66 protein-coding genes, 1 tRNA gene and 3 pseudogenes (1 of these 70 only partly in view) are annotated in these 53,871 nt (G+C 60.9%); 34 read left to right on the top strand and 36 right to left on the bottom strand.

What is annotated here, in order from left to right:
- Positions 1-267, bottom strand: the 5' portion of a protein-coding gene (locus ACP97_RS01440) for a hypothetical protein (RefSeq protein WP_154019885.1). It extends 87 nt beyond the left edge of the window; only the first 267 of its 354 coding nucleotides appear in the window; it begins with the start codon at positions 265-267; the stop codon falls past the left edge of the window.
- A gap of 524 nt (positions 268-791) precedes the next feature.
- Here ACP97_RS01440 and ACP97_RS01430 point away from each other — a divergent pair.
- The 3 genes and pseudogenes from ACP97_RS01430 to ACP97_RS01420 form a co-directional block, all read left to right on the top strand.
- Positions 792-1,916, top strand: a pseudogene (locus tag ACP97_RS01430) (type II/IV secretion system ATPase subunit); the annotation flags it as partial.
- Complete coding sequence (locus ACP97_RS01425; protein ID WP_049996065.1) at positions 1,913-3,919, top strand: type II secretion system F family protein; 2,007 nt, start codon at positions 1,913-1,915, stop codon at positions 3,917-3,919. The pseudogene ACP97_RS01430 and the gene ACP97_RS01425, both read left to right, overlap by 4 nt.
- 4 nt (positions 3,920-3,923) lie before the next feature.
- Positions 3,924-5,576, top strand: a complete 1,653-nt coding sequence (locus tag ACP97_RS01420; protein ID WP_154019884.1) for a hypothetical protein — start codon at positions 3,924-3,926, stop codon at positions 5,574-5,576.
- Positions 5,577-5,602: 26 nt separating this feature from the next.
- Here the strand turns inward: ACP97_RS01420 and ACP97_RS01415 are convergent, their stop codons facing one another.
- The 3 genes from ACP97_RS01415 to ACP97_RS01405 are packed head-to-tail and all read right to left on the bottom strand — an operon-like array spanning position 5,603 to position 6,877.
- A complete protein-coding gene (locus tag ACP97_RS01415; RefSeq protein WP_049996063.1) occupies positions 5,603-5,902 on the bottom strand; it encodes a hypothetical protein in 300 nt (99 codons plus the stop codon).
- A gap of 58 nt (positions 5,903-5,960) precedes the next feature.
- Entirely contained in the window at positions 5,961-6,398 is a 438-nt protein-coding gene (locus ACP97_RS01410) for an adenylyltransferase/cytidyltransferase family protein (RefSeq protein WP_049996062.1), read from the bottom strand.
- Positions 6,395-6,877 carry a Mov34/MPN/PAD-1 family protein gene (locus ACP97_RS01405; RefSeq protein WP_049996061.1) on the bottom strand — a complete coding sequence of 161 codons (483 nt, stop codon included), beginning with the start codon at positions 6,875-6,877 and terminating at the stop codon, positions 6,395-6,397. Before ACP97_RS01405 ends, ACP97_RS01410 begins: the two co-directional genes overlap by 4 nt.
- 95 nt (positions 6,878-6,972) lie before the next feature.
- Between ACP97_RS01405 and ACP97_RS01400 the strand changes: the two genes are divergently transcribed.
- Together ACP97_RS01400 and ACP97_RS19565 are read left to right on the top strand one after the other, a co-directional pair.
- Positions 6,973-8,892 (top strand): DHH family phosphoesterase, encoded by a 1,920-nt coding sequence (locus ACP97_RS01400; RefSeq protein WP_049996060.1) that lies wholly within the window; start codon positions 6,973-6,975, stop codon positions 8,890-8,892.
- 166 nt (positions 8,893-9,058) lie between these two features.
- Positions 9,059-9,205: a hypothetical protein gene (locus ACP97_RS19565; RefSeq protein ID WP_154019883.1), complete on the top strand. Its 147-nt coding sequence runs from the start codon at positions 9,059-9,061 to the stop codon at positions 9,203-9,205.
- Between the two features lie 69 nt (positions 9,206-9,274).
- Here the strand turns inward: ACP97_RS19565 and ACP97_RS01395 are convergent, their stop codons facing one another.
- From ACP97_RS01395 to ACP97_RS01385, 3 genes are all read right to left on the bottom strand, one after another.
- Positions 9,275-10,909 carry a phospholipase D-like domain-containing protein gene (locus ACP97_RS01395; protein WP_049996059.1) on the bottom strand — a complete coding sequence of 545 codons (1,635 nt, stop codon included), beginning with the start codon at positions 10,907-10,909 and terminating at the stop codon, positions 9,275-9,277.
- Between the two features lie 54 nt (positions 10,910-10,963).
- Positions 10,964-12,217, bottom strand: coding sequence for a HEAT repeat domain-containing protein (locus ACP97_RS01390; protein WP_202593533.1), 1,254 nt, complete (start codon positions 12,215-12,217; stop codon positions 10,964-10,966).
- A gap of 488 nt (positions 12,218-12,705) precedes the next feature.
- On the bottom strand, positions 12,706-13,410 hold the full coding sequence (locus tag ACP97_RS01385; RefSeq protein ID WP_049996057.1) for a protein sorting system archaetidylserine synthase: 705 nt from the start codon (positions 13,408-13,410) through the stop codon (positions 12,706-12,708).
- 95 nt (positions 13,411-13,505) lie between these two features.
- Here ACP97_RS01385 and ACP97_RS01380 point away from each other — a divergent pair, with 95 nt between their 5' ends.
- Entirely contained in the window at positions 13,506-13,922 is a 417-nt protein-coding gene (locus ACP97_RS01380; RefSeq protein ID WP_049996056.1) for a plastocyanin/azurin family copper-binding protein, read from the top strand.
- A 1-nt stretch (position 13,923) separates the two neighbouring features.
- On the opposite strand, the gene ACP97_RS01375 is transcribed toward ACP97_RS01380, so the two are convergent.
- From ACP97_RS01375 to ACP97_RS01360, 4 genes are read right to left on the bottom strand one after another with little or no spacing between them, the layout of a single operon-like run.
- Positions 13,924-14,559 carry a 30S ribosomal protein S3ae gene (locus ACP97_RS01375; RefSeq protein ID WP_049996055.1) on the bottom strand — a complete coding sequence of 212 codons (636 nt, stop codon included), beginning with the start codon at positions 14,557-14,559 and terminating at the stop codon, positions 13,924-13,926.
- Positions 14,556-14,819 carry a KEOPS complex subunit Pcc1 gene (locus ACP97_RS01370; RefSeq protein ID WP_049996054.1) on the bottom strand — a complete coding sequence of 88 codons (264 nt, stop codon included), beginning with the start codon at positions 14,817-14,819 and terminating at the stop codon, positions 14,556-14,558. Before ACP97_RS01370 ends, ACP97_RS01375 begins: the two co-directional genes overlap by 4 nt.
- Positions 14,816-15,919 (bottom strand): hypothetical protein, encoded by a 1,104-nt coding sequence (locus ACP97_RS01365; protein ID WP_049996053.1) that lies wholly within the window; start codon positions 15,917-15,919, stop codon positions 14,816-14,818. The genes ACP97_RS01370 and ACP97_RS01365 overlap by 4 nt, the downstream gene beginning before the upstream one ends.
- Positions 15,920-16,381, bottom strand: a complete 462-nt coding sequence (locus tag ACP97_RS01360; protein ID WP_049996052.1) for a 30S ribosomal protein S15 — start codon at positions 16,379-16,381, stop codon at positions 15,920-15,922.
- Between the two features lie 177 nt (positions 16,382-16,558).
- On the opposite strand from ACP97_RS01360, the gene ACP97_RS01355 reads away from it, so the two are divergent.
- The 5 genes from ACP97_RS01355 (at position 16,559) to ACP97_RS01335 (ending at position 19,900) form a co-directional block, all read left to right on the top strand.
- Positions 16,559-16,630: transfer RNA gene (locus tag ACP97_RS01355), tRNA-Ala, on the top strand.
- A 191-nt stretch (positions 16,631-16,821) separates the two neighbouring features.
- Positions 16,822-17,574, top strand: coding sequence for a PHP-associated domain-containing protein (locus ACP97_RS01350; protein ID WP_049996051.1), 753 nt, complete (start codon positions 16,822-16,824; stop codon positions 17,572-17,574).
- A 72-nt stretch (positions 17,575-17,646) separates the two neighbouring features.
- Positions 17,647-17,814, top strand: a complete 168-nt coding sequence (locus ACP97_RS20245; RefSeq protein ID WP_202593530.1) for a hypothetical protein — start codon at positions 17,647-17,649, stop codon at positions 17,812-17,814.
- 96 nt (positions 17,815-17,910) lie between these two features.
- A complete protein-coding gene (locus tag ACP97_RS01340; protein ID WP_049996049.1) occupies positions 17,911-19,218 on the top strand; it encodes an acetamidase/formamidase family protein in 1,308 nt (435 codons plus the stop codon).
- A 229-nt stretch (positions 19,219-19,447) separates the two neighbouring features.
- Positions 19,448-19,900, top strand: coding sequence for a hypothetical protein (locus tag ACP97_RS01335; RefSeq protein WP_154019882.1), 453 nt, complete (start codon positions 19,448-19,450; stop codon positions 19,898-19,900).
- A gap of 33 nt (positions 19,901-19,933) precedes the next feature.
- On the opposite strand, the gene ACP97_RS01330 is transcribed toward ACP97_RS01335, so the two are convergent.
- The 6 genes from ACP97_RS01330 to ACP97_RS01305 form a co-directional block, all read right to left on the bottom strand.
- Positions 19,934-21,214, bottom strand: coding sequence for an RNB domain-containing ribonuclease (locus ACP97_RS01330; protein ID WP_049996047.1), 1,281 nt, complete (start codon positions 21,212-21,214; stop codon positions 19,934-19,936).
- A 111-nt stretch (positions 21,215-21,325) separates the two neighbouring features.
- Positions 21,326-22,081, bottom strand: a complete 756-nt coding sequence (locus ACP97_RS01325) for a DUF5803 family protein (protein ID WP_049996046.1) — start codon at positions 22,079-22,081, stop codon at positions 21,326-21,328.
- A complete protein-coding gene (locus ACP97_RS01320; RefSeq protein WP_049996045.1) occupies positions 22,078-22,743 on the bottom strand; it encodes a DUF2110 family protein in 666 nt (221 codons plus the stop codon). The genes ACP97_RS01325 and ACP97_RS01320 overlap by 4 nt, the downstream gene beginning before the upstream one ends.
- Complete coding sequence (gene tfe, locus ACP97_RS01315; RefSeq protein WP_049996044.1) at positions 22,743-23,261, bottom strand: transcription factor E; 519 nt, start codon at positions 23,259-23,261, stop codon at positions 22,743-22,745. The genes ACP97_RS01320 and tfe overlap by 1 nt, the downstream gene beginning before the upstream one ends.
- A gap of 39 nt (positions 23,262-23,300) precedes the next feature.
- Positions 23,301-23,840 (bottom strand): tRNA (cytidine(56)-2'-O)-methyltransferase, encoded by a 540-nt coding sequence (locus tag ACP97_RS01310; RefSeq protein ID WP_049996043.1) that lies wholly within the window; start codon positions 23,838-23,840, stop codon positions 23,301-23,303.
- Positions 23,840-24,487: a DsbA family protein gene (locus ACP97_RS01305; RefSeq protein ID WP_049996042.1), complete on the bottom strand. Its 648-nt coding sequence runs from the start codon at positions 24,485-24,487 to the stop codon at positions 23,840-23,842. Before ACP97_RS01305 ends, ACP97_RS01310 begins: the two co-directional genes overlap by 1 nt.
- 115 nt (positions 24,488-24,602) lie before the next feature.
- Between ACP97_RS01305 and ACP97_RS01300 the strand changes: the two genes are divergently transcribed.
- A complete protein-coding gene (locus tag ACP97_RS01300) occupies positions 24,603-25,532 on the top strand; it encodes an NAD-dependent epimerase/dehydratase family protein (RefSeq protein WP_049996041.1) in 930 nt (309 codons plus the stop codon).
- A 1-nt stretch (position 25,533) separates the two neighbouring features.
- On the opposite strand, the gene ACP97_RS01295 is transcribed toward ACP97_RS01300, so the two are convergent.
- Complete coding sequence (locus ACP97_RS01295; protein WP_049996040.1) at positions 25,534-25,866, bottom strand: BsuPI-related putative proteinase inhibitor; 333 nt, start codon at positions 25,864-25,866, stop codon at positions 25,534-25,536.
- An 80-nt stretch (positions 25,867-25,946) separates the two neighbouring features.
- Between ACP97_RS01295 and ACP97_RS01290 the strand changes: the two genes are divergently transcribed.
- From ACP97_RS01290 to ACP97_RS01275, 4 genes are all read left to right on the top strand, one after another.
- Positions 25,947-26,675 (top strand): DUF2797 domain-containing protein, encoded by a 729-nt coding sequence (locus ACP97_RS01290; protein ID WP_049996039.1) that lies wholly within the window; start codon positions 25,947-25,949, stop codon positions 26,673-26,675.
- Between the two features lie 45 nt (positions 26,676-26,720).
- Positions 26,721-27,146 carry a hypothetical protein gene (locus ACP97_RS01285; protein WP_049996038.1) on the top strand — a complete coding sequence of 142 codons (426 nt, stop codon included), beginning with the start codon at positions 26,721-26,723 and terminating at the stop codon, positions 27,144-27,146.
- Between the two features lie 226 nt (positions 27,147-27,372).
- Entirely contained in the window at positions 27,373-27,567 is a 195-nt protein-coding gene (locus ACP97_RS21355; RefSeq protein ID WP_449404912.1) for an HVO_A0114 family putative DNA-binding protein, read from the top strand.
- A gap of 112 nt (positions 27,568-27,679) precedes the next feature.
- On the top strand, positions 27,680-28,534 hold the full coding sequence (locus ACP97_RS01275; RefSeq protein ID WP_049996036.1) for a type II CAAX endopeptidase family protein: 855 nt from the start codon (positions 27,680-27,682) through the stop codon (positions 28,532-28,534).
- Between the two features lie 752 nt (positions 28,535-29,286).
- On the opposite strand, the gene ACP97_RS01270 is transcribed toward ACP97_RS01275, so the two are convergent.
- A complete protein-coding gene (locus ACP97_RS01270; protein ID WP_237561054.1) occupies positions 29,287-29,586 on the bottom strand; it encodes a hypothetical protein in 300 nt (99 codons plus the stop codon).
- Positions 29,587-29,704: 118 nt separating this feature from the next.
- Between ACP97_RS01270 and ACP97_RS20145 the strand changes: the two genes are divergently transcribed.
- From ACP97_RS20145 to ACP97_RS01255, 4 genes and pseudogenes are all read left to right on the top strand, one after another.
- A complete protein-coding gene (locus ACP97_RS20145) occupies positions 29,705-30,172 on the top strand; it encodes a DUF5518 domain-containing protein (protein ID WP_237561053.1) in 468 nt (155 codons plus the stop codon).
- 9 nt (positions 30,173-30,181) lie between these two features.
- Positions 30,182-30,514: a hypothetical protein gene (locus ACP97_RS01265; protein ID WP_154019881.1), complete on the top strand. Its 333-nt coding sequence runs from the start codon at positions 30,182-30,184 to the stop codon at positions 30,512-30,514.
- Positions 30,515-30,634: 120 nt separating this feature from the next.
- Positions 30,635-31,006 (top strand): hypothetical protein, encoded by a 372-nt coding sequence (locus ACP97_RS01260; RefSeq protein WP_049996149.1) that lies wholly within the window; start codon positions 30,635-30,637, stop codon positions 31,004-31,006.
- A 215-nt stretch (positions 31,007-31,221) separates the two neighbouring features.
- Positions 31,222-31,515 (top strand): annotated as a pseudogene (locus ACP97_RS01255) (TATA-box-binding protein); the annotation flags it as partial.
- A gap of 102 nt (positions 31,516-31,617) precedes the next feature.
- On the opposite strand, the gene ACP97_RS01250 reads toward ACP97_RS01255, so the two are convergent.
- A complete protein-coding gene (locus ACP97_RS01250; protein ID WP_049996033.1) occupies positions 31,618-31,896 on the bottom strand; it encodes a hypothetical protein in 279 nt (92 codons plus the stop codon).
- Between the two features lie 982 nt (positions 31,897-32,878).
- Positions 32,879-33,526 (bottom strand): PHP domain-containing protein, encoded by a 648-nt coding sequence (locus tag ACP97_RS19560; protein ID WP_154019880.1) that lies wholly within the window; start codon positions 33,524-33,526, stop codon positions 32,879-32,881.
- Positions 33,527-33,705: 179 nt separating this feature from the next.
- Between ACP97_RS19560 and ACP97_RS19555 the strand changes: the two genes are divergently transcribed.
- The 3 genes from ACP97_RS19555 (at position 33,706) to ACP97_RS01235 (ending at position 34,863) form a co-directional block, all read left to right on the top strand.
- A complete protein-coding gene (locus ACP97_RS19555) occupies positions 33,706-34,125 on the top strand; it encodes a hypothetical protein (RefSeq protein ID WP_154019879.1) in 420 nt (139 codons plus the stop codon).
- A gap of 237 nt (positions 34,126-34,362) precedes the next feature.
- Positions 34,363-34,548 carry a hypothetical protein gene (locus tag ACP97_RS01240; protein WP_049996031.1) on the top strand — a complete coding sequence of 62 codons (186 nt, stop codon included), beginning with the start codon at positions 34,363-34,365 and terminating at the stop codon, positions 34,546-34,548.
- Positions 34,549-34,569: 21 nt separating this feature from the next.
- Entirely contained in the window at positions 34,570-34,863 is a 294-nt protein-coding gene (locus tag ACP97_RS01235; RefSeq protein ID WP_049996030.1) for a hypothetical protein, read from the top strand.
- A 349-nt stretch (positions 34,864-35,212) separates the two neighbouring features.
- On the opposite strand, the gene ACP97_RS01230 is transcribed toward ACP97_RS01235, so the two are convergent.
- The 4 genes from ACP97_RS01230 to ACP97_RS01215 form a co-directional block, all read right to left on the bottom strand.
- A complete protein-coding gene (locus ACP97_RS01230; RefSeq protein ID WP_049996029.1) occupies positions 35,213-35,806 on the bottom strand; it encodes an ATP-binding cassette domain-containing protein in 594 nt (197 codons plus the stop codon).
- Between the two features lie 544 nt (positions 35,807-36,350).
- Positions 36,351-37,340, bottom strand: coding sequence for a linear amide C-N hydrolase (locus ACP97_RS01225; RefSeq protein WP_049996028.1), 990 nt, complete (start codon positions 37,338-37,340; stop codon positions 36,351-36,353).
- Positions 37,341-37,516: 176 nt separating this feature from the next.
- The gene (locus ACP97_RS01220; RefSeq protein ID WP_049996027.1) at positions 37,517-38,326 is read right to left on the bottom strand and encodes an aldo/keto reductase; all 810 of its coding nucleotides are present in this window, start codon (positions 38,324-38,326) and stop codon (positions 37,517-37,519) included.
- Between the two features lie 341 nt (positions 38,327-38,667).
- Entirely contained in the window at positions 38,668-39,036 is a 369-nt protein-coding gene (locus tag ACP97_RS01215; RefSeq protein ID WP_154019877.1) for a hypothetical protein, read from the bottom strand.
- A gap of 454 nt (positions 39,037-39,490) precedes the next feature.
- On the opposite strand from ACP97_RS01215, the gene ACP97_RS01210 reads away from it, so the two are divergent.
- The 3 genes and pseudogenes from ACP97_RS01210 to ACP97_RS20650 all read left to right on the top strand — a co-directional run.
- On the top strand, positions 39,491-40,645 hold the full coding sequence (locus ACP97_RS01210; RefSeq protein WP_049996025.1) for an MFS transporter: 1,155 nt from the start codon (positions 39,491-39,493) through the stop codon (positions 40,643-40,645).
- Positions 40,646-40,843: 198 nt separating this feature from the next.
- Positions 40,844-40,987: a hypothetical protein gene (locus tag ACP97_RS19545; RefSeq protein ID WP_154019876.1), complete on the top strand. Its 144-nt coding sequence runs from the start codon at positions 40,844-40,846 to the stop codon at positions 40,985-40,987.
- Positions 40,988-41,018: 31 nt separating this feature from the next.
- Positions 41,019-41,293 (top strand): annotated as a pseudogene (locus tag ACP97_RS20650) (DNA-directed RNA polymerase subunit epsilon); the annotation flags it as partial.
- 312 nt (positions 41,294-41,605) lie between these two features.
- On the opposite strand, the gene ACP97_RS20645 reads toward ACP97_RS20650, so the two are convergent.
- The 6 genes from ACP97_RS20645 to ACP97_RS01180 all read right to left on the bottom strand — a co-directional run bounded on the left by ACP97_RS20645 (position 41,606) and on the right by ACP97_RS01180 (position 45,547).
- Positions 41,606-41,803: a pyridoxamine 5'-phosphate oxidase family protein gene (locus ACP97_RS20645; protein WP_237561051.1), complete on the bottom strand. Its 198-nt coding sequence runs from the start codon at positions 41,801-41,803 to the stop codon at positions 41,606-41,608.
- Positions 41,804-42,055: 252 nt separating this feature from the next.
- On the bottom strand, positions 42,056-42,460 hold the full coding sequence (locus ACP97_RS01200) for a helix-turn-helix domain-containing protein (protein ID WP_049996024.1): 405 nt from the start codon (positions 42,458-42,460) through the stop codon (positions 42,056-42,058).
- A 98-nt stretch (positions 42,461-42,558) separates the two neighbouring features.
- Positions 42,559-43,272: a DUF2270 domain-containing protein gene (locus ACP97_RS01195; protein ID WP_049996023.1), complete on the bottom strand. Its 714-nt coding sequence runs from the start codon at positions 43,270-43,272 to the stop codon at positions 42,559-42,561.
- Positions 43,273-43,388: 116 nt separating this feature from the next.
- Positions 43,389-43,853, bottom strand: a complete 465-nt coding sequence (locus tag ACP97_RS01190) for a DUF6691 family protein (RefSeq protein ID WP_049996022.1) — start codon at positions 43,851-43,853, stop codon at positions 43,389-43,391.
- Positions 43,850-44,347: a YeeE/YedE family protein gene (locus ACP97_RS01185; RefSeq protein ID WP_049996148.1), complete on the bottom strand. Its 498-nt coding sequence runs from the start codon at positions 44,345-44,347 to the stop codon at positions 43,850-43,852. Before ACP97_RS01185 ends, ACP97_RS01190 begins: the two co-directional genes overlap by 4 nt.
- Before the next feature lie 12 nt (positions 44,348-44,359).
- Positions 44,360-45,547 (bottom strand): MBL fold metallo-hydrolase, encoded by a 1,188-nt coding sequence (locus tag ACP97_RS01180; RefSeq protein WP_049996021.1) that lies wholly within the window; start codon positions 45,545-45,547, stop codon positions 44,360-44,362.
- A gap of 203 nt (positions 45,548-45,750) precedes the next feature.
- On the opposite strand from ACP97_RS01180, the gene ACP97_RS01175 reads away from it, so the two are divergent.
- From ACP97_RS01175 to ACP97_RS01145, 7 genes are all read left to right on the top strand, one after another.
- Positions 45,751-46,008, top strand: coding sequence for a sulfurtransferase TusA family protein (locus ACP97_RS01175; RefSeq protein ID WP_049996020.1), 258 nt, complete (start codon positions 45,751-45,753; stop codon positions 46,006-46,008).
- A 49-nt stretch (positions 46,009-46,057) separates the two neighbouring features.
- On the top strand, positions 46,058-46,630 hold the full coding sequence (locus ACP97_RS01170; protein ID WP_049996019.1) for a DsrE/DsrF/DrsH-like family protein: 573 nt from the start codon (positions 46,058-46,060) through the stop codon (positions 46,628-46,630).
- A gap of 50 nt (positions 46,631-46,680) precedes the next feature.
- Complete coding sequence (locus ACP97_RS01165) at positions 46,681-47,010, top strand: YdhR family protein (protein WP_049996018.1); 330 nt, start codon at positions 46,681-46,683, stop codon at positions 47,008-47,010.
- Positions 47,011-47,062: 52 nt separating this feature from the next.
- Complete coding sequence (locus ACP97_RS01160) at positions 47,063-47,503, top strand: DUF302 domain-containing protein (RefSeq protein WP_049996017.1); 441 nt, start codon at positions 47,063-47,065, stop codon at positions 47,501-47,503.
- A 2-nt stretch (positions 47,504-47,505) separates the two neighbouring features.
- Complete coding sequence (locus tag ACP97_RS01155) at positions 47,506-48,066, top strand: class I SAM-dependent methyltransferase (protein ID WP_049996016.1); 561 nt, start codon at positions 47,506-47,508, stop codon at positions 48,064-48,066.
- A 140-nt stretch (positions 48,067-48,206) separates the two neighbouring features.
- On the top strand, positions 48,207-48,566 hold the full coding sequence (trxA, locus tag ACP97_RS01150) for a thioredoxin (RefSeq protein WP_049996015.1): 360 nt from the start codon (positions 48,207-48,209) through the stop codon (positions 48,564-48,566).
- Positions 48,567-49,598 (top strand): NAD(P)/FAD-dependent oxidoreductase, encoded by a 1,032-nt coding sequence (locus ACP97_RS01145; RefSeq protein WP_049996014.1) that lies wholly within the window; start codon positions 48,567-48,569, stop codon positions 49,596-49,598. It abuts the gene before it with no gap.
- Between the two features lie 439 nt (positions 49,599-50,037).
- Here the strand turns inward: ACP97_RS01145 and ACP97_RS01140 are convergent, their stop codons facing one another.
- From ACP97_RS01140 to ACP97_RS01120, 5 genes are read right to left on the bottom strand one after another with little or no spacing between them, the layout of a single operon-like run.
- On the bottom strand, positions 50,038-50,994 hold the full coding sequence (locus tag ACP97_RS01140; protein ID WP_202593529.1) for a cytochrome c biogenesis protein CcdA: 957 nt from the start codon (positions 50,992-50,994) through the stop codon (positions 50,038-50,040).
- A gap of 1 nt (position 50,995) precedes the next feature.
- The gene (locus ACP97_RS01135) at positions 50,996-51,526 is read right to left on the bottom strand and encodes a hypothetical protein (protein ID WP_049996013.1); all 531 of its coding nucleotides are present in this window, start codon (positions 51,524-51,526) and stop codon (positions 50,996-50,998) included.
- A gap of 22 nt (positions 51,527-51,548) precedes the next feature.
- Complete coding sequence (locus ACP97_RS01130; protein WP_049996012.1) at positions 51,549-52,280, bottom strand: DsbA family protein; 732 nt, start codon at positions 52,278-52,280, stop codon at positions 51,549-51,551.
- A 14-nt stretch (positions 52,281-52,294) separates the two neighbouring features.
- Positions 52,295-52,558, bottom strand: coding sequence for a DUF7521 family protein (locus ACP97_RS21350; protein ID WP_049996011.1), 264 nt, complete (start codon positions 52,556-52,558; stop codon positions 52,295-52,297).
- A complete protein-coding gene (locus tag ACP97_RS01120; RefSeq protein WP_049996010.1) occupies positions 52,555-52,911 on the bottom strand; it encodes a winged helix-turn-helix domain-containing protein in 357 nt (118 codons plus the stop codon). The genes ACP97_RS21350 and ACP97_RS01120 overlap by 4 nt, the downstream gene beginning before the upstream one ends.
- Before the next feature lie 100 nt (positions 52,912-53,011).
- Between ACP97_RS01120 and ACP97_RS01115 the strand changes: the two genes are divergently transcribed.
- The gene (locus ACP97_RS01115; RefSeq protein ID WP_049996009.1) at positions 53,012-53,455 is read left to right on the top strand and encodes a hypothetical protein; all 444 of its coding nucleotides are present in this window, start codon (positions 53,012-53,014) and stop codon (positions 53,453-53,455) included.
- Positions 53,456-53,871 lie beyond the last annotated feature (416 nt).

The raw sequence follows: 53,871 nt of genomic DNA, 5'->3' as shown, positions 1-53,871 counted from the left end.
CCGTGAATTTTCGGCCCCTTTGAGTTGGTCGTACAGCCAAGCACCGAGGATTCCTTTCGATACGTCGCTACCGACGTTCAGGACAAATTCGAGTACTTCCGGAGTGTCAACTCCCTTATACATCATGGTACCTTTGTACTCGATTTCACAATCATTAGATATTTGATTAGTCATTCCCGTAGATAGCCGGTTCCCATCTGGTTCAATGAAATCCCGGACAGATAATTCTCGTCGGTTACATTCGACAGCAATGTCAATTTGATTCATAGTGTGAGTCTATCAACTGTACGGAGGTTAAGTATTTCACGGCTGTCCTGTTTTCATATCTTTGACCGTACCTCAATCCTCCTATTCCCCGATTTGTGGGGTATCACGGTCCCGGCCGTGATAGTGTTTTTCGGATCGAACCCGGTTACGTCGGGCGGTTCCGGTCAATGGATGGGCCGGTAGTTGGGATACGCCCATCCGTGTCAAATGTAGTTTCAAATTACTTAGTTGTGGTGGCCGGTCTCGCTGAGTGTACGGCAGGTAAATTTAAGTGTTATATGTCCGTTGACACACCTATGCCATTCGAGGGTACAGACAGTGGCGACGAGTATGAGTTATGGGCGTGCCAGAACTGTGGCGCTGTTCGTACGCTTGAGAACCCATTAGAGGCCCAAAACCTCGATACCATTGGGTGCGTAGTGTGCGATCAACCCAAACTGGAGAAGATCGTTTTACAACCTATCGAAAATAAATAGTATTACCCCTCTCTGTTTTCTGTACTTCTACTGTAACAGCAAGTTTGTATCCGGCAGTTCAAGGACGTCCCATTCACGCCAATCGACCTCATCAACTGGCACACGTTCTCGCTAGAGGAGATGGCGTACATCTGGCTCTGCATCGAGAACAACAAGTCGATGCTCTTTGCGGGCGGTACGGCGTCGGGCAAGACGACGAGTCTGAACGCCGTCTCGCTGTTCATCCCGAGCAAGGCGAAGATCGTCTCGATCGAGGACACCAGAGAACTCGAAATCCCCCAGCGCAACTGGGTCGCCTCGACTACCCGCCCCTCGTTCACGGGCGACGATGCCGGCGATATCGACGAGTTCAAGCTCTTGGAAGCGGCGCTGCGCCAGCGCCCCGAGTACATCGTGATGGGCGAGATCCGCGGGGAGGAAGGACGGACGCTGTTTCAGGTGATGAGCACGGGCCACACCTCGCTCACGACCTTTCACGCCGACAACGTGGGCGAGGTCATCAAGCGCTTCACGACCGACCCCATCAACGTCTCGAAGACGCTGTTTACCGCGCTCGACCTCGTGAGCGTCCAGACCGCAACCCGGGTTCGGGGCCGGAAGGTCCGCCGGAACAAGGCGCTTACCGAGATCAACTACTACGACGCCGAGCACGACGAGATCAACGTTCAGGACGTCTATCAGTGGCAGGCCGAGACCGACGATTTCCTCAAACTGGGGACGTCGAGCACGCTCGAAGACATCAAGTTCGACCGTGGCTGGAGCCAGGAGCGACTGTCGTCGGAGCTGTTCCGGCGCAAGGTCGTGCTCGCCTACCTCGTCGACCACGGTCTCAACACGTACACGCAGGCCGCCGCCACACTGCAGGGGTTCATCAACGACCCCGACGCGATTTTGACGCTCATCGCCAACGACCGACTGGAGGAAAGCCTCGACGACCTCCGGGGGATGGAGAGCGTTCTCATCGACACCGACCCCGAGAAGGAGGCGATGGTGCCCCGGCCGGACCCGAGCGAGGAGTTGCGCGAGCACACCGCGTCGATCCTCGCGGAGGCCGAAGACCGCCTGTTCGACGAGTACGACGAGCGGGCAGCGCCGGGGCTGGCCGCCGCCGTTGCCGACGGCGGACGAGCCGAAACCGACTCCGATATGACTGACGAGGGTGGTGCGGAGTGAGCTACGGGGCCGATGGATTCGGGAACCGGTCGCGGACGCTCGGCGACCGGTTCTACCCGCTCTATCGATTGCTGTTCGACGAGGACGGCGATTTCGTCGACGACATGGAGCGCAAACTGGCCGCGGCGCGCATGCCCGACACGGTGGAGATGTATCTCTCGCGGGCGCTCGCAGTCGGCGTCGTCGCCGGCGCGGTGCTGTGGGTGGTCGCCACGCTGTCGGGCTATGCGCTCGTCGAACTGTTCGTGACTGGCACGCCGAAACTCACCGACATCCGGCTGCTTCGCGGTCCCCTGTTGGAGGTCTTCGAGGTGGTGAAGATACCGCTGCTCGTCTTGCTCTCGGGGCTGGTCTGTGGATTGGTCGGGTTCGTCGCTGGGTTCGGCGCGCTCGTCGCCGTCCCCTACTTCCGGGCGAGTTCGCGCAAGCGCGAGATCAATATGTTACTAGCCGATTCGGTCTCGTTCATGTACGCGCTGTCGATTGGCGGGTTGAACCAACTCGAAATTTTCGAGGCGATGGCGCGCGCCGACGACACGTACGGTGCGGTGGCAAAGGAGTTCGAGAGCATCCACCTCGAAACCGAATACTTCGACACCGATTATCGAACGGCCATCAGAAAGCAAGCGCTCAGAACGCCGAGCGAGGAGCTGAGCCAGTTTCTGACGGACATGCTCTCGATCATCGATTCGGGTGGGGACATGACTGACTTTCTGAGCGACAAGAAGGACAAACACCTCCGAACCACCAAACAGGAGCAGTCGTTGGTGCTCGAAACGCTCGAACTCTTCGGTGAGATGTACATTACGCTCTCGGTGTTCCCGCTTCTGCTCATCATCATTCTCGTCGTGATGAGCATGATCGGCGGCTCACAGACTGCGCTCCTCTACATGACCGTCTACGGACTGATCCCGCTCATCGGCATTGGCTTCACAGTATTAGTCTCGACGGTCAAACAGGACGAGGTCGGCGACGGCTATCTCCGTCCCGAGGGAGGCGACGACCGGGAAACGATGACGGGGATCGAACGCATTGCCGATCTCGGACTCGTCGAGCGCTACGTCGGTACACATAGGATCTTCGACCGCATCGAAAGCCGTGAGGGGACCTATCGGACGGCGGAGCTACTCACGAAGCCCCACTACTTCTTCCGCGATTATCCGCTCGCGGTGCTCGCGCTCACGATCCCAGCGTCGGTCGTGCTGGTCGCCTTCGGCGTCGTTTCGGGGAATGCGCCGATTTCGATGGAGGGATTCATCCGAAACTCCGTGGGCGGAACCTTCCTCTGGGTGTACGTCCCGCTGTACGTGAACTGCTTGCCGGTGGCCATATTTTACGAGTGGAACGTCCGCACGCGCCGGCACATCACGGGCAAACTCTCGGAGAACCTTCGCAAACTGTCGAGTGCGAACAGCACGGGATTGACCCTCCTGGAGTCGCTGAAACTCGTCGCCGACACCTCCTCGGGCCGACTCGCCGAGGAGTTTCGGGTGATGTACGCGAAAGTCAACTACGGGACGAATCTGACGACGGCGCTGGTCGAGTTCAACAACAAATATCACATCCCGCGGCTCGCGCGCACGGTGAACGTCGTCGGCAAGGCCCAGGAAGCGTCGAGTCAGATAACGGAGGTGCTCTCGACGGCGGCGCGCGCCAGCGAGAACCAGGACGACATCGAGCGCGAGCAGCGCTCGCAGGCCCGGATGCAGGTCGTCATCATCGTGATGACGTTCTTCACGCTGCTAGCGGTGATGGCCATCCTGAAGGTAAACTTCCTCGATACGATGGCGGGTCTCGACACGGGCGGTACGGGCGGGCAGGCCGGACTCGGGGCGAGCATCGACGTCGAACTGATGGGCATGCTCTTTTTCCACGCGGTGACGATTCAGGGAGTTATGTCGGGATTCATCGCGGGCTACATCCGCAGCGGCAACCTGCTCACGGGCGCGAAGTTCGCCGTCGTGTTGCCGACGTTCGCGCTCATCGTTTTCGGGGTGGTATGATAAGATGAATTCACTCAAACAGCAACTGAAGCGATTGATGGACGACGAGCGCGCGGTTTCGCCAGTCGTGGGGTTCGTGTTGATTTTCGCGCTGATAATGATCGTTTTCACGCTGTATCAGTCGAGCGTCGTCCCCGCACAGAACGAGGAAGTCGAGTTCAAGCACTCCCAAACTGTCGAGGGCGAGATGAGTCGGTTGAACGATGCGATTCAGCAGGCCGGAACGAGCGGCGTTCCTCAATCGGCAACCGTCACTACCGGCGTGCAGTATCCCGACCGGGCACTCGCGATCAACCCGGGCAGTCCGGCCGGGTCACTCAGTACTGGCGACCCGCAGACGGTGACAGTATCGGGACTGAGCGACGGCAGTGGGTACTGGAGCACGAACCCGACGTTCGAGACCCGAATCATTGGCTACCAACCAAGCTATAATTTGCTCCAACAGCGGACGGAGTACACGCTCGAAAACGGGATGCTCATCAAGGACTTCGAGAACGACAACCCACCAACGCTCGGGTCCGAAGGCGGGCTGCTTTCCGACGACGGAAAGCGTATCAATCTTCTTCTCGTTGCGGGTGAGTATCAGAAAAGCGGCGTCACGACGAGCCTGACCGCACGACCTGTGAGCACGTCGACCGAGTACGTGCGCGTTGGGTCGGACGGCGGCGAAATCAGCGTTCCGACGACACTCCCCCGAGACACGTGGACGGAGATTTTGGGGGACGGTTTCGGAGCCGGGACGCCGAACGTCAAGCTCAACGGATACAGCGGTGGCGACCCCGGGAGCGTAAAAATCGGATTGAAGAGCGGAGAGAGCTACGCACTCCGTGCCGCTGAGGTCACTCTCGGAAGTTCGGACGAGCCCGAGTTGAAGTATCTCAAAAGCGAGGATTCGACGACCGAGCCGACCGTCGACGTCGGTACACCGGAGACGCTGACCGTGAGCGCTCACGACGAATTCGGTACCTTCGCTGCCGGGGAGACGGTCGAGGCCAAAATCGTCAGCGGGTCTGGGACGTTTGCCGGGTCGGGAAGCGATACCGCCACCGCATCGACGGACGACGGTGGACGTGCAACGTTCAACTATGCCCCCGGTCCCGCGGATGCCGGCAGTACGGTCGAAATCGAACTCACGCTCGTCGGGGGCGATACGGGAACAGCCACCTTACCCGACGGAACCAGTAAGCAGCTGAACACCGTCACTTACGAGTTTGACGTTCCCGCTGATAGCGATACCGACCCGGACGACATCGGTAGCGACATCGACAACGGCTTTGCACTCACAGCCTCAACCGTCACCGTCGAGAACGCTAGGACGGTCGGCAACAATGCAGTCGAGTTCGTCTTCGAGAACAGCGGGAGTGTCGATATGAAGGCGACACGAGTACAGTTCAACGGCTACGTTGGCAAGTTCCCGAACGGGAAGTTTGCCACGGAAGGCAGGTTCGCGGGCACTGATGTCGACCTGAATGGAAAGGCCGAAACGCTCAGCAGTCCCTTCAGCGTTTCGGCAGGGAGCACGACATCGGTCACGCTGAGCAACCTCAACGAGAAAACCGACAACGGACTGTTGATCATCAGTGTGCAATACGAGTATACGGACGGTGGAGAGACGAAAACCGATACTGCAACGTACTCGGTCACGGTATCGAAATAGACCGGTGACACGGGTCGGTCACTCGGCTATTCGGACACGTATCGCCAGAGCGCCGTACCCGGCCCGGGCGGCGAGACGCCCGGCAGCTCGCTCAACAGCGGCGCGACGAGCGCCTCGTACCACTCACTCGGACCGAGTCCGCCGTCGCGCTGTGGATAGACGTTGCCCACGAGTCCGAGCCGCGAGACCGTCCGGTGGGTGAGGAGGTACTTGTAGGCCGCGAGAACGGCGTCGTCACGGGCGGGCGTCCGGTCGAGCGGGCAGTCGTGATACGAGAGCGCCTCGACGACCGCTCGCGTGTCCGTCGGCTGGCTGGTGCTCGACATACTCTCACCGATCGTGCGCTACACAAAAAGCGTCAGTCAGACGCTCGTCGGACGCGAATCAGCACCGCTGCTCGCAGATGCGGTCGATGATCGTCCCCGTCGAGAGCACCTCGCCGTCGAAGTCCGGTTCGCGGCCCGAGGCGCGTTTCACCGCACAGTCGATGCCGCGTTCGGCGAGCGCGCTCTCGATGCCCGCCTCGTCGTGGTGTTGGTCGTGGCCGAGCACGATGACGTCGGGGTCGATGCGCTCGATGGGCACGAAGATGTCCTCTTTGTCGCCAAGCAGCGCGCTGTCGACGGGGTCGAGCGCGGCGACCATGTCCCGGCGCTGGCGGTCGGGAAGCACCGGTCGTTCTTTGTGGGTGACGTTCTCGCGGCGGGCGATGATCACGTGGAGGACGTCGCCCATCGCCGCCGCCTCGCGGAGGTAGTGGAGATGACCTGGGTGAAGGATGTCGAAGGTGCCCTGTGCGATGACGGTGCTTGAATCGTTCATCGGAGTTCCTCGTCGATGTCGGCCTGTGTGAAATCGAAGAATTCCTCGGCGTCGGGCAGCGAGACGTCGAGCACCGGGAGGTCGCGCTCCTCGCCTTCGCGGTCGAACGCGCGCCAGTCGTCGGGACCGTAGGGTGCGCCGAGAATGATGTGTGCCTCACCTTTGCCGAAGGTCGCGCGATCGGTGGCACTCGGCCTGAGAACGCCGTTCGGGTGGGAGTGAATCGATCCGGCGGCGCGCATATCGTTGGGCACGAGACTCGTCTTCACCGTGGCACTGACGGGATTCGATTCGGTTCCGGGGATGACGAGCACGTCGGTAATCACAGTACCCGATTCGTCGAGTCCGAGTTCGCCGGCCGGTTGACCTCGCAGGAGACCCATGTACTCGTTCGGGTGGGTCTCGGCGGCCGCCGAGCGAGCGAACTCCAGAGTGTCGGCGGCGATGCCGAGCAACTCACGCGACCGGAACAGCCCCATAGGACGGGACTCGCCCGGCGTCCATCTAAGCGTTCCGAAGCCGACACACGTGTTTGCCAAGCGTTAAAGTCGGTCGCGGCAAACGACTGCCAAGAATGTCCACTCCATCTCATTCCGAACCAGTCGGCGACGCTTCCGTTCACGACCTCGCCCCCGATTGCACCGTCGAGGACGTCGAAGAGGGCGCGTACTATCGCGCGACGGTCAACGGCGTCGTCGAGTACGGGATCTTCGTCGATCTCTCCGAATCGGTCTCGGGCCTCGTCCACGAGTCGAATCTCGACGGAACCTACGCCGTCGGCGACGAGCTGACCGTGCGACTCGTCGAAATCAGGATGAACGGCGATCTCGGCTTCGAGTCGGTTTCCGTCGAGGACCCCGAGACGACCCATGTCGAACACGACCCCGAGACGACCCATGTCGAACACGACCCCGAGATCACGGCCGCCGACGAACTCGGGAGCCAGGAGGGAGAGACGGTCACCGTCGAGGGCGAACTCGTGCAGATCAAACAGACCGGCGGCCCCACCGTGTTCACGGTGCGCGACGCCGGCGGCATCGTCCCGTGTGCGGCGTTCGAATCGGCCGGCGTCCGCGCCTATCCGGACTTCGACCTCGGCGACATGGTCAGAGTCACGGGGACGGTTGAGCGGCGCGAGGGAGCGCTCCAGATCGAGGTCGACGCGCTCGACGCGCTCGACGACACGGCGGAACTCCGCGAGCGCCTCGACAGCGCGCTCGAACGGCAGGCAGAACCGCACGACGTCGAACCGCTCATCGACTGGCCGGCCCTCGACAAACTTCACGAGGACCTCGAAGCCGTGGCGACGCGCCTGCGCCGTGCCGTGTTGGAGAATCGACCGATTCGCATCCGCCACCACGCCGACGGCGACGGGATGTGTGCATCCATCCCCGTGACGCTCGCGCTCTCGCGCTTCGTCGCCGAGGTTCACGGCGATCCGTCGGCGGCACGCCACCTGCTCAAGCGCCTGCCGAGCAAGGCCCCCTACTACGAGATGGAGGACGTCACGCGGGACCTCAACTTCGCGCTCGGCGACCGCGACCGCCACGGCCAGCGACTCCCGCTCGTGGCGATGCTCGACAACGGCTCTACCGAGGAGGACGTGCCGGCCTACGAGGCGCTGGCTCAGTACGATATCCCCATCGTGGCCGTCGATCACCACCATCCCGACCCCGACGCGGTCGACGGGCTGCTCACAGAACACGTCAACCCCTACCTCCACGACGAGGACTACCGGGTGACGACCGGAATGTTGTGTGTGGAACTCGCCCGAATGATCCACCCCGAAATCACCGACGAACTCACTCACGTCCCGGCGGTCGCGGGTCTCACCGACCGCTCGGAAGCCGACGCGATGACCGACTACCTCGCCCTCGCCCGCGAAGCGGGCTACGACGAGAGCGATCTCCAGGCGATCGGCGACGCGCTCGATTACTCGGCGCACTGGCTACGCTACAGCGCCGGCGAGTCGCTGCTCACGGACGTACTCGGCGTCGACGGCGCTGACGACGCCCGTCACACCGAACTCGTCGAATTCCTCTCCGAACGAGCCGAACGCGACACCGAAAAACAACTCGACGCCGTGATGCCTCACGTCGAGAGTGCGAGCCTCGCAAACGGCGCGGACCTCTACCGGATCGACGTCGAGCGCCACGCCCATCGCTTTACCTACCCTGCACCGGGCAAGACGACGGGCGCGATTCACGACCGCAAGGTGGCCGAGAGCGACAGTCCCGTCATCACCGTCGGCTACGGGCCCGATTTCGCCGTGCTCCGCTCCGACGGCGTGCGCCTCGACATCCCGCGGATGGTCGAGGAACTCGAAGCCGAGACCGACGGCGGCGTCAGCGGCGGCGGCCACCTCGTGGTCGGCTCGATCAAGTTCGTCAAGGGCATGCGCGAGACGGTCCTCGACGCGCTCGAAGCGAAGATGGGCGACGCCGAAATCGACGAGGAACTCGGCAGCGCAAGCGTGGCTGGCTTCGAGGACTGACTCGGCAAACTCACTGAACCGACGTCAGCACGGTTCGTCCGTCGGTGCGACAGTCATATACTCATTCGTCCGCTACGTTCGACCGTCCATACCGCCATGCAAGCACCCATCCACACCTCCGAAACGCACCGAGAGCCGACCGCTACCCCGAACGGGTGGTATTGAGATGCCGTGGGGTGTCCACACCGAGTTCACCGACGAGGAGGGTCCCGAGGTCGACATCGACGAAGAACAGGAGAGCGTCGATCGGAACGAGGAGGGTTCCGAGACCACGGAAGACTTCGACATCGACGACGCGATCTCGAACCTGTAGAACATCGCAACTCGCCGAAATTCGTCATCCCGAAACGGAGTGCCGAAGACTGATTGTAGTCTCGAAACGTCACTCGAACTCGATACGGCGCGCGACGACAGCCGCGAGCACCGTCACACCCACGACCGCCGCGATCACCCCGACGGGTAGCGGCGTTTCGATACCGGTGTCGAGACCGCGCTCGCTCTCCTCGTCCGTCCAGTCGGCGTCGAACACTCGGCTGTAGTAGGTCCCTGCTTCCTCGCCGTCGAGCACGAGGGCTATTTCACGGTTCTCGCGGGCGGAATTATTGTTCCAGTTCATGCTCCCCACGACCACCTCCTCGCCGTCGATGATGACACCCTTGGCGTGGATCTTCTCGAAGCGCGATCCCGACGCGGCGACTTTGGCTTCGAGCGAGAGGTTCTCATCACTGCTCTTTTCGTTCAGCCACTCGGCGAGTTCGCCATTGTCTTCCTCCGAATACCACGCACCGCCGAGCAGGATACGCACCTCGACGCCGCGTTCTGCCGCACGAACCGCTGCTCGGAGAAACGGCTGCCGTTGGCTCCCGATGGACGCCTGCACGACGTCGATCGAATCGTCGGCACCGTCGAGGCGCTCGACGAGCGCGCCCTCCGCGTTGTCGGGCGCGGCGAGCAACTGTGCACTCTCGATGCTCACGTTCTGCGACTCGAAGGTCGTCGGATAGCTCTCGTTCGCCACTTCGTCCTCCTCGAACGTGCGGTTCGCGCGGAACGTACTCCACGAGGCGGTGTCGCGCCAGTCGGCGTCCGCACGGAAGATTTCGGCGAGCCTGTCGGCAACTTCACCCTCGACGACCGCACCCCAGCCACGGCTCGACTTCCCGCCGATTCCCGATGGCTTCCAGTTCTCGGTCATGACGAGCGCGCGGTCGTCGACGACCGCGTACTTCGGATGATGAAAATCGTATCGTGCCCAGTCGCCGCCGATGACCTCAACTGGGATACCGGCCCGCGCGAGGTCGTCGAGCAGTTCACCCTGTCGATCGCTGATGCCACCCACGGGTGCGTCGTCGACCAGCACTCGCACCTCGACGCCGCGCTCGGCGGCTCGTTGCAGCGCACGCGCAGCGCGCTCGGAGGCAAAGGAATAGCCCGAAAGCAGGATGCGCTCTTGTGCTGAGTCGAGTACGTCGATGGGCATTCCGGGCGCATCGGGCAGCACGAACGCCCGCGCGCTCGTCGCGTCCGACCGCACCGCCCGAAAGTCGGTCGCCCCGCGGTGTTGCCACGCCCAGCCGTTGGCGGTCCGATTCCATACCTCGGCATCCGGTGCGTCCTCGTAGACCGTCTCGTCGACGACCTCCCCGCCGTCGGCGAGGACGAGTTCTTCACCGCCGTTGGCGAGGCTCACCGACCCGTTCAGTACCTGTGCTGGCCCGGAGAGGTTGGTGGCGTTCGGGTCGTCCGTCAGCACCACCTGCCCCTCGACGGTCGTGTTCGGAAGCGTGATCGTCGTCTCGCCGTCGCCGAGCGTCCAGCCCGTGAGATTCGTCTCTCGGGGAACGTCGAGCAGAACGTATTCGCCCGCATCGTCGTCGGCGAGTGGGTTCGGATAGACCGCCTCGATGTGCGGTCCGTCCGGTTGTGCTTCGACCGATTCGTCGTCCGCCGCCATCGCCGCCCCGCTCAGCGACGCGACGACGAGAACGACCACGAACGCGACGGCACGAACGGACACGCACGGCGATGGTTCCGTTCGAGTATATAAACTCTCGTCTTCGACGAGCGCGTTTCAGACGGTCGTCTCGGCGGCGTCGCCGTCCTCGGCCATCGCGCGGTCGGCCTTCTCGGCCTCGCTCTGGACGAGGAACGAGCGGTCGTTTGCGTGCTCGCGGGCGGCGTCGAGCGCTTTCTCCGTTCCGATCTGGTTGAGTGCCCACGCGGCGCTCGCGCGCACCGAGTTCGAGTCGTCGTCGGAGAGCACATCGGAGAGCGGCGAGATGGCGCGTGTGTCACCGATGAGACCGAGTGCGCGCGCCGCGTTCGAGCGGACGGTCTCGTTCTCGGCTACCAGCCGGTCGGCGATCGGTTGGGTCGAGTCCGTCGAGCCGATCTCGCCGATGGCCTTGATGGTGACTTTCTGGAGCGCGGGGTCGCTCTCGCCCTCGATGTACTCGTGGAGGGTGTCGAGCGCGCGGTCGTCGCCGATCTTTCCGAGCACCTCGATCGGCGGTTTGTTGCGCTTCTGGGCGCGCTCTTCCATCACGTCGTAGGCTTCTGGCGCGCCCATCCGTTTGAGTGACTCGATGCAGTGTTCCTCCATGAAATCCGAGCCGAACATGTCGAGCCCGCGCAGGATGGGTTCGGGATCGCCCCGCTTCTCGTAGATCTTGATGGCGTTCCACTCCGGCGGGAAGTCCTTGCGGGTCTCGGGCGTGAGCACGTCGTAGAAACCCTCGACGGTGAGTTTCTCCCGTACGGTGAGATCGTCCCATTCCTCGGCGTCGTCGAGACCCGCGGTGAGTTCGTCGGCCGCCTCGACCAGCGCCGCGACGGTCTCGGCGTCGTCGTCCGGGTCGAGGTCCCGATTTTCGATGGTCTCGTTTACCTCGCCGAGCGCCGCCGCGAGATGCTCCGGCTCGTCGTTGGCGGCCGTGAACTCCTCGTCGAGCGTCTCGCCGGCGCTGTCGAGGAACGAATCCACCACGTCAGCAATCTCACGCTCACCCTGTTCGGTCCAGCGCGTCTCGGTGAGCGTCGACTGTGCGCCCTCGATTGCCTCGACGGCGTCCTCGGCGTACGGACCGCGCTGGTCCTCGATTGCCTCGCGCAGTTCCGTCACTCTGGATTCGAGTTCCTCGCCCGGATCCTCGGCGTCCTCCTCGTCCTCGTCGGGTTCGGGGAGGTCGGCCGCCTCGATGTCCTCCTCGACGCCGTCGAGATCGTTCTCCACCACATCGAGGTCGGCTTCGGTGTCGGCTTCCTCGATACCCGTTTCGACCTCGTCGAGGCGCTCGTCGAGCGCTTCGGGCGTTCGCGCCTCCAGTTCGCCCTCCTCGGTGTCGTCGCTTTCGGTGTCTTCGGCTTCCTCGTCACCATTGCCACCCTCGTTGTCGGTCGATTCGTCGTCTTCGTCGGTCGTCTCGCTATCCTCGGCCTCCTCTTTGGTCTCGTCCGCGGCTTCGTCGTCGGATTCCGTATCTTCGTCCTGCTCGGTTTCGTCCCCTTCCGGCGGTTCGATGTCGGCGTCGTCGCCGGATGTGGCTTCCTCGTCGGCGTGTTCGGCTCCCAGCTGGTCGCCTTCGCGCCGGCCCTCGTCGTCGGTCTCGCCGGCGGGTTCGTCCGTGTCGTTCCCGTCGGCGGTCGGCTCGTCGGAGCCACGCTCCGATTCGGCCTCGCCGGCCTCCTCGGCCGCCGGCTGATCGGTCTCTTCGGACTCGGTCGAGGTCTCCTCCCCGGCCGCATCCGCCTCTCGCTCGATTTCGTCCGCAGGCTCGTCCCCGTCGCTCATGGAGCGGATTTCGCTCGAATCGCCTAAGTGCGTTTCCCTTCGTCGCCCGCCGGATACGACCACGGCGCGAACAGAAGATATGCGAGCGCACAGGCGAGCAGGAGGCGTGGAAACACGCCGAAGAGGACGTCGGGAACGACGATTGCACCGGCCTGCACGACACCCATCACGAGCGCATCGCGCACCCGAAGGTCGGGATACGTGACCGGCGCGACCATCAACCCCGCAAAGACCGCGGTCGCACCGAGGAGCAGGGTTGGTGTCTCGATGCCGGCGAGCAAGCCAGCCGCGAGCACCGTCGCCGCGAGCGTCGTCTGGACGCCTTCGGTGTGGCCGCGCTCGACGTCGTAGGCTGTATAGAGCCCCAGTCGAACCACACCGCTGACGACAAACAGCGCGGCGACGGCGAGCGCCAGCGCCCCCACGAGGCTCGACGGCGCGACGCCCCATTCGAGGCGCACCACCGAGAAGACGAGCAACGCGGGCGCGACACAGAACGAGGCGACGTCGGCCAGCGAGTCGAGGAACTCGCCGACCGGCGTGGCCCCCACCCGCCCGGCGAGCACACCGTCGAGTCCGTCGGCGACCGCCGCCAGCAGGACGAACCGGGCGGCCAGCGCGGGCGAAATCGGCGCGAGCGCCGCCGCCAGAAAGCCGAGGGCGGCGTTGGCCGCCGTGACGCCGTCGGCGAGACTGAGCGCGGCGACGAATCGCGGCCGAGTAGCCATGTCAGCGCCATCGCCGACGGGCGATTTAGGCGTTTATCCTCGCCGCCCCAGCGCGTATCGCGGAGTCTATACCCCCCGCGCTCGAAGTCGAACCCATGAACCGTCGTGCGTTTCTTACCGCCACGACCGGAGTCGCCGTCGGTCTCGCCGGCTGTCTCGGCTCCTCGCGCGAACAGCCCGACTACGACATCGGGATGAGTTCGAGCGCCTTCCTCCCGAAGGAGGACTTCGAGCCGCGCGTCGGGGAGCCGGTCGTCTGGCGCAACACCGGTTCGCGCAGCCACACCGTGACCGCCTACCAGTCGCGGATTCCCGACGCGGCGACGTACTTCGCCTCCGGCGGCTTCGAGGGTGAAGGAGCCGCCCGCGAGGCGTGGACCTCGGGGACAGACGGTGCCATCGAGAGCGGCGAGACGTTCGAGCACACGTTCGAGGTCCCCGGGACGTACAACTACTTCTGCATCCCACACGAGCCGACCGGAATGGTCGGAAAATTCACCGTTACCGAGTAGCTCAGACCTCGACGTCGCTCTCGTCGACGTCGACGGCGGTCTCTTCCTCTTCGGCGACCTCGTCGGGGTGGGCATCGAGTGCGAGTTTGCCGATCTCGACGCGGCGCAGCGGGTAGATGGTCCGTGCCTCGCCGTAGATGGCACTCGACAGCCGTCCCTGGGTCACGCTGTCGGTGAGTTCCTCGAAGGTGCGCTCGCTCGCGGCCTCGCGGACGAGTTCGGTCATCCGCTTGCGGATCGCCTTCTCCTGGCTGTCGTCGGCGTTCTTCGTGGTGAAGGCCACCGGTTGAATGCGGACCCGGTAGTCGTCGCTCGTCCGCACAGTCAGATAGGCGGCGACCTTCGAGGCCCCGCGACGCACCAGACTGCCGAGGTAATCGCGCGTGAGTTCATGCTTTTCGAACTCGGTGTAGGCCGCGTCGCTCCCGACGTCGGTGATGCGGAAGGTGAGCTTGATGTTGTTCGCGCCGGCGTCGTCGGTCAGTTCGCCGAGAGTCGTTTCGATGGTGCGATCGAGCACCGCGTTCGGTTCGTCCGCGGGGGTCTCACCGAGTTCGGCCCGGTCGAATGACTCGGGCGCGAAGACGGTGTACCACCGCTTCGTCTGCTGCTGTCGTGATACTGAACGTTCGCTCATGATGTGTCGTTGTTCGCTGTGTCGCTGTTCGGTTGGTCGCTGTGTTCGTTCGCCATCTGTACGACTCGTTCGGCCACCGAGAGGTTGACGACGTAATCGTCGATCGTCGAGCGCAGTCCTCCTGTGCGCTCGCGTTCGAACGTCGTCTCAATGGTGTCGCCATCGACAACCGTCTCCATCTCCGTCGTGTTGTCCGGTTCGAGTGCCGCCGCGACGATTCTTCCATCCGCGGAGTCCGTCCGCAGCCGTGCGCGCTTCATGGGAGCGCCTCCCGGAACGCCGAAACGAACTCGTCGGCGTTCTCGAAGCGTGCCCGTCCGCGCCGGGCGCTTCCGTCGCCGTCTCCACCGGCGGCCGCACCGGCCTCGTGCATGTGGTCGCCGAGATCGGTGTCCTCCGTGGCCGCAGCCGCCGCGCGCGTTTCGGAGACGGCGAGCGCGATCGGCTCCGGCGAGCGGAAATCACACAGAAGGCGGGCGGTCGTGGCGAGCGGCGCGTCGTCGACGCGAGCGACGAACACGCCCCGATGGCGTTCGGTCGTCGCTTCGCGGAGCGCCGCGTGCGTCCGCGTTCCGTGTGTACGCCACGCCGCGAGCGCGGCGTCCCACGCGTCGTAGCCGAGCGCGAGCGCGAGACCGACGCCCGGTTGCTCGCGCGCGCTCGCACGGAGCACGTCGGCGTAGCCGCCGACGGTCTCACAGCGGCCGCTGACGGCGCTTTCGCCCGCAGTGATAGCGTACGGCCTGAGCGCGCGGGCCACCGACTCGGCGGCCCGTGGCGTCGCTCCGTCCGTGTTCGCCACCGAGAGCGCGAGCAACGAGGCGACCTCGCGCGGGTCGTCGCGTCCGTCGAGGGCCGCCGCGGTCGCCTCCTCGTCTCCCGAGAAGGGCGCGTGGACGAGCGTCGTGTGCGCCAGCCCGTCGGTGAGGTCGGCGACCGGTACCGCGACGCCGGGACGCCGCTCGACGACGCCCTGCCCGCGGGCGTCCTCGAAGGCGCTGGTTCCCTCGAGGGCCTCGCCCATGCCCGCGAGCGCGAGCACGGGGTCGGGGTCGCAATCGAGGTCGCGGGCCACCCCGAAGGCCGTCTCGCTCGCTGGCTGCTCCAGCGGAAGCGAGAGATCCCCGCCCTCGAAGCCGATGTGGACGGTCGTCGCGTCGTCGGTCGCGCCGACGAGTTGCCCGGCAACGCGCGCCTGAAACGGCGTTCCCCGTTCGGCGAGCGCGCGCCCGAGCAGGCCGGCCGCCGCGAGCGAGTCGCTGTCGTCGCTTGCGAGCAGCCGCACGAACGCGGCCTCGCGGAGCGCGTCGGCAACGCTGTCGGCCGCGAGCGAATCCTCGGAGCGACCGGCGATAGCCATCTACAGGAGTTCCTGTGCGTGCTCGTAGGTGTACTGGAAGTCCGCATCGAGCGCGTCGCCGCGGTAGTAGTCGGCGAGCCGGCGGACCTTCGCCTCCGTGTTCTGGAGTGCGCGCTTGTTCTGGGCGTCGTTCGGGTTCGCGGCCATGTGCTCGCGCAGCCCGACCGCCCGCTCCATCAGGTTCCGGAGGTCCTCGGGCAGGTCGGCGCTCGCGTCGTGTCCTTCGAGGACCTCGGTGACTTTCTTGCCGGTCGCCAGTTGGACGTTCGGCACCGGCGTGCCCTGTACACCCTCGTCGCGGAGTTTGAGACCGATCTCGCTCGGGCTGTGGCCCTGCTCGGCGAGTTCGACGATGCGGTTTTCGACCGCATCGCTGTCGACGTCGCTCCACTCCGGCGGGTCGTCTGCCACGGGCTTGTCCGAACCGGACGAGCCGCGGCGTCGTGTATGCATTCGTGCCATTGGTGAGGATAGGAATCGCACGAGACGCTACCGAACACTACCGCAATCTCGGAGTCCACGTAGACGAGTCGGATTTGCGGCCGTGCTGTTCCCATCTCCATCACTCTCCGCACCGAAGTAAACCGTTTCGACTCGATACGATGGGTTTATCCAATCGCCGTCGATAGAAGCGGGTGCGGGCTCGTAGATCAGTGGTAGATCATCCCCCTGGCACGGGGAAGGCCTCGGGTTCAAATCCCGACGAGTCCATCCCACTTTTTGCTGCACTCACTCGTTCGTTGGCAAAAACGTGGGGAAAAAGCGCGTCGGACTCCCGATGGTCGCCCTCGCACCCGCTCGCTCACATCGGTTCACTCGCGGTAGGATACCTACACAATCCAGCAACCGCCGCCGATGTCGGAGGTGGATTTATCACGGCTGGACGAGATATCGAATCAACCATGACGCGGACGGCTACGGTCGCCATCGACCCGCACGTCCACTCCGAGGGTTCGTACGACGGCCGGGAACCGGTGGAGCTGCTCCTCGAACACGCCGAAGACATCGGTCTCGACGGCATCGTCGTCACCGATCACGACGCCATCGGGGAATCGCTACGCGCGGCCGACCTCGCCGCCGACTACGGACTGTTGGGGATTCCCGGCGTCGAGGTATCGACCCGCGCGGGCCACCTGCTCGCCATCGGCGTCGAAGAGCGGCCGAAGCGCGGGCTGTCGCTCGCAAAGACCGTCGAGTGCGTCCGCGAATCCGGCGGCGTCGCGATCGTCCCACATCCCTTCCAGCGGAGTCGCCACGGGGTTCGGAAGAAGAACCTCACCGACTGTGACGCCATCGAGGTCTACAACTCGATGGTCTTTACCGGCTATCGCAACCGCCGGGCGAGGGCCTTCGCCACCGCGCGGGAGTATCCGAAGGTCGGCGCGAGCGACGCGCACTTCCTGCCGAACGTGGGCCGGGCGTACACCGAAATCCGCATCGACCTCGACGCGGCCGCGTTCGGGGTGGGCGACATCGACGGTCGAGCAGTCATCGATGCCATTCGACGGGGTGCGACCGAAATCCGAGGCCGACGAACGCCGATTCACCGCAGCGCGCGCCAGTACGCGAAGGGTGCGCTCCGCAAGGGCACCTATCTCGCCACCTCGCAGGTCCCCTTTCTCCCGACCGTCCCGGCCTCGATGAGCGAGTCGTGAATTCGCCTGCCCGACGCGACACTTGCATAGGCCGGCCAAACCATGAGGATGCACCGCCGTGACGGGGTGGGTATGGGTGCAATCACCGACCTCGCAGAAAGTATCAACGACGCACGGCGTTCGATCTGGGGCGACGCGAGTACCCCCGTCAAAATCCTGATTCTCGTGGTGCTCATCGCCTCAGGCATCGGCATTCCAGTCATCATCATCGCGCTCCTCGCACAGGTGGTCGCCGAGTAACGACCCGAACGACGACAAACACGGCGTAGCGAACTCATCAGGACGTTTTGCGGTGGGGATGTTTATGTGAGTACGTCCCATAGTCTCCGCCGGACTATGGCACAACGCGAAATTCAGCAGGAACTCACCGTCGACCAGTACACGCTCGGGCTAGTTGGACCCGACCAGGAGTGGGCCGGCACCGTCGCCGACGGCGGCACGATTCGCACGCACACGCCGCCAGCGTGCTGGGGACCGATGATAACGCCCGATTTCAGGGGTGGTCACGAGGTGACGCGACCCATCGCCGTCGAGAACGCCGAGGTGGGTGATGCGATCGCACTCACGATCGAAGACGTCGAGGTGACGAGCGTCGCGACGAGTACGGGTAGCATGCGAGAGCGCGAAGAAGCGTTCGGCGACGATCCGTTCGTCGACCACCGCTGTCCCGAATGCGGCACCGAATGGCCCGCAAGCATCATCGAGGGCACGGGCGAGGATGCCATCAAATGCGCCGAGTGCGGTGCGAACGCCTCCTCGTTCGGGTTCGAGTTCGGCTACACCGTGGCCTTCGATGAGGAGCGGAGTGTGGGGCTGACGATGGACGACGCGGCGGCCGAAGAGCTCGCCGAGAACGCCCGCGAGGCGATGGCCATCCCGGAGAACTCCCGCCAGCATCCGATACTCCTCTACAAGCCCTCCGGAATGGCCGGCACGCTCGGGCATCTCCGTCCCTTTATCGGCAACGTCGGCACTACCCCACCCATCGAACTGCCCGACTCGCACAACGCCGGCGACTTCGGCCAGTTCCTCATTGGGGCCGACCACGATTGGGGGCTCCCGGACGAGGAAGCGCTCGCCGAGCGCACGGACGGCCACATGGACGTCAACGCCGTCCGCGAGGGCGCGGTGCTCGTCTGCCCGGTGAAGGTCGACGGCGGCGGGGTCTACGTCGGCGACCTGCACGCCAATCAGGGCGACGGCGAACTGTCGCTGCACACGACGGACGTGAGCGGGCGCACCGAACTCGGCATCGAGGTCATCAAGGGTCTCGATATCGACGGGCCGCTCTTGCTCCCCAACGAGGAGGACCTGCCACACATCAGCAAACCCTACACCGACGCCGAACGCGAGACCGGGCGCGCGCTCGCCGACGAGCACGGCGTCGAGATGGCCGAAGCAATGGGACCGATACAGGTCATCGGCAGCGGCGAGACGATCAACGCCGCGACCGAGAACGCCTTCGACCGCGCGGGCGACCTGCTCGACATGTCCGAGGGCGAGATTCGAGGCCGATGCACCTTCACCGGCGGCGTCGAGATCGGTCGCCTGCCGGGTGTCGTGCAACTCACGATGCTCGCGCCGATGGACCGCCTCGACGAGCGCGGCATCGGGGAACTGGTGAGAGAGCAGTACGACCTCTAAACAGCGGCAATCGGCTGCGGCGGGCCGCCGCGACAGATTTTCAACAAACATTTTCATTCTGCGGATTATAGTAGCACAGATTCCAATTACGACTAGTCATCTGATACAAATTCTACAATTGATTATTCTCGCGTTTACGGCTGAAATATTCATCTCTCAATTCGCATTGCGTTTATTCCAAAAATCGAACGTAGCGGATATACTCCAATCCGCAGAAGATGATGGGGTGATGAGCACGTTAAGGAACGGCGTCCAGACTGTTTTTGTCAGTATTGCGTTTTTTGCGATAGGTGGAACGTTTCTATCGGTCTATCTTATTTTGATAGCTGTCCCTGATGAAGTCCGTTATTTCCTAGATCTATTTGAATCCAACTGGATGATCTTCGGAGGACTATGTCTTCTGATTGTTTTGGCTATGGCACTCGCAATAGGTGGTGATACTGAAAACCCTGGGAAGGGGCTAATAGGAGCTGCGGTTGGGTCGTTTCTTACTGGAGCTATTAGCTTCTTCATTATATTAGTGTATTTTGTGTTGTTAGCTGCCACTCGCTCGCCGGAGTGGATATTTTTTATAAGTATGATCTGTGTAGCATTTGCGATGGCAACATTTCTATTTGGATCATTGATAATGGGCGAAAGTCTCCTCTCTGCTATCGAGGAATTAGAAAACAGCAGACAGTAAATTCGGACATCGTACGTAGAATGGCTAATTAATTCAATCAGAATCCTCGACGACCTCGATACCCCGATTGTTCACTGCATCCGCATCCAGCCCGACTTCCTCCAGAAACTGCTTGTACTCGCGTTCGCATTTCTCGGCGGCCTGCTGCTGATCGGAAGCGTGGTCACACAGCCCCAGCAGATCCTCGGGCACGTCGTTTTCGCTGACGATCCAGTGGTTCACGAGGTCCGAGAGCCGCCGAATCGGGCTGGTGAAATGCCCGTAGATATCGAAATTCAGCGCGTGATGGCCCCCGAAGGGGTCGTTCATGTAGCGCGCACGGGGCATGACCTTCATCACGGCGAACTGGATCTTGCCGAGTTGGCGCTCCGGCGCTTCTTCGAGGGTGGCGTTGACCGCGATGCGCGGGTCCTCGCCCCACGCGTCGCCGGGAATCGACACCCCGTCGAGTTCCTGAATCTCTTGGAGGGCTTCGTCCCACTGCTCGGGCGAGGGCTGGGGATGGACGCGGTACATCGCCTCCACACCTCTGTTCCACATCAACTCGTGAGTGACGGCCTTGTTCGCCTTCAACATGCACTCCTCGATGATCGTGTGCGCGCGGTCGCGGCGGGGGTTCAGGACGAGTGACCCGTCGGCCTTGCGCTGTTCGTGCAGTCGGTCGGCGAGTTCGAAGACGAGAGAGTTCGCCTCGTGAAGGTCGCTTTCCGGGTCGTCGAGACGGTTTTCGGCCTGTGTGTAGGTGAGTCGTTCGTTGCTGCGGATCACCGATTTGTAGATGTCGATGGTCTCGTAGGAAAGCGTCTCGCGGTCCAGGTGCATCTCGACAGTGTGTGCTAATCTATCCTCGTCGGGCACGAGCGAGCAGACCGTCTCGGCGAGTTTCGCGGGCAACATGTGGATGGTGTAGTCGGGCAGGTACACCGTGTTCGCGCGCCGGACCGCTTCGGCCCACATCTCGCTGTCCGGGTCCACGTAGTGCGTGACGTCGGCGATGTGCACCCAGAGCACGTACTCGTCGTCGCGTTTCTCGATACTCAGCGCGTCGTCGAAGTCGCGCGCGTCCACCGGGTCGGTCGTCCACGTCGTCAGTTCCCGCAGGTCCTCGCGCGAATCGAGTTCGTCGTCGATGTCCCGTTGGGTGTCCTCGGTCCGCTCTTCGGCCTCTTCGAGGACTGCGTCGGGGAACTCGTCGTGGATGCCGAACTTCTCGCATAGCTCTTCGCGTTTGTTTTCGAGATGGCGGGCGAGTTCCTCGTCGATCTCGACGGGTCCCTGCGCCTCGGCGGTCCCGGCGGCTGCGTTGTCGCTCATGGCCCAGCTACGCGCGGGCATCAATTAGTCGTTCTGGCGTTCGGTCGTCACGGGTTCGGTCCTGTCCGGGTCATTCTGACCGGCCAGCGTGACGAGTCGCCCGTCGACCGTTCAGAGCCCGGGACCGTCGTTCTCGCCGGTGTCGACGTCCGGGCCGGCCTGCTCGCGGCGGCGTTCTAGTTCACGAATCTGGCGGAGGTAGTAGAGCGCGCCGACGAGCGCGACCACCACGAGCACGGCGGCCCCGGCGGCGAAAATGTAGAGGTCGCGCGCGAGGTAGTACCGAACCGAGACCGCGTTGCTCTGAACGTCGTCCCAGCGAATCTGCACCCGGCCCGTCTCGGTGCGCGTCGTCTCGTAATCGCCGGGCGAGACGTGCGCGAGCGGTTCGTAGGTGACGCGCATCCCCTTTGGAATCGTCACGTCGTAGGTGCCCGAAACGAACGCCTGTGTCGAAAATCGTTTGCCCTGTGCCGGCGCGCTGAAGGCGAGTTCGCCGTTCCGTGCTGGCAGGCCGATCACCGTCCGCTCTTGCTGGTTGGTCGCGTTCAGCGCCGGTGACGACGGACCGACGATCGTTCCGTTGGGATACCGGAATCTGAGCGCCGAGATGGCGAGCGGTCCCTCGCGACCGAGACCGTCACGGCTGTGGACGGCGAACTGTGACTGGTTGTCGACGTTGTAGACGGCCTCGTACTCGCTTCCCGTCACGTTGATCGAGGCGTTGGCGTCACTGCTCCAGTCGTAGGTTTCGTTTTCGGCGAGCGCGTTCTGGTCGACCGAATCCGGCCCGAGAATCGACGAACAGCCCGCGAGAACGAGAAAGGCGACCAGCAGCACACCGGCGAGCGCTCGCCGACGGTTCATGGCACGACACAGAGCAGTTCGGCCGGCAGATACCCCCCGATGCTCGACAGCAGCCCCGGCGGGTCGGTGCCCTCGCCACAGACGATGCTCTGCTCCAAGAGACCGAGGCGCTCGACGGTGACGATGTCCTGTGCGTGACCCGCCCGATTGACGGTCGCGCGCACCTCACCACGGGTCGCGCTGTTGACGTTCACGCGCCCCGCGCCGCGCGACCACTCGTACAACCTGTCGCGCTCGGCGTCGGCCAGTCGGTGTGGCTCGTCGTAGACGAACTGCATGGGCACGTGTTGAACGAGTCCGAATCGTGTACGGACCTGTTCTGGCGTGCCCGGGCCGAGTCCGAGTTCGCTGCTCGGGATTTTCATGTGTTCGCCGGCGTCGAGAACGAACCCCGACGCGTCCCACGATTCCAGAGTCCCAGTGTAGGTTTCGCCCGCCTCGAAATCCGGCGTGATGGTGCCCCACTGTTCGCCGAGGACGTTCCTGGCGACGACCGCGTCTTCGCCCTCGACAGTGACGCTCGGAAAGTCGTCGTGACGGATCCCGATGTCGTATTCGACGTCGAGGTCGCCGATGGCGTTGTCGACCAGCGAGCGAAGTCCGTCGAGCGCGCGCTCGCGAGCATCGCCTTCGACGTAGCATTTGGTGGCGAGGACGACCATCAGGCGGGCACGTTGAGTTCGTCGCGGAGTTCGTCGATGCGTTCGTCCATCGCGTCGATGAGTCGGTCGTTGTCGAGCGCTTCGAGGTCCGAGCCACACTGGGGACACTCGAAGCCGAACTCCATCGCCTCCTCGAACTCGAAGCGGATCGAATCCGTCTCACAGAGGAAGAACTCGTGGTTGCGCTCGTACTCGCGGCGTCGTTCGAGCGCGGCGAGCAGGTCGCCCATCTCCTCGCGGAGATTTTCGGGGATGGAGTCGTATTCGAGCGTCCAGAGGTAAGTCAACCAGCCGGAGTCCTCGTCGCGCAGCCGTCGGTAGTCGGCGAGGTCGTTCTCGTAGAGGATGAACAGCGCTCGCCGGACGTCGTTGAGTTCGAGGTCCAACTCCTCGGCGAGTTCTTCGTCCGTGACCTCGCCGTCGGGCGGCGCTGCGGCGACGGGCATTCCACGCGGACCGACAAGTTCGTGGAGATAGGTTTGGACGACGGGGTCGGAGAGAAGCTCCTCAAACGCCATTTACCGTATGCGGGCGACCCAGCGGTGTAAACCCATCGTTCACCGCTCGTCGCTCTCGACGTGCTTGCCGCGTTCTCGGGGAATCACGCGCCGTTCGGCACCTTTCCACTCGCGGTCGAGTTCGCGGCCCTCGTGGAGTCTGTCGAGAAAGACCGCGAGCGAGGCGACCTCCGAGTGGGGCTGGTTGGTGACGGCGACGTTGTGGTCGGCCGCCTCGTAGACGTCGAAGGGGACCTTCTCGGCTCCGACGACGACGAGCAGCGGCTCGCTCCGGTGGGCGGTGCGGATCTCTTCCTCGACCTTCTGAACTGGGAGTCCGTACATCGTGAGATGGACGACTCGCCCCTCGAAGTCCTCCAGTAGTGGGCGGTACGATTCGCTCACCTCAACCTCGAACGGGCCGCCGAACCGGTCGGTGATGTCGGCGACGGTCTCGTGAGGCCCCTCGGCGCTACCGGCGAACACCACCCGGTCGGCCCCGAGCGCGCGAGCGGTCAGCCCGACGTGGGTGCTCATGCGCTCGTCGCGACCGGGGCGGTGGCCGAGTCTGAGGACGGTGAGTTCGGAGTCGCCCCGCATCAGGCCGAGTCGATGGCCGAACTGATGGCGTCGACCGTCGGATCCACGGTTTTATCGCCGACGAAGACCGTCGGTGTGCCCCGGACGCCACGGTCCTCGCCGGTCTGCTTGTTCGCCGAGACCGTCGGTTTGTGCGTCTGATTCTCGGCCGCCTTCCGGACGGCGCTCCCGTCGAGATTCATCTCGTCGGCCAGCGAAGCGTAGGTCTCGGGACCGAGCGACGACTGATTCTCGTAGAGCGCTTTGGCGTACTTGAAAAACTGCTTCGCGCCGGTGCGTTTCTGGACCGCGCGGGCGGCGCTCGCCGCGCGCCACGAGGTGTCGTTGACGACCGGGAAGTCGTAGTGTTCGTAGCGAACCTTCTCAGGATCGATGTACTGCGAGGCGATGGTCGGCAGCACGTCGAGGTTGTAGGTTTGACAGTGTGGGCAGGCGAAATCCTCGAAGACGGCCACGGTCGTACTCGCGTCGGGATTTCCCTGTATGGGTGTCGGCAGCGTATCGCCACCTCCACCGCCGGAGCCGTTGGACCCGCTCGACGCCCCGCCGAGACAGCCACTCAGAGCGCTCGCGGCGAGTCCGCCGATACCGAGCAGTGCCCGCCGCCGGTCGAGACATGATGTAGAGCGTCCGCGTTTCGATTTCATTGCTCGTTTTCACGGCGCAGCCGGCATAAATCCCGCGGCCGTCGGTTCCCACGATACGGCCGGACGGCCGAGCAGCGACCGGAAGACACATACTCCGAGCCTCGGCATCCCGGACATGAAGCTCTCGGGCAAGCGCGTGCTCGTCACCGGTGGGGCGGGACTCGTCGGCTCGCATCTCGCCGCACGACTGCTCGCCGACAACGACGTCGTGGTCGCCGACGATCTCTCGAAAGGCAGCCACGAGCGCGTCCCCGACGGCGCGGAATTCGTCGAAGCCGACATGACCGACCCCGACGACGTGGCGGGGGTCCTCACCGCGGACGTCGACTGCGTGTTCCACTTCGCGGCCTACACCGACACGAACTACGCCAAGCCCCGGAAACTGTTCGAGGAGAACGGCGCGATGACCTACAACGTGCTCGAACGCGCCCACGAGGTCGGCGTCTCGAACGTCGCATTCACCTCTTCGTCGACCGTCTACGGCGAAGCACCGATGCCCACGCCCGAAGACTACGCGCCGCTCGAACCCATCTCCATCTACGGTGCGAGCAAGCTCGCCGACGAGGGGTTGCTCTCGACGTACGCCCATTCCTATGACTTCACCGTGTGGCTCTTTCGCTTCGCGAACATCGTCGGTCCCCACCAGCGTGGCAATGTAGTACCTGATTTCATCGAAAAACTCGACGAGAATCCCAATAAACTCGAAATCCTCGGCGACGGCCGTCAGGAGAAATCGTACCTCCACGTCGACGACTGCATCGAGGCCATCCAGCACGTCGTCGAACACACCGACCAGTCGCTGAACACCTACAATTTGGGAACGCGAACCACGACCTCCGTCACACGCATCGCGGACATCGTGGCCGACGAGATGGGGCTGGATCCCGAGTACAGCTATACGGGCGGCGACCGCGGCTGGACCGGCGACGTCCCCCGGATGCGCCTCTCGGTCGAGAAGCTCTCGGCGCTCGGCTGGTCGCCCGAACTGTCGAGCGATGCGGCGGTTCGCCACGCGGCGCGCGAACTCATATCGGAACTGACCTGAGCTACACCGAGATTTCGGTGCGGGCCTCGCAGTCCTGATTGTCGGCTTCGAGCGTCGCCACCGCCGTGTGAGTTCCCGACTGTGGATTTTGCCACTCGCCGTCGTAGGTCACCGATTCGCCGGGGCCGAGGGATTCGGACTGGAGCGCCTGCGTGAACATCCGCCCCTGCGACCACCGCCAGCGTTCGTCCTCGCCGTCGAGAACGGCGAAGTCCGCCGTACAGGAGTTCCGAAACGAGAGCCTCTCGGGTTCGTCGCCGTCGTTTTCGACGGTGAAGACGAACGAGACGCGGTCGGAGTGAACCTCCGTATCGAGGCTACCGGTGAGTGTCATACCCTGTGTCGAACGAGGACGGAAAAAAGCGTGTGGGCCGAGGGCGGTGGGGTTTTGCCCCGTCGTCGCCGACCTCCGGTGTGCAAATCGTCGGGTATCGGAGCGACGACCCCGCCCTTCTCGTGGCCGAAGCGGGGGTCGTGCGCCGGCAGTCGCTCGCTTCCGGGACGGAACTCGCCTACACGCTCGGCGAGCGCCACTGCGCCGGAGTGATCGACGGTGAAGAACACGTCGTCTGCGGGCGCGAGCGCGCGCCATATTGCGAGGTCCACACCACGCCGTGGGCTGTGGCGAACAACCGCGACTCCGAGGCCGAACACGCCATCTACCTCGCCGCCTTCGCGCCCGCCGTTTTCAAGGTGGGCGTCACCAGACTCGAACGGCTCGAAACCCGCCTGCGCGAGCAGGGTGCCGACCGCGCTGCCCACATCTCGACCGTGCCGGACGGCCGCATCGCCCGCGACCGCGAGACGGCCATCGCCACCGACCACGACATCACCGAACGGGTGCGCGCCGCGACGAAAGTCCGAGGGTTCGGCGAAAAAGTCGACGGAGACTCGTGGAAAATGCTGCTCGCCGGGTTCGACGTCCGCGAGGAGTTCGCTTTCGACTACGGACTCGCCCTCGCCGCGCGCCCGGTCGCCGAGACCCTTTTGAGTGGCTCCGTCCGTGGCGTCAAGGGCCGAGTGCTGGTGCTTGACCATCGAGACACGACCTACGCAGTCGATATGCGCGATCTCGTTGGCTACGAACTCCACGAGGGAACGACCGACCGGGAGTTACAGGCCAGTCTCGACGGCTTCGCCTGAGACCGGTACCGAACGCTTTTCCGGCGGGCCGGCGAACCGAGGCGCATGGTAGACGACGAACCCGAACACACCGACGAGGAGTCGACCGAAGAAGCCGAGAGCAGCGACGAGGAACAGTCCTTCCGCGAGCGCGTCGAGGAGATCAGAGAGCAGCGCGACGAGGAGAGCGAGGGCGACGAGCAGAGCCGCGAGGAACGCATGGAGGAGATGATGGGCGGTGGCGGGCCGGGCGGCATGGGCGGTGGCGGCGGCAACCCGTTCGCCCAGATGATGGGCGGCATGATGGGCGGCGGTCCCGGCGGCGGCATGGGCGGTCCCGGCGGGATGGGCGGCGGTCCGGGTGCGGGTCCCGGCGGCCCGGCCGAAGAGGGCAGCAACGAGGAGATGGTCCGTGAAGTGCGCCAGCTCCGCGACGAGGTCCACGACGTCCGCCGAACGCTCGAACGCATCGCCGACGCGCTCGAAGACTGAGGCGGCCACCGCTTCGTGAGGAGCGAACGGATAGCCCGCGGATGAATCGGTTCAACGGATGACCGACTGGCGAGCCGCCATCGCCGGTAACGGGGTTCGCCGTCGCGGCAGCCGTCGTCGGGCCCACGGTGGCCATCTTGGAAGCGCTGTGGCCGCTCCCGGTCGGCGGGGTGCTCGCCGTCGGCTTCGGTTGTGATTTCGTCGCTGGCCGGCGGTCGCCCGGTCAGTGGCGCTTGCGGACACTCTCGATCGCGACTATCGTCTGGTTCACGACGACGTGGGAGTCCTCGATCAGTACGGTCTCATCTTCGTCGTCAACGAAGGCCAGACAAAACGGTCCTACGTTCCCTACCAGCGGGTTCACCCCGATGTCGAACTCGCTGGCGATGCCGATAATGCCGACCATGCTCTTGCATCCTGATGAACGAAACCAAGAAGTCGCTCATCGCTTATCCTGCCTGCGCCGCAGCGGGGGGAGTCAGAAGAATACAAACTCCTAACTGAGGAGGATTTGATGTGCTTTGTGAAACTCTATGGGCGAGGAATCATCGATCGCGCGGAAGCACCCTGTTGCCATATTCTTCTTTGCGACCTTTGTGTGTTCGTGGCTTGTGTGGATTGGCGGTGATACTCTTCTAGGGACGGAGGTAGAACCCAATAGTTCTCTATGGACTGTACCGGCAGCGTTCGGTCCACCGATCGCTGCTGCGCTTGTTCTTCGAGCCACAGACGGTGACTTGCGGACATGGGCTTCACAGGCACTCAAGTGGCGAATCAAAGTTCGATGGTATCTCGCAGCGGTAGCTATTCCAGTTCTCTTGCAAGCATTCTCTGTACTGGTGATCGGTCTCATCGGTGCTTCCGTATTCTACAGGCCAACCGATCAGTTCGTCTTCAGCTTCCTATTTGTTTTCTTTGTTGGAGGAGGTCAAGAAGAGCTTGGATGGCGAGGATTTGCTCTCCCACGGTTACAAGCAGCCTATGGGGCGTTTGCTGCTAGCCTGATCATTGGCATCGTTTGGGCGACCTGGCACTTCCCGGTCTATCTTATTGGTGAAGGCCCTATTGCTGCTCCGGCACTCTTTCTCACACTTCGGGTCATTCCCGAGTCAATCATCATTACATGGCTATACAACAGCACCAACGGGAGCGTTCTAATCTGTATGATATTTCACGCGATGTACAACGTCGGCTACCTCTTCAGCTCGCCCGCCAGCTTTCAGTTTCCTGGGGGTACTGAAATCCCTCTCTCAACTATTATTGAACCAGTCATATGGTGGACCGCAGCGCTCATTGTTCTCAGTATCTATGGTGGACGCTACCTCGCACGGACACCACAACCGGATTCTGCTGCTGTCAGAAAGGATGAGTCCAGCACCGCTGATTGAGCAAGACAACCCCTGTCAGTAATCAAGTGTCTGCTGACAGAGTGACGGTATTGAGGTCACCTCCAAATTATGATAAATATGTGGGTAGTGTAGATGAAAGCCAGACGCTCTTGTGTAGGCTGGCGGAACAGCATGCTACCAAGGAGTATGCTGGAATGAGAAGCAGCCGCTACGCCACGAATAGGGCTAACCAGAAGTTGATCCATTCGCTATCCCACAATTCCGCTGTACTACAAAAGAGCGTCACAGCCAGAACCCGAAAACCGCTCCAGTACTAAACTCGCGTAGAATGACCGTCTATCAAGGTTGTCCGTTCTGTCATCGGACATTCAAAACAGCTCTACGGGCTACAAACCGCTCAAAAAGCACGTTCGACGCGAACATCCCGAGAAGAAAGACCGGACTCCACTCCTCGCCTAATGTGTACCCTATCGAAAATGGAAGACAGCGTAGGGATTGGAACGTCTTGCTGGTTGGTGATGAGTGAGGTTCACCCTTTCCAACATCGGAATTGATCAAGATAAGAAAGCTATGACTGGAATCGATAATGCAGGCGAGAGTATGGGCTCAGAGAAATTTTCCCGGAGAAGGACATAGCCCCGTAACAGCACAGGACGAACAGCGAACCAGACGTGATCAGCACTCCCGCCCGGCTATCAGTCTCTCGTCGGCCAAGAAATCCCATACTCCTCTAATTTAGAGTCTTCCCACAAAAATTCGCGTGCCGCGAGCGCTTGAGCCATGTCCTTGCGTTACAGGCTGATCAGGCCGGCTTCGCTCGCGTACGCCACCAGCAAGACGAGAGCGAAGAAATACTGGAGTGCGATCCAGTAATCCGCTACCGAGTCGTCGGGCGAGGTCGTGTAGAGCTTGTGGGCGGAAATAACAAGGAAGAACACTCCGAACGCTGGGATCATCCAGCCGTGTGCCGGTTCGGTATTTGTTAGATGTGCCACGACGCCGGCAAGGGAATAGACCACGCCGACGAGCACCACCGGGACGAGCCCGAGATAGAGTCGTGGGAGCGGTAGGCGGTCGATCGTCTCGGCCATACTGACCATTCGGGTGCTATCCCACAAAAATCCACACGACGTCAGCAGCGAACGCGATCGTAGACGGCACACGCCGAGATACAGTTTTATCCTCGGGAGACATAGTGGGAAGATAACAATGCCCGGCCTGAGTCTTCGCCGCCGATTCGATAGCGTGTGGAAATATGGGCTCGTCGGCGGTTTCGTCTCGATCCCACTCACAGTCGCACTTTCGGCATGGACGAGCTCGAACGTTCAGCTTTCCGCCAACGGTGTCTTTTTGGGTGCTGTACTCGCTGGCTATCTCGCGGCGAGCGCTTCGAAAGAGGCAGCCAACGCCGGAATTCTCGCCGGCCTCGTTGGTGGCATCCCCGCAACCCTGTGTGGGCAGTTGGGTGGCTGGTTGGACTCCCCGATGGGCCTATACTGGTCTGGTCGAACCTACTCGCCGAGATCGCCCTTCTCACTCTGGCTACCCTTGCACTCGTTACGTTTTCGATGCTGGTTGGGGACATTGGTGGGTTCGTCGGCGGGTGGCTCTCGAAGAAAGTCCACTCACGTCGGACACGTGGTGTCGGGAGCTAACCTCACAACATTCATGCCCTGAGTACCGGGGATGTATTCCACCACCAGACAGCTATCCGACATGGAGAGTTCTCGACGGCGCTCGCTCGATGTCACCTTGCTGGCGGTGTTCTTCGGTGCAGGATGGATACCGACGCTCGCCTCGACATTCACGAATCCGGCGGTGTCGCTTCTCGACCAACCGTTCGAGCTTTTGATGCTGCTCTCAGCTGCGTCGTTGCTATCAATCGGGCTCTATCACTTCCGCCACCCGGAACTTGTCAGAGATCCCGCTAACAGCTACGAATCGAAGTCGCTGCCACTGGCGATCATCGTTGTTGGCCCAATCGGGATCGGCGTGATGGTCGCCATGATCGTCAGCTGACGGGACGAGTTGCTTTCGATTGTAGTGAAAAGAATTATCCACGAAACACGTCTATGAGAAACAAAGACAATGACCGTATCGAGGCTCTCGGTCCTACTCCCACCCCGACCGCCGACTCGGATGGACCTTTTCGCCGTAATGTTAGCTCTCATCATATTGGTGACAGACTCTCCCCTCAGCCAGAACCCGGATTCTGGGATCGCTTGGCCGGTAGCAGCGGTGACGTTCGTTCTTGGAGTGCTTATCGCCGGCCCCGGTGCGAGGTCGCCGCTGGGCCGCTCCTTTGCACAGTGGTCCAACGACATCGGGTATGCCGGTCGATTGCTCGTGTTTGGGGGCGGGATGGTTGTGATAGCAATTGCTTTCTCGATGTTGCCGATACCCGAACAGGTACTCTCTGGGTTCTTCGTCGGGATACTTTCGAGCGTTGTCGTCATCGTCCCAGTGAATTATCTCCACGCGAAAACGGTCGGCAGGCCGAACACCGCATAGTGATAAATCGCACACGACGGAAGTAGCCGAATGTTTGAACTGCAACGCGGGACTCATGCATTGAGAGTGCTACTCTCAACTTCTTCTTTGTCGATATTTTTCATGTATGTGGTTCAAATTCCTCCGAACTGGACGTATTTCGCCGTTCTTGAATCGCTTTTTGTCACCGCTCTCCATTGGACAAGTGTGACCGATCTATGAGCGACCACGAGAGAATCAAGGATCCGAAGGAGGCACTTGAAATCCAGAGTGTGGTCGCCTCAACAGCGATTGGCCAGGAGCTCAATCTGGAATCGGTAGCAATGGATCTCGATGGAGCGGATTTTGACCGTGAGAAGTTCCCTGGAGTGATCTATCGAGTACAGGATCCACATGCGGCAGCACTGATTTTCCGATCGGGAAAGATCGTCTGTACCGGTGCGAAATCTGTTTCAGACGTTCACGAAGCACTTGAGACCGTCTTTGAGACGCTCTCCGACCTCGGAAATGAGCGGGCAAATCTCGATCCGGTCGAGTGCTTTACACAACGTCGACGGCGATAGTGGATTGCCGAACGTGACTAACATGTTTCTGTGCTCGCGACCTTTCTTACTGGAATAAGGAGAAGGGATTTACTCCGACTCCCGGTGCCGCAGCAACGCTGTCGCCACTCGTACGGTAACGTACGGCACCACCACTGGCATGGTCATCACGAACGCAAACGCGCCGAGCATGACCACCACACCAGGGGTGGTACTCGCCAGTATCCCGAACACGACGAGACCGCACAGCGCGGCCACAGTCATCAGAGCTGTTTCGAACGGCCCTGCTTGACCCACCTGCGAGCGGTTGGTCAGCGTCTCGTCCTGTTGGTCTTCGTAGTGCGATTCCCGTGTGTGCTGTCGTTCCATTTTCCTTCGTTCTTCTCCTGTCGCGCTAGCGACGCGATTTGCGTGCTATCCGACGCAGACGACCCACAGCGATGCCTCTCACGAGGCCTCACGATTCCACCGTGACGCCGGTCACCGCAGCCACATCAACACCGTCAGCAGAGTGAGTGCCGTGGAGCATCAGATCCGATTCCGGGATCCCACTCCCCACTCCACCTCTTCGACATAGCGGGCATGTCTGCGTGCGAGCCCCTAGTACGCATCACGAGCACTCGGTTGGAGATCGATGTTCGATCTCCTATCGAGGGCCTGTAGACGCACAGACGAGTCGAGCACGTCGCCCGCCTCGATCTGTGCGCCATTCGCGTGAGGGGCTGATCCGTCACCAACCACCACTCAGTCGCTCCTCAGCGACTCGCTCAGACACAGGTCAGAACCAGCCGGTAGACAGTATCATCGGCGAGAACCATCTCAGCTCTCCCTGACATTCTGTCGGGACCGAGTCCACTCTCGATGATTTCCATCATCGAGAGCAACTCCGAATCGCGGCGTGGTCTGAGACAGGTGCCCTACGCGATCCGGTCAGGGACGAACTGAGTGTGAAGGTGAGCAACCGAAGCCGTCCACACTCCACCACTCCCCGTCACTCCGGTATCGTGGTTGGGGCAGTCCTGAAGCACGCCGTAGGGCGTGCCGGACTGAGGCGCGCTGCTGATAGCATCAACAGCACGCGTAGTGTGTGGATTGCGGGTCATCTTCAGTGGCTGTCACCCGGTATTACTTGGTGACCGCAACCAAGCGGATGACGTAAACCAAACAATTAGATCGGAGATAATAAAATTACTGTGGTAGATGATATCGTGGCGCGAAGCTACTTGGTTGCTAGCATGGATTCCAGATCAGGAGATTAGACACTGCTCTCTGTTGTGGGGGAGAAGCACGTTTGCATCGTCAGTGCGGTCACTACCTCGGTATCAAGACGTATCTGTTCCAATTAGGGGAGTCACGGAATCTCTGCCGGTGAAATTCCGTGTTCGTCGAGCAGGTCGTCAATGCGATCAATGCGATCGTCGATTTCGTTTGGACGATGGGAATCCGTACCGACCGCCATCACCACATTGGTTTCGGTGAGTATGTCGAGGAAATTCGGAGCTGGGTGAAACTCACCATACTCGGAAAAGACACGCCCGGCGTTGATTTCAGCGACAGTCTGTGAGCGCTCGAACGCCGCTGCGGCCTTGCGGTAGTGTTCTTCGTCGATGAACCCCCGCAGTGCTGGATTCCGCTCGATAAGATCTGGATGTGCAGCGATATCGAACAGTTCGGCATCGGCGAGCTCCACGAGCTTCTCGAAATACCGGTCAATAAGCGCGTGACGCTCGTCAGTATCCGAGAATGACGAGACCCAAGAGAACCAGTGCCCAGAAGAAAAACACCGAGGCGTTCCCACCGGTACTGCCAAACAGATAATCGATACCAGCCTCACACCCCTGACTCGTAGTAACCTCACCGCTGCTACTCCCCGATTGGCTTGTCCACAAGAAACAGGGCCAAACGCACCCATCAAATAAAGAAATCCAGCCGAACCAGTGAGACCAGCTAGCCCAGCAGCACCACGGGCAAGAAACTGAGGAGTGACCGTTGAAGCCATAGTTGATACTACCATAGATTCCAACAAAAAGTCTCGTCCTGTAACTAACCGCCTGATCGCGGACAGGGTAGTGCCTGCAGGATCGACACAGTACACACCTCGTTTCGAGTGAACCTGTTGGGTTAGGAATGGCCCGACATCGTCGCTCGATATAAGTTGTTGGCTCACATCAAGTCAGTATGGTTCAGCGACGAACCCGTGCTCTCGCAGAATTCCTCACAAGCGCGCTATTACTACCCCTCTTTATCGGTATGTGGAAGTTCCAGTTCGACCACGCCGACGAAATAGATGGAGCCGAGCCGTATCCAGTGTCACTAACTGCCCTATCCGCTGGAGCCGTAAGCAGAGCTCTTGGACACTGGCTCTCCGATCATGATGTATGCAGTATTCGAACGAATCGACGGCGACGTCTCCTCTTCACCCTTCGCTGGAAACTCCAAAACACCCTCATCCAGCGCTACGCTTCCGACCCGGACGCATTCCAGTACAACTACAGCATCGGCACCCCCATTGGGACGGTCGGGTATCGGTTCTGGTATGGTCTTCTGCACCCTCTACCCGGAGATGAGAATTCACATCAAGACGGTCCCAACGAATAGCCACGTCCATGCGACCTCTTCAACCTCGTAGAATTGAGTAGCCGGGGTGGTACTGGCGAAAATGACGTGTATGACTTGAAGCGCTAGATCGAAACCAACTCCTATTGGCTTGGTTTGAGCACCCAGTGCCCCTCTCTTCATCTTGGTGAGGTGGTGCGCTGTTTAACTCTCATGCCCGATATCCGATGGTGTCTCGCTGAACAAACGTATTTTGAGGGATGATAGACAAACACGAGTATGCAACTGGCTGGGGCTTCGCTGCGAGAGCGGGCGACAGAAGCACTTGTGGTCGGCGTGGTCTTTCTCGGTGTTGGATACGTCCAAAACGGCATCGAGTGGACGACCGTCCTCCTCAGCCCGGTGCTGTTTTTCGTGTTCCGCTTGGCTTTCGACAGCGTATGGCCAGGGTTCGTGAATGAATGACCACCTCGCAGAAAATCTGGTATGACAGGGCAGTTTGAGCTAACGCCCATCCGACGGCTATACGTCTGGACAGGCACGCTCGTCGTCTACGGTGGCTCGTTCGCCCTCGACGGGGTGCTCTCGCTGCAAGCTGGCGCGGACAGTCTAGCCGAGTGGACGACCGTGTTCTCGGGGTGTCTGATCGTCGTCGCGGCGCTGTATGGAGCTGTGAACGGCGACCCGGACGAATACAGTACGAACCGATTCGTGTTGGCCTTGCTCGTCGTCGGTGCACTGTTGAGTGTTGGCGGTCTCGTCTTCAGATACACCGGTTGAGCTATCGCATGTCTCGTCGAGACCAGCTGAAGACGACACCGAATGCGGCACGCCAACAGCGCCCTGTATGACCGCGCTCAGCAGGTCGCCCTCAAACCAGATCATCTCTATCGTCCCCCCCCGAATCAGTATCCAGAGAACAATCGAGGCGATGGTAAACACCCACGGATTCTCCGGATCAAGTGTTGTCATGGGTTAGAGAGAGCTGTCGATGAAATCGCAAGGATGAGTACTGCAGTACGCGTCATATCACAGGCACACGTTCGCAGCAAGAAAATCCTCCATTGAGAAAATTCGCAACTTCACAAATGTGGATTCTATTCGGATCGAAGTCTCTGATATTAACTATTCAGCTACCATCGTTCGTTTTCTGTGGGGAAATATGGACGTAGTAATTGGAAAAGTCTACCCACTTCGGCTCGTCGATACATGCGTCGTTGAGTCCCTCAATAACCGTCGGATCAGTCTTACTGGCAAGAAAACCGCGGCGAGCCGTGTCACTCTCGAAAAGTTGACCGGTACGGACACACTCGCGGACGTCTTCGGCGTCCACGCGAGCAGTCACCATGACAACTGGTGGCACTGATTCGAGTACCGCATCAGGGTCGCCCTCGGCGACGATCTGTCCATCTGCCACGAACACAACTCTGTCAGCCGCGTAAGCATCACGTGGTGTGGGACTCGTCATGACGACCGTCGCTCTCTGATTCACTCGCTCGTCGAGAATTGCATGGAACTGGTCGACGGACGTGAGATCGAGTTCAGCGGTCGGTTCATCGAGCAGATAGAGGGGTACATCAACACTTAGCGTGGCTGTGAGTTCGAGCTTGCGGACCATCCCTCCGGAGTATTCCTGTACTCTCCGGTCAAGGTCGTTGTCCCAGCACACCCGCAATGCGGAAAACGTCTTCGACAGGGACGCCCGACACTCGCCGGTCTTCATCGAGGCGATTGTCGAGGAACACAATCGTTCGTTTGACGTCAACGACCGCCTCTTGCCCGGCCGCCTGTTCGTCATTTGCGAACCGATAGACCTCAGCTTTTCGGTTGGCGCGTACGCCAACAGACCGATACCGGCTGCGACACTGAGTGCTCCGACCCACCAATCAGCACGCCCGCTAGTAGGTCGGGCGCAGCAACCACGGCCGCGACGACCAAGAGTAGATAGGTGACGAACGCGCCGACAGCGAGCGTGAGCGCCCGCTTACCCTCTCTGTCCACGAGTCAGGATTCGGTTCAGGTATCGTACCGATTCTTGCACCGCATGGTGCAAATAGTTCGCCTTCGCTCAAATATCCAAACCAGAGTTGCGGTTTCCTGAGGTAGTGTCCTTGCGAGGGGTTGGTATTGTAGGTCGGGACATCTGGGAGGTCGCTACTTCGACGAGTTGCCTTCGAACCGATATCCTTCCTCATGCCCTTCAGGGAAAGCAGCGTTTTCAGCGAGTCAGCAGTTACTCGATTGCGGACAGGGGGAAAAGGACTGAGCTACTCGCCGTGTGGCCTCAAAAATTTGAACGAATCGCTGGCGACCAGTTCATCCGACACCTCGCCGGAAAACGTATTTGACTGTTGTGGCCCCAGCTGGAGGGTCTTCGCGCTTGTTTCAGACGAAAAATCGATTGCATCGAGGTTCACCCAGAACACGTTCGGCGTGAACGCCGATTCGAAGTAGTAGATCCGGTCTTTGTGGTCTGCAACAGTACGCCAGCGCGTTGACGAGATATGTGGTGCATCTGGTGTGCTGAGCCCGTAGGGGACGGACACATTGCGGATCACACTGAACACGCTCGCGGTCGCGGCACGACGATCCTCGACCTGTGGAATAGCACTGGTGTAAAATCGAGCACGCACAAATCGGTCCGCTGGCCGGTTCGTTCCTGGAAGCATAACAGTGCCGCCGATTTCGTCCCAATATTCGGCGAGTGCGAGCTGTTTGTCGAACGTTGGCGAGTTAGTCATCACCTGATAATCGCGATCGTGGTGAATGACCAGCTCGCCGTCGATGAACTCCATGATTGCGCTATCACCGGTTGGATCTGACAAGGACAGATGCAACGCCGCGAACCGGTCATCATCAGGTAGCCGCTGTGTGACGATGACGAAGTCGTCGTTTTGAGCCGCCTCAACGGCTTCGGCCACGGTCGCGAAGTTGTCGAGCATATACTGAGCCCACATCGAGATCGGCAGAGCGGACTCTTCGCCGTCCCAATTGGGATATTCGGACTCGGGGAGCCATAACAGATTAGCCATCAAACCGCGTTCGTTCATTCCGTCGGTAGTGCAGATATCGTAGGCGGTAGTGACCACGCTACCGTACTGAGCTGTCCAGCTCTCGTACGGGAGGTCGGCCTCGACGTTGCGCTCACTACCACGAGGGAAAGTCCAAATATTAGAGCCGATTTCTCGTGTCCAGTCCATCGATCGACCAGTAAGAACACGACCTTCAGAGCCAAGGTAGACCAGACGGCTACACATCTGTATCCCTCTTGGATGAGAGCACCCGAAGCGATAGTTTTTCGAACAACATTGTTGAGAATGATTATCTCGCTTATAGAAATACGTGTCGGTGGATCTATCGTGACATTCTACCGGGCGATTACGCGTGTCGAGAATACCGACTTTGACATCTTCGCCCTTTCACGACGGGGATATCAATTCCAGGGGGCGTGCTCCGGATCGACGACCCGATATCTGCGTTCGATAGAATCGATTCGTGTGATATCCTCGGCATCGAGGGTGAGCTCTCGGGCGGCAAGGTTGTCGCGCATATGGGCTTTGCTGCTGGCTTTCGGAATCACGGCGACGTTGTCCTTGGCGAGCAGCCACGCGATGCTCACCTGTGGCGGTGTCACATCGTGTTTTTCGGCGACCGTCTCGATTTCGGGGACGTCGAATACCTCGCCTTTCGCGATCGGAGAGTAGGCAACTAGCCAGTGGTCGTGGCGCTGAGCGTACTCGTGAAGCTCTTTCTGTGGCCGCAGTGGATGCATCTCGACTTGGTGAGCAGCAAGTGGGGCATCGAGGACCTCGCGAGCTTCGTCGAGCAACTCTGGAGTGAAATTCGAGAGGCCGATATGGCGGGCCTTCCCTGTCTCGTAGGCTTCATCGAAGGTGGGCAAGATTTCCTCGTGATCGTAGATGCCCGATGGCCAGTGGACGTATAGCAGATCGACGTATTCGACACCCAGGCGATCGAGACAGCCGTCGATCGCCGCGCCGACCTCGTCCGAACTCGATGGCAGGTCTAGGTGGACGGTTTTTGTCGCGACAAAGATCTCTTCTCGATCGACGGACGAAGTGGCGATCCCCTCGCCGACATACTGTTCGTTACCGTAGGCATGGGCCGTGTCGACAGCACGATAGCCGACATCGAGCGCCGTCCGCACGTTTTCGGCCCACTGCTCTTGATCGTCGTCGGAGTACGTTCCCAAACCGATCCGCGGCAGGTCACCGATTGGCATCGTTCCGTTTTCGAACGCCGATTCGCTTGACGCTGGTGCTTTCGGTAGTCAGAATCCGGAAATCGAGCAGGGAGCTCTCCCCGCACTAGCCGAAATAATACTGTCGCCAAAGCATATATCACAGAACAGCGTATCAGCTACCACGTCCTTTAGGGCGTGGTATCCGCACTGGGAGAGCTATGTTATGACTCCGACATCCCCACCAGGGACGGGTCAGACGGGGAACCGCCGGATTTCGACACGTGGGATGAGCCGGATTCCTTGTTCACGGAGCAGCTCATCCGGGAACGAATGCTGGATGTAGACGTTTGGACCGAAGAACGGAGGGTTCGCCTGGATCGTCAGGCGCTACCGATACCGACGTTTTGGACCGTGAATGTCGAATCTTCGATGGTGATGGAGAGATCGTCAAAACCGATCTCGGCCCCATTGACTGTGATTGTTGCTCCATCGAGGGTGACTGTCCGTTCGTCGATCGAGTAGGAACGGTCCTCGATACCGATCGTCGGAAGACCGTCGCCGCTAATGCGGACGTCCTTGAGCTCAATGTCGAGTCCGTTGATGGAAACGTCACTCGCGCTGTCGGAGGGGTCACTGGGGGAGCCGGATTCGGTACTGGTAGCGAGCGCAGTCGAGACGCCGGCACTCGTCAGTACGACGCCGATGAGCAAGGCAACGATGCCTCGCCGAAGAAGTGTGGTATGCTTCATAGGGGGACCTGACCTCATTGGAGAGTTCGCTGTGGGTGCGTATCAACTTGTCCTTTGCGAGGACTACTGAGAGACGCTCTTGCAGCCGATATCGGGTGTTATTGGCAATGACTAGTCGGAGAACAGGTCAAGGAGTTCGCGGTCTTCCTCAATGACCTTCGCAACGATCTCGTCCCAGTCCGACTGGCGGTCCTGTTCTTGCTGGCCCATGATAGTAGTGTTGTGCTTCGGCGTCTTTGGTGCTCCGGCAGCTTCGACTCGTCGATCTCGCCTGTTTCAAGCCATTCGGCAGCTCCTCAGTGTCGAACAGGCCGGCCCGGCGAACAATCCGTTCGACTGTTTCATTGCCTTGGGATGGGTCAAGATTGATTTCCTTCGCTTGGGAGCCAAGCCAGTGCGTTGAAACACATCAAGTGAGTACCTGTGAGCAGTGAGGCGACTGTGGGATTATCGAGTGACAATCATCGCTCTGTGTACGCTCGCGTTTTTCGCAACGATGGTCGCTCGGTTGGTTATCAGCCCGGTCGTTCCGGAGATCGTTGACACGTTCGATTCCTCAACCGGTGTTCTGGGGCTGGCCTTGACTGGTCTCTGGATGGCGTACGCGTTCGCACAGTTTCCTAGCGGGGTGCTCGCCGATCGGTATGGCGAGCGGATTATCATTCTTGCAGCGATTGGATTGACGACAGTCGCCAGCGCTCTGCTCGCTCTTTCACCGTCGATGCCCGTATTCCTCGTTTTGACGCTGGTTTTGGGTGGGGTTGCTGGCCTGCACTACAGCGTCGCCACGACGTTTCTGACCCGTGAACTGAACAATATCGGTACTGCGATCGGCCTGCACAACTCGGGTGCCCCATTGGCGGGATTGGTAGCGCCGATTGCGGCGGCTGCTGTCAGTCAATGGTTCGGCTGGCGGGCCGCGATCGCGCTCGGGGCCGCAGCTGCGTTCCCGATTTTCGTTCTTTTTCGCTGGAAGATCCGTCCGACCGAGCCGGCACGGCCCGAGCAGCCGATGGGCGATCGGTTCGCCCTCAAGCCGGTCATCGAGTTGCTCTCCCGGCGGAAAATCGCGTTCACTGCTATGCTTGCATTTCTGTTCGAGTTCATCTGGCAGGCGACGGCATCGTTCCTCCCGACCTTTCTGATCGCGTATCACGGTTATTCGGTGACGTTCGCTAGTACGCTGTTTTCGGCGTATTTCATCATCCAAGGACTCACACAACCTGGCATCGGGTCGCTCTCGGATCGGTACGGTCGCGAAGAGATTGCCGCTCTCTGTGCAGTTGCAGGAATCGTGGGGTACACGTTGCTTCTCGTCGGTTCTCGATTAGGCGTCCTTCTCGTTGGCATCTTTCTGATCGGTGTTGCCATGGGCTGGGGAGCGGCACTGTTGCCTCGATTCGTCGATAACCTCTCGGCTACGGAACGCGGTGCGGGATTCGGTCTCGTTCGGACGACGTACATGATGCTGAGTGCGACCGGAAGCGTCGTCGTGGGAACCGTTGCGGATACCGCTGGATGGGGCATCGCGTTCGGGATTTTCGTCGCGTTTCTTTCGGTGATCTGTCTCGCGCTCGCCAGTAATCGTCTGCTCGATCTCGGCTTCTAACCGAATTCCTGCCGGCGAGTTCGTTCAAGACGTAGATAGAAAACGGTTGAGGCAACGACCAGTAGTGACGACGCCCCTAAGGACGTGCTATGTACTCTGAACGATCAATAAACTATGTCACAGGGAACTTGCGGCGAACCGTCGAGGGGTGTGGTCGAAGATGGGCAGTTTTAGGACTGCACTCTCGGATCTTCAACAATGTTATCCCCCACTGAGATACTCGTGTATTTCATCTTCGGCTCGGTAGTGTTGCTGACGGGAAAACTCGCCATCGTCGGTGTGTACCCGCTTGCGGCTGGCATCGCGCTCCCGCTGCTCGCCTTCGGCTATCTCGTTCGCTGAGACGGTCGCTCAATCGAAGAACGACTGATCGCGCCACCCCGTCATGGAAGGCTACAGTCGGCGTGCCTACTGTCTCGAAAAATTGCGTCTCACCCAGCACTCTGTGGAAGCTTCGGACTGACGTCATGGCAACGCGACCGTGCCATCTGCACGATGGTCAAACTTGATCTCACCGCCTTTGGCAGCCAACGTGTCATCCCCAAAGTCGCACTTGTCGTGATTCGACACATCGTTGATCGTGAACGCGAACACCATCTTGGACTTCACGATGAGGAGTGGATCGCCGACCAGCCACCTGAGCGGCTATTCGTCCGCGCGGCTCCAGCTAATGTGCTTGAGAACGCCTGTGTCCCCGTTTAGTGTCTATCATCAGAGTCCGGTATCGTGTGTTCCCCCTCGTGCGATGACCGTTTCTGGTTCAAGCCGAATAAACCGGTAATGCTCCCCATCTAAGCCGACAAACCCATCATCCCATTCGCTCTTATCATCACCCAGATAGCGGCGAAGCAGCCGCTCTGCGCGACCTTGGTCGAATGGTTCTAGTGTTGCCTCGCCACGCATACCGACGTGTCGGACCACTCCCTTCCGTGAGTCAAATTCGACGATTGCAATCGCCGATCAAGGGAACTGCTCGACACGTTTGGGATATGAGCGGTCTGGTAGTTGGGCAATAATCCAAACAAGCTCATCTTCCCAGAGGTACCACAACGGCGAGATTCGCGCACCGTCGTCGGAGCACTGTGCAAGGAAACAGAATAGGGGACGGTCAAGGAACTCATCGAGCTCGAGGTCTAACCAGTCCTCGACAATCTCCATGCTGGAATCAACAGGTCATGATGACAAGAAGATCATCATCGCGATCGTTCTCCTTGCCACTGGACTAGCGATCCCAGTGATACCTATTGTCTGGATCGCACGTCTGATTGCGAACTGATTGGTAGTTGTTGGACGTATCGACTGTCTCGACAGCACTGTCTTTGGACCAGTCGAAGATTCTGTTTGGGAGCGGAAATTGGGCTTTTCGGAAAGCCTATTCGGGATTAGAGAGCTAAGCACGAGTAAGCGAAATTAGCTCTCGACAGCCGCTGGTGACTGATCTTGAGTATCGTATTTCGTTCGGAACTCCCCGATGAGTTGGCCCATTTTCGCATACCAGTCATTCAACATCTGCTGCATATCGTCTGCAACGACATCGGGATCAGTTGGCGAGAAGACGTGGTAGTAGCCACCTTGGTCGTAGTTGACCTGTTCTTTCTGGACGAATCCCGCTTGGCGAAGCCGCTGAACCGATCGATACACCGTCGAGCGCTCGCGGTCGACCTCGTCGGCGATTTCATCGATAGTCAGCGGTGCTTCGTCCGTGACGATGACTTCGAAACAGTCGCGGTCGAGATCGGTGAGACCGTGGAAGCATTCGAGGAGGCCCTCGCATTCCATGTCTGCGCGGAGGTAGTCCGCCATTGAGTCGGGCATTGCTTGATTATCCTTAGTGGATGGGAGGCTAAAGATGTTGTGCATATCCTGCACGACTATGCACGACCGTCTTGAGAACGATCTTCGACGGCTCCAAGCTACTGTTCGGCGTCGCCCCAGACGTCGACGTCCGTGAGTCGGAGTTCGCCGTTTGCCTTCCACGTGCGTGGCCGACAGGCGACCACCGCCGCCACGGTGAAGAACGTGACGACGACGCCGGACACGATGATCCCGGGGATGGGACCGATTGCGGCGCTTGCGGGCCACCCGGACGCCTGCATGAACGCCGTAATGCGGACCAACCACGCGATGAGGAGGACAACCATGAGCGGGAGATACACTCGACGGAGCCGATGGGCGAGCGCCTCCTCAAAGCCGATCTTGATCTTCGGCTGGCGGTAGTCCTCGCTCAGTTCGCGTCGCCAGTGGGGATCGCTGACGTCTTTGGAAGCGTCGAGGGCGTTCGCGAAGACGTTCTCCTGCATCAATCGCACGCGCGAGCGCCAGAGGTCGTAGCCACGGTACCGGCGTGCCTCGATCACGAGGAAGACTGTGAGCATCACTAATCCAATCAGCACGATGTAGTGGGGGTTGTTACCCGTGAATGCCCACGTTAGGATAGCAGCCATGATCGTGATGGCCCAGTTGGTCGTGTTATCGAGGCGTTCGCGCCAGAACTTCATTCGGTGGACTTCGCCGCGGTAGAGGTGGGCCATCGACGAGCCGGGACCCATCCCCTCTTCGAACATCCCGCGGCCGATGTGGCGCTCGGTTTCTCCGGTCGGATCGAACGAGGCGGTGTCGTCGCTCACGAGTGCTCCTCCGTTGGTGGCAGCTGGTCGTCGCCGTACCGATTGCAGTCGTGTCGTTCGAGGTCAGCGTGTTGCTCGTGGTCAGTTGTGGTCATCTATGAGTCGAATCGAGTGTCTCAATCGCTTGGCGTGGCCGTTCCACTGGTGCTCTCTCGATAGGATCGCCAGTAGCCCTGTGCGTACGCACCGAGGAACATTCCAGCGATCCCGATTAGCATGGGGAAGTTCCCGATTCCGAGGCTGGCATACGCGGAGCCGGGACAGAGCCCTGAGATTCCCCACCCGACACCGAAGACCACCCCACCGAGGAGCACGCTTCGGTCGAAGGTCTTCTCGCGTTTGCCGTACTGCTCACCGGTGAGCGGCGCACGGTCGAGGTACCGCGTCGCAAGTGCAATGACGGTTCCGGTAACGGCCGCTGCACCGCCCATCACGAACACCAGTCCCAAGTCCTGTAACTGGAGGAAATCCAGGACGATCTCGGGTTTGGCCATCCCGCTGTGGGCGAGTCCAACCCCGAACAGCGCGCCGCCGAGAACGATCGTCGGCATGAACAGCGGGCTGCGTGAGTCGCTGCTCATGGCGACACCCCCAGCGCTTGCATCGAGAGTGCGGCTCCGATCGCCGTCAGCATGAACGTCGCGACGTTCGCAAACGAGGTTCCCGACAGCGACGCGATCCCGTTGATCCCGTGGCCAGAGGTGCAGCCCTTGCCGAGTCGGGTGCCGACGCCGACGAGGACGCCACCGGCGAGTAGTCGCCACGCCTGCACGTCGGTCGTCCAGCCGCCACCACCCAGCGTGAGCGCGTAGACGGCCGCACCGGCGACCATACTCAGCGTGAAGACGATCCGCCAGTCACGCGAGACGAGATATTTCGCCCGGTTGAACCGTGGGATCTTCGAGACGTACGATAGTGTCGACTCGAAGAACGTGCTCGCACCCGGCGTGATCGCCGTTCCGAGGTAGATGGTCGAAACTCCTAGTCCAATCAGGACGCCGCCGATGGCGTACTGGCTGATGCCACGCGGGAACAGTCCCGCGAGCGCCGTCTGTCCCAAGAGTGTCAGCTCCATCTCTCCGACCATTCAATCACCCGTGAGCGCGTCTTGACTGGCCGCACAGTTGTTCGGTCCCTGTTCGAGTTCGAAGGCCCTCTCGTCGGTCGTCTCGCGCTGGCCGAGGTTGGTGGCGATGATCTCCTCGTAGTTGCTGGGTCGGGGTGGCATGTCCGACTGGATAAACTCGACGAACTCCTCACGGCTCATGCCGAGTGCACCCATTCGAGTTTCCAAGTCGCCGAGACGGGCCGTATAGGTGCCGTTTTCGGCCTCTGCGCTGTCGCTGAAGTGGCCGGGCGCAACGATGGTGTCGTCAGGTAGTTCGAGAATCGTATTCTGAAGGGTATCGTAAAGTTCGCCCGCGGCGTCGGCCGCCCCCTCCGCACCTTCTTCGAGGTCGGGGCGAGCAACGCTCTCGGTGAACAAGCCGTCGCCGGCGAACAGCACATTGCCTACCCGGTAGGACGTCATTCCGGACGTGTGGCCGGGCGTGTGAAGCACCTCGATCTCGGTTTTCCCCACCGCGATGGTGTCACCGTTCTCGACCGTCTCGTAGCCGCTATCGTACTCGATACCGCGCTCGGCGGCGGGTTGCGGGACGACGGCCGTCGCCCCGGTGTTTTCGGCGACGGTGCGAACGCCGCTGATGTGGTCGGCGTGGACGTGCGTGTCGAGCGCGTCGGTCAGTTCCGCGCCGAGTGCGCGCGCGTCCTGTTGGTACGTATCGGCAAATGCCCGCAGCGGGTCGATGACCGCAGCTTCGTCGCCGCTGACGACGAGATAGGCGAGACAGCCGCTCGACGGGCGCTGGTACTGGGCGATGGTCACCGCTCCCCGACTGTCGAGTTCGTAGTACTCGTACAGCCGTGCCCAGCCGTTCATGCCGCGGGCGAGATGGCTCACCTCGTAGCCGCGTTCTTCGAGCAGGCCGGCGACGTACTCGCTCGAATCGCCCTTCGCACAGAGTACCACGACCTCCCTATCGTCGGGAATCCCCTCGAAGATCGCCTCGTCGACGTCGCCGAGGAGGAATTCGAAGTACGGCACGTTGTGGGTAGTGACCCTCTCGCCGTCGATATGCCACTCCTCGAATTCCTCGGTCGCGCGTGTGTCGAGCAGGAACACCTCCTCGCCGCGGTCAATTCGTTCTTTCAATCGGTCGGGTTCGATCGACTCGACCTCGACTTCCGGCTCCGGGAACTCCTGTTCGCTCATCACTCTCCCATACCGGACTAGGTCCAATAAGGCTTTTCATAGTATAGTGTCTACTCCACAAATCTACAAGGCCCAAATTTCTCCATGAACCCACCGTAACGGGATATGAAGCGATTGTCCCTAGTACTCGAGTTTGGTATTGGACGATATTCGCAACACTTTTGGGGTCGTGTACTGTATTGTGCGTCAGAGGCAAGACGAGCATGAGTACGGAATACGACGCTGCGACGACGCTCGACGTACAGGGCGAGAACTGTCCGATGCCGGTCGTCAAGACCAAAGGCGCGACCGACGATCTCCAGCCCGACGAGGTCCTCGAGGTGCTGGCGACCGACTCCGGCAGTATGAGCGATATCAAAGGCTGGGCCGACACGACGGCGGGCGTCGAGCTGGTCGACCAGATCGAAAGCGAACAGGACGGCGAAGACGTCTACAAACACTACGTGCGCAAGACCGAGTAATGACGACGATTACCACCGAAATTTCGAACGCCCACATGGGGGGCCAGCGATGAGCACGGAAACACAGTCGACCGCTGATGAGACGATCGAGGATGCGGCGGCGCTCGAAGCCCGCATCGAGGAACTCGAAACCGAACTCGCCGAGATCAAAACTGATGAGGACAACCAGCAGATGGTCATCATCGCCACGAAGGGGACCCTCGATATGGCCTATCCGCCGCTCATCCTCGCCTCGACGGCGGCGGCGTTCGGCTGGGACGTGACGATCTTCCACACGTTCTGGGGTCTCGAAATCCTCCACGAGGACCACTCGAAGGAGCTGGGCCTGAGTTCGGTCGGCAATCCGAACATGCCCATCCCAAATGCTATCGCTGCGCTGCCGGGCATGGACCGCGCAACCGCGAAGATGATGGAAAAGCGCATTGCTGACAACGACGTCGCAAGCGTCGAGGATCTCATCGAGACCTCCCTCGACAGCGGCGTCGAACTCCAGGCGTGCCAGATGACCATCGACCTGCTCGATTACGATCCGGACGATTTCTACGACGGCGTCGAGGTGGGCGTCGGCGCGGCGACGGCCTTTCAGCGCATGGCTGACGCGGAGATTCAACTGCTCGTCTGAACCGACCACGTATCGGTGGCGTTTTTCGCGCGAGCATCCGTAGCTCCAGTATGGCAGCACAGCTGCTCTGGATCAATTTCGAACTCGCTGGCGGGGTTTCGGACGAGGAGATGACGGAGTTCGCCGAAGGGATCGCCGAGTTTCCGGGACTCCGATGGAAAATCTGGCCGTTCAACGAAGAGCGAGACGAGGAGGGTGGTATCTACCTGTTCGAGGACGAAAACTCGGTCGAGAGATACCGCAACTCCGAGTATGCGGAGACGTTCCGTAACGACGACCGGTATCGAAACGTCGAGATCAAACAGTTCGACATTCGAGAGGGGCTTACCGAGATCACCCACGCGAAGAACGTCATCTCCGGGGAAGCAGTCCCCGAGTAAGCGAAACGAGTCCCGAAATAGTTTTTCGCGGTGCGTACAATATTCTACACGAATGACGCTCCCTATCGACCCGACGCAACTGGACGAAGACGACATCGGCACGAAGCAAACCACGCTAGAGATGAGTCACGAAGAGGCCATCGAACACGTTCGTGCGGTGTTCACCGACGCGGGCTTTGGCATCCCCACCGAGTTCTCACCGTCGGCGTTGCTCAACGAGAAGATCGACGCCGACCGCGACCCCTACTACGTGCTGGGTGCGTGCAACCCGTCGGTGGCGAACCGCGCGCTCGACGCCTCGGAGAACCGGTTGGGTGGCCTGTTCCCGTGTAACGTCGTCATCTGGGAGGAAGAACCCGGTGTTCAGACCGTGTATCACGTGAGTATCATGCGGATCGCACGGCTCGTCGGGATGGCTCCGGACGACGGGGCAATGGCTGACATCATCGCTGACACCGGCGAACTCGCCGACGAAGCGTTCGAGAGGCTGTAACGATGGGCCATCACACCTTCGACGCCGACGGTGCCGACAAGTTGGAGCGGCCGGAGCGACGCTATCGATTCCTCTCGACCGAGGAACTGCTGTGGGCACTCGCGCCCTCCTCGGAGGACACCGTCGCCGACCTCGGCAGCGGGACCGGGTTCTTCACCGACGACGTCGCACCCCATGCAAGCGAGGTGTACGCGGTCGATATCCAGGAGGCGATGCAGGAGTATTACGAAGAGAAGGGCATCCCGGAGAACGTCGAACTTGTCACGACAGGTGTCGAAGAGCTTCCGTTCGAGGACGGAAGTCTCGACGCCGCGTTCTCGACGATGACCTTCCATGAGTTCGTGAGCGACGACGCGCTCGCGGAGGTTCGTCGAGTGCTCACGCCGGCGGGACGGCTCGTCATCGTCGACTGGACTGCCACCGGCACTGGAGAGAACGGCCCACCCCTCGACGAACGGTACACTGCCGACACAGCCGCGGACGCCCTCCGTGACCACGGGTTCGGTATCGAACATCAGTTCAGCCGCCCGGAGACGTTCCTGCTGGTCGCCACGACCGAGTAAGAGGACTCTATACCTGATATCGTTGGCCACTAGATCGGTACCGGGTAACGACCGACGAAAGACAGCAGATCCTCGCCAATACACAGTATTGTATTATCTTCACAAAACTCTTAAATACCAACGGGCCGTATTGGAGAGTGATGGCAGCCGAAACAGCAGCCAACGCTAGTATCGACACCCCCACGGAACCGATACCGATCGAGGGCCGGGACGAACTCGACGACGTCACTGCCGAGTACGATGTCGTACTCGCGGATTTCCACGCCGAGTGGTGTGGGCCGTGCCAGATGCTCGAACCGATCGTCGATCGGCTCGCAACCGAGACCAATGCGTCGGTCGCGAAGATCGACATCGATGAGAACCAGCAACTCGCTCGGACCTACGGCGTCCGTGGTGTCCCGACGCTCGCCCTCTTCGCCGAGGGCGAGCAGGTCGAGAAGGTCGTCGGCGTCCAGTCCGAGGAACAGCTTCGCTCGCTGATCGAGCAGTACACCGAGTGAATGAGGAGGAAGACGCAGGGTCTCGTCATCGCCGGTTCGGGTATTGCTGGACTCTCGGCGGCCGTCTACGCCGCTCGTGCCGATCTCAATCCATTGGTACTCGAAGGCGACGAACCCGGTGGTCAGCTGACGCTCACAACCGACGTCGAGAACTACCTCGGCTTTCCCGATGGTCTTGGCGGGATGAAACTCGTTCAGCGTGGACGGGAACAGGCCGAGCGGTTCGGTGCCACGTTCGAGCACGGCCGCATCGAGCACGCCGATCTCGATGGACAGCCGCTCCAGCTTTCGCTGTCGACCGGTGAAACCCTTCGAACGCGTGCTCTCGTCGTCGCGACCGGGGCGAGCGCTCGCTGGGTCGGTGCCGACAACGAGGACGAACTGATGGGCTACGGCCTCTCGACGTGTGCAACCTGCGATGGGGCCTTCCACCGTGGCGATGACGTTCTGGTCATCGGTGGCGGTGACAGCGCCATGGAGGAAGCGCTCTTCCTCGCGAAGTTCGCCGATACAGTGACAGTTGTTCACCGACGCGACGAACTCCGTGCCTCGGAGATCATGACCGAGCGCGCCCGCGACCACGACGCGATCGAGTTCCGGTGGAATACGGAGCTCGACGTGCTCCACGGCTCACAGAACGAGGGCGTCACCGGCGCGACGCTCATCTCCCATCCCGATGGCCACCCCACGAAGCGAGCCGCGAACGGTGGGGATGTCGAGACGGAAACGGTCGCCGTTGGTGGCGTGTTCTACGCTATCGGCCACACGCCGAACACCGGGTTCCTGGAGGATACCGATGTGGACCGCGACGAGGCGGGATACGTCGTGACCCAACCCGACGAGACGGGACGGATGACGACACGGACGACAGTCGAGGGCGTCTTTGCCGCCGGTGACGTTGCCGATCCGCGCTATCGACAGGCGGTCACAGCCGCCGGAACCGGTAGCATGGCTGCACTCGATGCCGAAGCGTATGTCGAAACAGTCGAAAACCCCAACGAAACTACGGTCAGTGCTTCGGTATGGGCCTGAAGAGCCCTGTCCACCACTGAACCATCCGGGAGTTTTCAGCAGAGACGAGCCAGTCGAATCGAGCGATATCCGGGTGAGAACACCAAGTGGTGCAGCCACTCCCTAAGATACATGGAGCGGTCCCGTGTATCGGGAGCGTATAGATGGAGTCTTCGAACGCAGACGCGCCGTCGGACGCGGACAGGGATGCGACCACGGACTCGGGACCTCGGTGGTCGCTCCTCGGACTGGCGGGTGTTGGCAGTCTCTGCTGTATCGTGGCTCCCACCGTAAACGTCGCCAGCGGGGTGACGGCTGCTAGCGGGGCGACAGCGGCCGTCGGCGGCGGTCTTGTTCAGATACTGATGACAGCACTAACAGTTGGAGCGATAGGTCTTGTAGTCCGGTACCGGATGGACCGCTCCTGTGAGCGGTGATGATCTCGTCGATTCGTGCTGAACTATCCAATGATTTCACCGGCAGATAGATGGCCGAGAGAGCGCAGCGTGTACCACGTCACGTACAGTCCGATGAGCACGAACGCCACACTCCCAATCGTCCGAACCGGCGCGGCGTACCGGCCGAGCGAGAGCGATCCCTCGGTGAGGCTCGCGACAACACTCAGACCGATCATCAGCGTGCCCATCCCGGCGGCGAAGGCGGCGAAGACCGCCAGTCCCGAGAGGAACGACTCCGTGAAGAACGACGAGAGCACGACGCCGAGGAACACCGGGAGGTTGCACGCGAGGCTGCCGACACCGTAGAGCAGGCCGAAGGTGAAGAACTCCGAGTCGGATACCTCGCCGCGCTCGGGGAGTTCGATGGCTCGCAGCGGCGAGATACCCCGATAGTAGGCGATGCCGAGGGCGACGAGCAACGGGCCGACGAGCAGCTGGAGCGACGTGAGATACGGACGTACCCACTGGCCGACGACGAGCACGATCCCGCCGACGAGCACGTACAGCAAGACGATGCCGAGGGTGGCGATGGATCCGACGCGAAGCCCTCGCACCCCGCGCCGGCCGGTGGCGGCGACCGACAGTCCCGTTCCGAGGAACACCGCCGCTACCGGCGGGAGATAGCTCCCGGTGCCGAGTTTTGCGAGCGGGACGACGATCTCGTAGCCAGGCAACAGCAGACGGATCCCCGCCGTCGCCATGTAGAACAGCGGGATCGCCCCGGCGAGAAAGAGCAGGACGCCGTTCGCGAGCAACAACTGTCGTGCGAAGCTTCCCGAGTCGCCGCCCGCCCGTGGGTTCTCCGAGATTGTGATTCCGCCATCGGTTTCGGCGTTGTCGTGGGTGAAGTAGTAGGTCAGATATGCGGGGAGCAGGCCGACGCTACACGGTGCGAAGAACATCAACACGCCCGCCGCGTACGCCGCCGTCAGCAGTGACGGTTGGTCGATAGCGATCACATCAGCTCACCTGACAGGTACGCGGGTCGCCAGACCGTGCGAGGAAGAAGAGCAACAAAGCGATGCCACCCAGTCGAAGGAGGTTCCCATTGAACGGCATCGCGGCGAGCGCGCCGGCGAAGCCCAGCAGGCCGAGCACACCCGCCCCGCAACTCGCACAGCCCGAGGCGAGCAGGCCCGGCACGACGCCAAGCAGGTCGCGCACGCCCGAGATGTCCTGTAGCCGGAGTTGCGTGACGACGTTCGTCAGCGCAACGGCCGTGAGCACCGCATACATAACAATCAACCCTAGCCCGAACGGACCGATGGTCGCGTACGTGTTCGCCGTCAGCGCGAGCACCGCCTCGTCGAGATAGCCGAAGCCGGCGGCGAGCATCTGGGCGGAGTATTCGGGAAAGGAACTCAACACGAGTCCGACGTACGTCACGACCGCAACCACGACTGCACCGAGCGCCCGGCGGTTCGTCGTCAACGGGAACGACAGCGCTGCCACGAGGCCGCCGTCAGCACCGGTCGAGCGTTCGACGCTCATGCTCCACACCCTCGTCGATCGATCACGAGTTCTTCACCTGTTCAATGGCGGATTCGAACTGATCGTACGGCTGTGCACCGACGATCTTCCCGCTTTTTTCGGACTGGCGATTGTAGACGATGAACCCCGGCGTGCCGCTGATACCGAGCGCGCGTGCCCGCTGGCTGTCCGTCTCGATACTCTTCTCGATCGACTTGCGATTCCGGTTCATACACTGTTCGACCCCGCTCGCCGAAACCCCGTTGACGCCGCGTGTGATATCAAACAAACTCGATTTCGAGGCCCAGCCGGAGTTTTCCTTCCCTTGGGCATCGAAGACTGCCGAATGCCACCGCCAGTAGGCATTCGGGTTCGATCCCTTGACCTGTCGCCAGACACATTCGTTCATCACGGCGGCAGTCATCGAATTCTTTCCGATGTAGGGAAATTCGATGAAGATCACACGCACATCGCCGGTTGAGACGTGATTCTCGATGAGTTTCGGCAGCGTATCGCTTTCGAAGCGCTCACAGAACGGACACTGATACTCGCTCCAGTAATAGATGCTAACTGGGGCATCGAGCGCGCCCATGACCGGACGCCCACTGAGTTCAATGTCGAACGCACCCGTGCCGTTCGTTGCGTGCATCTCGGCTGAAACGGTCGACGAGGTATCGGATCCGAGCGTGGAAGCCCCATAGACGACACCGCCGCCAATCCCAACCGTAGCGATTCCACCGAGTACCGTCCGTCGTGTGAGTTTTGAATCGTCCATCTTGTAATCAGTGATCAACGATAGATCGAGTGTAAGACAAATATCATACCAGTGGTCAATACACAGGTTTGAATCAGCCCTGAGAGAGGGGATTTGAGGTTCATCTGGGCTAGGAGCGAGCAGTCGATTGCACTCCCGAGACTGAGAAACAGGAAGCCGACCGACGTGAACAACATCGGCCGACTCTGCTGTCGCCGATATGCTCGATAGCCTTGATAGGCAATTAGCAACCCGAGCACAACGACGAGAAGTTTTCCGCCGATCAACACTATGTTCATTGATCCGACTCCCGCATTCCATCCCAGATGTGAGCGAACCGGTCGGCCGGATCGGACCGCCTCGAAACGGAGACGCTCACGGTTCCGGCGTCGAATTCGACGTTGATGTTTTCGACAGTCGCTTGGTACAGGCTGAAATGGTGTCCATCCTCATCGACCTTCGTATACTCGTCAAGCAGGCCATGCTGTTGGAGCTCGTCGGCGCGTCGGTAGACGGTCGACAGCGATGCATCGCACGCGTCCCCGAGTTCTTTTGCTGACATAGGTTCGTCACTCGTTGCCGTGAGGATACAGCGCGCATACTGGTCGTCGAGGAGACGGAAGATCGCGGCGTCATCAGTATCCTCACTCACGGTCTCATTACCGAGACGTTCCCCTAAATACACGGGCTCTTTTGCTGAGCCAGCGAATCGTCACCCGCTTTTAGGGTTACCTCGCTCCTCGGTCGAGTCGATGCCACCAACGCGGACTACAGTTGCGAAGGGCGCAGCGGTCAGCATCGGGTCGTTTCTCCTGTTCGGGATCGTAACTGGTCTTCTCCCGAACCCGCTGTACGTTCGAATGGTTCCACGAACCCTCTTCGATTACACGTTCCTCGTCCTCACCTCGTTGTTCGCCGGCATATACGTCGCCCAACAGTCGACGACCGATCGCTCGAAGGACGACCGCCTGGCCTTCGGCAGCACTATCGCAGGCTTTCTCGCCTTCGGTTGTCCGATCTGCAACGTGTTCCTGCTCGCGTTGTTCAGCAATTCCATGTTGATGACGTACTTCGACCCATATCGTCCGCTGCTGGGAGCGGTTTCGGTTGCACTCTTCGCCGGACTGCTCTACTACCGCCACCAGCAAGACTGTGAATCCTGTGGCCGAACGGTCGAGGCAGAGAGTTCCACTTGATGATGGCCCGCGGCGAACGCTCTCCCTTGTTGACAACGATACTGCTTATGCCGTCGTATTTGATGGTTCCCTATCCTATCGCCGACATCGTTGGTCCCCATGGATGGAGTGTCCAGCACGAGGGACCGTGATATGCAACAGAAATGTTTATCCATCCCAATACCTGTCTCTTATACACATCTCCGAGCCCACGAGACCGAGGCTGATCTCGTATGCCGTCTTCTGCTTGAAAAAAAAAACATACTTTCTCCACATCTTCGACCCCCCCAGCCCAGACAAACTCCTCTGCTCTGGCGTCGGCTTCTTCCACCCCATTGACGTCAACCACGCTGTTCTCCTCCAGCGCACGAGGTAGCAGGAGCAGGATACCACACAGGTAGTGCAGCTAGTCACGACCAAGCCACGGCAGACATACC

The sequence above is a fragment of the Halococcus sediminicola genome, assembly GCF_000755245.1.
Classification (GTDB): domain Archaea; phylum Halobacteriota; class Halobacteria; order Halobacteriales; family Halococcaceae; genus Halococcus; species Halococcus sediminicola.
The sequence above is the reverse complement of the archived record's forward strand: the minus strand, read 5'-3'. Positions and strand labels throughout refer to the sequence as shown.

Bases quoted from the DNA above. Each gene is read 5' to 3' on its own strand.
- ACP97_RS01340 (WP_049996049.1), top strand. From the start codon at position 17,911: ATGGCACAACGCGAAATTCAGCAGGAACTCACCGTCGACCAGTACACG.
- ACP97_RS01365 (WP_049996053.1), bottom strand. From the start codon at position 15,919: ATGGCTATCGCCGGTCGCTCCGAGGATTCGCTCGCGGCCGACAGCGTT.
- ACP97_RS01320 (WP_049996045.1), bottom strand. From the start codon at position 22,743: ATGGTCGTCCTCGCCACCAAATGCTACGTCGAAGGCGATGCTCGCGAG.
- ACP97_RS01115 (WP_049996009.1), top strand. From the start codon at position 53,012: ATGCCACCAACGCGGACTACAGTTGCGAAGGGCGCAGCGGTCAGCATC.
- ACP97_RS01185 (WP_049996148.1), bottom strand. From the start codon at position 44,347: ATGGAGCTGACACTCTTGGGACAGACGGCGCTCGCGGGACTGTTCCCG.
- ACP97_RS01410 (WP_049996062.1), bottom strand. From the start codon at position 6,398: ATGAACGATTCAAGCACCGTCATCGCACAGGGCACCTTCGACATCCTT.
- ACP97_RS01180 (WP_049996021.1), bottom strand. From the start codon at position 45,547: ATGAGCGAACAGGAGTTCCCGGAGCCGGAAGTCGAGGTCGAGTCGATC.
- ACP97_RS01235 (WP_049996030.1), top strand. From the start codon at position 34,570: ATGACAGGGCAGTTTGAGCTAACGCCCATCCGACGGCTATACGTCTGG.
- ACP97_RS01330 (WP_049996047.1), bottom strand. From the start codon at position 21,214: ATGAGCGACAACGCAGCCGCCGGGACCGCCGAGGCGCAGGGACCCGTC.
- ACP97_RS01325 (WP_049996046.1), bottom strand. From the start codon at position 22,081: ATGAACCGTCGGCGAGCGCTCGCCGGTGTGCTGCTGGTCGCCTTTCTC.
- ACP97_RS20245 (WP_202593530.1), top strand. From the start codon at position 17,647: ATGGGTGCAATCACCGACCTCGCAGAAAGTATCAACGACGCACGGCGT.
- ACP97_RS01300 (WP_049996041.1), top strand. From the start codon at position 24,603: ATGAAGCTCTCGGGCAAGCGCGTGCTCGTCACCGGTGGGGCGGGACTC.
- ACP97_RS01230 (WP_049996029.1), bottom strand. From the start codon at position 35,806: ATGAAGACCGGCGAGTGTCGGGCGTCCCTGTCGAAGACGTTTTCCGCA.
- ACP97_RS01250 (WP_049996033.1), bottom strand. From the start codon at position 31,896: ATGGAACGACAGCACACACGGGAATCGCACTACGAAGACCAACAGGAC.
- ACP97_RS01260 (WP_049996149.1), top strand. From the start codon at position 30,635: ATGGACCTTTTCGCCGTAATGTTAGCTCTCATCATATTGGTGACAGAC.
- ACP97_RS01265 (WP_154019881.1), top strand. From the start codon at position 30,182: ATGTATTCCACCACCAGACAGCTATCCGACATGGAGAGTTCTCGACGG.
- ACP97_RS01405 (WP_049996061.1), bottom strand. From the start codon at position 6,877: ATGGGGCTGTTCCGGTCGCGTGAGTTGCTCGGCATCGCCGCCGACACT.
- ACP97_RS01420 (WP_154019884.1), top strand. From the start codon at position 3,924: ATGAATTCACTCAAACAGCAACTGAAGCGATTGATGGACGACGAGCGC.
- ACP97_RS01200 (WP_049996024.1), bottom strand. From the start codon at position 42,460: ATGCCCGACTCAATGGCGGACTACCTCCGCGCAGACATGGAATGCGAG.
- ACP97_RS01270 (WP_237561054.1), bottom strand. From the start codon at position 29,586: ATGGCCGAGACGATCGACCGCCTACCGCTCCCACGACTCTATCTCGGG.
- ACP97_RS01135 (WP_049996013.1), bottom strand. From the start codon at position 51,526: ATGAGCGTCGAACGCTCGACCGGTGCTGACGGCGGCCTCGTGGCAGCG.
- ACP97_RS01360 (WP_049996052.1), bottom strand. From the start codon at position 16,381: ATGGCACGAATGCATACACGACGCCGCGGCTCGTCCGGTTCGGACAAG.
- ACP97_RS01165 (WP_049996018.1), top strand. From the start codon at position 46,681: ATGGCAGCACAGCTGCTCTGGATCAATTTCGAACTCGCTGGCGGGGTT.
- ACP97_RS01275 (WP_049996036.1), top strand. From the start codon at position 27,680: ATGGGCGAGGAATCATCGATCGCGCGGAAGCACCCTGTTGCCATATTC.
- ACP97_RS19545 (WP_154019876.1), top strand. From the start codon at position 40,844: ATGTTATCCCCCACTGAGATACTCGTGTATTTCATCTTCGGCTCGGTA.
- trxA (WP_049996015.1), top strand. From the start codon at position 48,207: ATGGCAGCCGAAACAGCAGCCAACGCTAGTATCGACACCCCCACGGAA.
- ACP97_RS01285 (WP_049996038.1), top strand. From the start codon at position 26,721: ATGGTAGACGACGAACCCGAACACACCGACGAGGAGTCGACCGAAGAA.
- ACP97_RS01175 (WP_049996020.1), top strand. From the start codon at position 45,751: ATGAGTACGGAATACGACGCTGCGACGACGCTCGACGTACAGGGCGAG.
- tfe (WP_049996044.1), bottom strand. From the start codon at position 23,261: ATGGCGTTTGAGGAGCTTCTCTCCGACCCCGTCGTCCAAACCTATCTC.
- ACP97_RS01215 (WP_154019877.1), bottom strand. From the start codon at position 39,036: ATGAAGCATACCACACTTCTTCGGCGAGGCATCGTTGCCTTGCTCATC.
- ACP97_RS01335 (WP_154019882.1), top strand. From the start codon at position 19,448: ATGAGCACGTTAAGGAACGGCGTCCAGACTGTTTTTGTCAGTATTGCG.
- ACP97_RS01295 (WP_049996040.1), bottom strand. From the start codon at position 25,866: ATGACACTCACCGGTAGCCTCGATACGGAGGTTCACTCCGACCGCGTC.
- ACP97_RS01380 (WP_049996056.1), top strand. From the start codon at position 13,506: ATGAACCGTCGTGCGTTTCTTACCGCCACGACCGGAGTCGCCGTCGGT.
- ACP97_RS19555 (WP_154019879.1), top strand. From the start codon at position 33,706: ATGGTTCAGCGACGAACCCGTGCTCTCGCAGAATTCCTCACAAGCGCG.
- ACP97_RS01400 (WP_049996060.1), top strand. From the start codon at position 6,973: ATGTCCACTCCATCTCATTCCGAACCAGTCGGCGACGCTTCCGTTCAC.
- ACP97_RS01190 (WP_049996022.1), bottom strand. From the start codon at position 43,853: ATGAGCAGCGACTCACGCAGCCCGCTGTTCATGCCGACGATCGTTCTC.
- ACP97_RS01160 (WP_049996017.1), top strand. From the start codon at position 47,063: ATGACGCTCCCTATCGACCCGACGCAACTGGACGAAGACGACATCGGC.
- ACP97_RS01220 (WP_049996027.1), bottom strand. From the start codon at position 38,326: ATGCCAATCGGTGACCTGCCGCGGATCGGTTTGGGAACGTACTCCGAC.
- ACP97_RS01385 (WP_049996057.1), bottom strand. From the start codon at position 13,410: ATGGCTACTCGGCCGCGATTCGTCGCCGCGCTCAGTCTCGCCGACGGC.
- ACP97_RS20145 (WP_237561053.1), top strand. From the start codon at position 29,705: ATGCCCGGCCTGAGTCTTCGCCGCCGATTCGATAGCGTGTGGAAATAT.
- ACP97_RS01240 (WP_049996031.1), top strand. From the start codon at position 34,363: ATGCAACTGGCTGGGGCTTCGCTGCGAGAGCGGGCGACAGAAGCACTT.
- ACP97_RS01155 (WP_049996016.1), top strand. From the start codon at position 47,506: ATGGGCCATCACACCTTCGACGCCGACGGTGCCGACAAGTTGGAGCGG.
- ACP97_RS01130 (WP_049996012.1), bottom strand. From the start codon at position 52,280: ATGGACGATTCAAAACTCACACGACGGACGGTACTCGGTGGAATCGCT.
- ACP97_RS01415 (WP_049996063.1), bottom strand. From the start codon at position 5,902: ATGTCGAGCACCAGCCAGCCGACGGACACGCGAGCGGTCGTCGAGGCG.
- ACP97_RS01375 (WP_049996055.1), bottom strand. From the start codon at position 14,559: ATGAGCGAACGTTCAGTATCACGACAGCAGCAGACGAAGCGGTGGTAC.
- ACP97_RS01145 (WP_049996014.1), top strand. From the start codon at position 48,567: ATGAGGAGGAAGACGCAGGGTCTCGTCATCGCCGGTTCGGGTATTGCT.
- ACP97_RS01225 (WP_049996028.1), bottom strand. From the start codon at position 37,340: ATGTGTAGCCGTCTGGTCTACCTTGGCTCTGAAGGTCGTGTTCTTACT.
- ACP97_RS01170 (WP_049996019.1), top strand. From the start codon at position 46,058: ATGAGCACGGAAACACAGTCGACCGCTGATGAGACGATCGAGGATGCG.
- ACP97_RS01310 (WP_049996043.1), bottom strand. From the start codon at position 23,840: ATGCGGGGCGACTCCGAACTCACCGTCCTCAGACTCGGCCACCGCCCC.
- ACP97_RS19560 (WP_154019880.1), bottom strand. From the start codon at position 33,526: ATGGCTTCAACGGTCACTCCTCAGTTTCTTGCCCGTGGTGCTGCTGGG.
- ACP97_RS01305 (WP_049996042.1), bottom strand. From the start codon at position 24,487: ATGAAATCGAAACGCGGACGCTCTACATCATGTCTCGACCGGCGGCGG.
- ACP97_RS01370 (WP_049996054.1), bottom strand. From the start codon at position 14,819: ATGAAGCGCGCACGGCTGCGGACGGACTCCGCGGATGGAAGAATCGTC.
- ACP97_RS01350 (WP_049996051.1), top strand. From the start codon at position 16,822: ATGACGCGGACGGCTACGGTCGCCATCGACCCGCACGTCCACTCCGAG.
- ACP97_RS19565 (WP_154019883.1), top strand. From the start codon at position 9,059: ATGCCGTGGGGTGTCCACACCGAGTTCACCGACGAGGAGGGTCCCGAG.
- ACP97_RS20645 (WP_237561051.1), bottom strand. From the start codon at position 41,803: ATGGAGATTGTCGAGGACTGGTTAGACCTCGAGCTCGATGAGTTCCTT.
- ACP97_RS21350 (WP_049996011.1), bottom strand. From the start codon at position 52,558: ATGAACATAGTGTTGATCGGCGGAAAACTTCTCGTCGTTGTGCTCGGG.